Here is a 56,827-nt window from a genome sequence, read left to right on the forward strand (position 1 = left end):
CGCGGTCGTGCGACTCGGTGACCCCGCCGACCCGACCGTCGCCACCACCGAACTGGCCAACCAACCGCCGATGTGGACGCTGCAACCCGGCGCGGCCTAACCGCCGCTGGCGATGTCGCGGCGACGGAAGCCGGCCAGGCCGGCTCCGGTCAGCACCGCGGCCAGGGCGACGAGCCAGACCAGTGGGGTCGCGGTCACCTCGCCGCCGGGCAGCGCCGGGAGGTGGGTGAACGGCGAGAGGTCGAGCGCCCACTGGCTGAGCTGGAGGATCGCGCCGAGCTGGCCGAGCAGCAGGAAGAACGCGAGGACCGCCCAGCCGAGGCCGGTCAGCTGGGGCAGCAGGCCGAACAGCAGCACCACGATCGCCACGGTGAACCAGACCGCCGGGATCTGCCCGGCGCCGGCGCCGACCACCCGGCCGATCGCGCCGGCGCCCTCCCCCGATCCCGCGCCGTAGCCGATGCCCAGGAACAGGCCGGCCACGAGCAGGCCGAGCGCCGGCCCCCCGAACGCGAACAGCAGGTGACCGCCGGCCCAGCGGAGCCGGCCGACCGACGCCGCCAGCAGCGGTTCGACCCGCAGCGCGCTCTCTTCGCCGCGGGCCCGCAGCGCCGCCTGGATGCCCTGGCCGGCCGCGCCGATTCCGATGATCGCCATGCCGGCCGCGATGACCATGTCGCCGATCGAGGCGCCGCTGCCGATCCGCGCGATCGCGTCGGCGAGGTCGGGACTGTCCTTGACGGCGTCGACCGCCGCGTCGGTCGCCGAGCCGAGGAACAGGCCGAGGACGGCGTACCCGATGAGCCAGCCGAACAGCGTGGACCGCTGCAGCCGCCAGGCCAGACCGAGCGGGGAGAGCAGGCTGCGCGGCGCCCGGGCCGGTCCGGGCCGCGGCGCGATCAGCCCGGCGTCGAGGTCGCGCGCCGCGTTCAGCCGGTACGCGACCGCGGACAGCACGACCACGGCCAGCAGCACGACGGCCGCGACCCACCAGCGTTCGCCGGCGAACGGCCGCATCCGCTGTAGCAAACCGATCGGCGAGATCCAGGACAGCGGCGAGTTGAGGTCGCCGCCGGCGTCGCCGACCATCCGCAGCAGGAACGAGCCGATCAGCACGGCGCCGGCGATCCAGCGCGCGGTGCGGGCGCCCTGGGTGATCTGGGCGATGACCGCCGCGATCGCGCCGAAGAGCAGGCAGGCGAGGAAGTACTGCAGGCCCAGCGCGATGGAGCCGGTGCCCCCGGCGCCCGCGGCGGCGGTGCCCAGCGCGGTCAGCCCGCCGACCACGACCGAGGCCAGCAGCGCGACCAGCATGCCGGCGACCAGCCCGGCCTGGCGCCCGATGACGGTGGCGCCGAGCAGCTCACGGCGGCCCTGTTCCTCTTCGGCGCGGGTGTGCCGGATGACGATGAACGCGGTCGCCAGCGCCACGATCAGCAGCACGATGCTCGACCGCCACGCGGTCAGGCCGCCCAGGTTGGGTGCCCAGATCGGGCCGTAGACCGCCGTCAACGACGGGTTCGACATCGACGCGGCGAACTTCGCCAGCTCGGCCGGGTCGGGATAGAGGCTCGCGAAGCTGCTCGCGACCAGGCCGGGGAAGAGCCCGAGCAGGATCGTCCACAGCGGAAGGACGACCCGGTCACGGCGCAACGCCAACCGGAAGAGGTGCCAGGTGCCGGTCACCGTACGACCTCTTCTTCTTTCTGGTAATGCCGCAGGAACAGCTCCTCCAGCGTCGGTGGCTGGCTGGTCAGGCCGCGCACGCCGACCGTGGTCAGGGCGCGCAGCACGGTGTCCAGCTCGGCGTTGTCGACCTGGAAACGCACCCGCTCGCCCTCGACGACCAGGTCGTGCACGCCGGGCAGCGAACCGAGCCCGTTGGGGGAGGCGGCCAGCTCGGCGTGGATGGCGGTGCGGGTCAGGTGGCGCAGTTCGGTGAGCGTGCCGGTCTCGACCGTGCGGCCGGCCCGGATGATGCTCACCTGGTCGCAGAGCGCCTCGGCCTCGGCCAGGATGTGGCTCGACAGCAGCACCGTGCGGCCGGCGCCGCGCTCGTCGTTGACGCAGGCCTGGAACACCGACTCCATCAGCGGGTCGAGGCCCGAGGTGGGCTCGTCGAGCACCAGCAGTTCGGCGTCGGAGGCCAGGGCGGCCACCAGCGCGACCTTCTGCCGGTTCCCCTTCGAGTAGGTGCGGCCCTTCTTGCGCGGGTCGAGCTCGAAGCGCTCGATCAGCTCGTCGCGCCGCTTGGTGTCGAGGCCGCCACGGAGCCGGCCGAGCAGGTCGATGACCTCGCCGCCGGTGAGGTTGGGCCACAGCGTCACGTCGCCGGGCACATAGGCGAGGCGGCGGTGCAGCGACACCGCGTCGCGCCAGGGGTCTCCCCCGAAGAGGGTGGTGGTGCCGGCGTCGGCCCGCAGGAGGCCGAGCAGCACTCGGATGGCGGTCGACTTGCCCGCCCCGTTGGGGCCGAGGAAGCCGTGCACCTCTCCCCGGCGCACCTCGAGATCGAGTCCGTCGAGGGCGCGGGTCCGGCCGAAGCTCTTGACAAGCCCATTGACCGAAATGACGTTCTCCATGATTTGGAAGTTACACTTGCTTCACAAACTTGTGAAGTTTCATTCGCGTCAAGAGCGCGTCAAGATAGATCACGTCCGGCAGGATGGAGCGAGGGAGGTGCGCGACATGGCTGGCGACCGCGACGAGACCGCTCTGCGGCAATACGTGGAGGACATGGCACGGCTCTACGCCGACTGGGGGTTCCCCCGGATGGCGGCTCGCGTGCTGATGCAGCTGATGGCCTCCGACACCGGATACCTGACCGCCAAGGAGCTCAGCGACGGGCTGGAGATCAGCCCGGCCGCGGTCTCGCAGTCGGTGCGCTACCTGCAGCATCTCGGGCTGGTCGAGCGCTCGGCCGTGCCCGGCTCCCGGCGCGACCGCTACGGCCTGCCCGACGACGCCTGGTACATGGGCGCGATCATCAAGGGCACTCTGTTCACCCAGATCGCCAAGCTCGCCGAGGGCGGCGTCGCCGCGGCCGGCGGCCGGGAGACCCCGGCCGGAGAGCGGATCGCCGGCATGGGCGACTTCTACGAGTTCATCCAGGGCGAGCTCGGCTCCCTGCTGGAGCGCTACCTGAAGCATCGCGAGACGCTCAAGGAGTAGGCAGTCCGATGTAGGCGGCCTGGGCCCGCATCTGGTGGTCGAAGACCGGGCCTGGCACGTCGACGGCGTTGTTCAGTTGGCCGAAGAGCTCGAAGCTGACAAAGCCGAACAGCTGCACCCAGCTGCCCAGCGCCCGGCCCACCGCTCCGAGCGGCGCGTTCGGAGCGACGCCGGCACCGACCCGCGCGAGCTCCGCCGCCACGTCGGCCGGCAGGCGCTCGTCGTCGTGGAGCACGCCGACCCGCGCGGCGTCTTCGAGCACTGCGCCGAGCACGGTCACCGCCCGGGTAGCCGCGGGCACCGTGTCGCTGGGTGCGGCGTACCCCGGCACTGGGCTGCCGTAGATCAACGCGTACTCGTGCGGGTTGGCCAGGGCCCAGTCGCGCACCGCGTGGCAGATGGCGAGAAACCGCCCGGTCAGGTCGGCCCGGTCGACCGCGCCCTCGGCCGCCTCGACCGACCCACCCAGCGCGTTGTAAGCGTCCAGGATCAGCGCGGTGAGCAGGTCGTCGCGGCTCGGGAAATAGCGATAGATCGCCGACGACACCACGCCCAGGTCGCGCGCGACCGCGCGGAGCGACAGGTTGGCGCCGTCGGTCGCGAGGTGCCGCCGGGCGATCACCTTGATCTCGTCGGTCATCTCCGCCCGCAGCCGGGCCCGCATCGAGGTCGCCTTCATGAGAACAGTGTCGCATATCGAGAGCACTGCTCTTGACAGAGGGCACTGATCCGTGGACCATTGCTCTTAACAGAGAGCACTGCTCTCCGAATCGACTTCCTGGAGGCACGCCATGCACGTCATCGTCGGAGCCGGCGCGGTTGGCAGCAGCACCGCCACCCAACTGGCCGAGGCCGGTGAGCGGGTCCGCCTGATCACCCGCAGCGGCAGCGGCCCGGTCCACCCCGACATCGAGCGGGTCGCCGCCGACGCCAGCGACGGCGCGGCCCTGAGCCGGCTGAGCAAGGGTGCGGTCGCGATCTACAACTGCGCCAACCCGCCCTACCACACCTGGCCGGCCGACTGGCCGCCGATGCACGCGGCGATGCTGGCCGCCGCTTCGTCGAGCGGCGCGCCGTTGGTGATCACTGGCAATCTCTATGTCTACGGCCCGGTCGACCGGCCGATGACCGAAGACATGCCGCTCGCGGCGCCGACCGTCAAGGGCCGGGTGCGGGTGAAGATGTGGCAGGACGCGGTCGACGCCTACCGCTCCGGCCGGATCAGCGGGGTCACCGAGGTGCGCGGTTCCGACTATCTGAGCCCGCGCTACTCGGTCATCGAGATGGCCATGCCCGGCCTGCGCGCCAACAAGACGATCTGGCTGCCCGGCCCGCTCGACATCCCGCACACGTTCACCTACACGGGCGACATGGCCGCCGCGCTGATCGCCCTCGGTCGCGACCCGCGGGCCTGGGGCCGGGCCTGGCACGTGCCATCGCCGGCCCCGATGACCATGCGCCAGGCGGTCGAGCGACTCGCCGCGGTCGGCGGGTTCGCGCCGCCCCGGCTGCGCAGCTACCCGAAGGCGGCGGTCCGGGCCGCTGGGCTCTTCGACCGCCGCACCAGGGAGTTCGTCGAGATGAGCTACCAGTGGGAGCGGCCCTTCCTGCTCGACGCCACGCTGACCGCGGAGACCTTCGGGCTGGCCGCGACCGACGTCGACGAGGCGTTGCGGGCGTCGATCCCCGCCGCCGCCGAGCCCGTCGCGGCGTGAGCCGGGTCGGTGGCGGTCCGGCGCCGGTGATAGGCGTAGGCGGCGAGCAGCAGCGTCGCGCTCCACAGTGGCCAGAGCACCATCGGCGTCACCGCGACGTCGAAGTCGGCGATCATCCGCAGCACTTTCGCGTCGGAGAAAAAGCTCACGCTGGCCGCGCCCACCGCGACCGCGACCGCCGCGGCCGGCACCGTGGCCAGCCACACCGGCACCCGGCGGCCGGCCAGCCCGACCATCCAGCGCGGGAAGCGCTCGCCCCACGGCCGCAGCAGGCCGATGGTCAGCCAGGTGCCGACCAGCGCGAAAGTGCCGAGACCGGTGGCCGCCAACGCCATATCGGGATCGTCGATGGCCCCGGCTTCCGTGCCGAGCGGGATTCCGGCCGCCCAGGCCAGCCGGGTCGCGGCGTAGACGGCCGGGATCACCGCCGCGACGATGGTCACCCAGGTCCCCCAGCGCACCGGCCCGGTGGCCGGCTCGTTCCCGGCCGTACGCCGCTGCCAGTCGAGCAACGCCCGGGCCAGCAGCAGCCCGCCGGCGATCGACCACACCTGGTTGGCGGTCGTCCAGTTGAAGATCACGCCATAGTCGATCTCGCTGGGCCAGCCGAAGGGCGCACCGATCAGCAGCATCGGGGTGTAGCCCGCGATGGCCAGGATGTGCGCCCCGGGAATCAGGATGACCAGCGCGGCCGCGACCGCCCAGCCGAGACCGAGGAGGCCGGCGCGCACCGGGCGGGGCGGCCGGGCCGGTTGCCGGCCCGCGGTGGCCAGCGCCAGCACTCCGGCGCCGAGCAGCACGACCGCGAACACGGCGGCGCCGGTCTGCACCGGGACGGCGCGCAGCGGGTGCATCTGGTCCGGATTGTTGGCACCGAACGGGTAGCCGTCGCCGGTCAGGGCCCAGACCGTGGCGACGACGCCGTAGCTCAGCGCCCACGCGGCAGCGAGGTAACCGGCCCAGGATCGTGAGTTCGTCATGCCTCTCACGCTCGCCGGGCGGTCGCTGTCGAGCCTCCCCGTGCGGTGTGGACCGCCTCCCCCCGGCGGGGGAGCTCACCCGGTGGGCGTCACGAATCCCGACTCGTACGCGGTGATCACCGCCTGCACGCGGTCGCGGGCGCCGAGCTTGGCGAGCACGTTGCCCACGTGGGTCTTGACCGTCTCGCCGCCGACCACGAGCCGCTCGGCGATCTCCGCATTGGACAGCCCGGCCGCCATCAGCCGGAGCACCTCGGCCTCCCGCCCGGTGAGCCGGGCCATGGCCGGGTTCGTGCCGCCACCACGGCCCGCGACCAGGCGTCGGATGGCCGCCGGAAACAGCAGCGAGTCGCCGCGCGCGACCACCCGGATCGCGTCCACCACCTCGGCCGGCCGGGCCCGCTTGAGCAGGAATCCGCTCGCACCGGCGCGCAGCGCGTCGTAGACGTAGTCGTCGTTCTCGAAGGTGGTCACCACGATCACCCGGGGTGGCGTGGCCGCGGTGGTCAGCAGGTGCCGGGTCGCCTGGATGCCGTCGACGTCGGGCATCCGCACGTCCATCAGCACCACGTCGGGCCGGTGCCGGGCAACCAGCGGCGGGACCTCGGCGCCGTCGCCGGCCTCGGCCACCACCTCGAGATCGGGCTCGGCGTCGACGATCGTGCGCAGGCCGACGCGGACCAGCGCGTCGTCGTCGACGATCAGCACCCGTGTCGTCATGACCCTCCCGTCGGCAGCCGCACCGCGACCGTGAACAGCCCGTCAGCCGGCCCGGCGGTCATCCGCCCGCCCAGCACGTCGACCCGTTCGCGCATGCCGGCGAGGCCGCGCCCGGTCGGGTCATGGCCTTCCCGGGTCACCGGGTTGCTGACGTCGATCCGCAACGACCGCTCGACCACCGCGATGTGCACGGTAACCGGCACCGGCCCGGCATGCCGGACCGCGTTGGTCAGCGCCTCCTGCACGATCCGGTAGCCCTCCCGGGAAACGGCCGCCGGCACGGTCGCGATCGGCCCGTCGCGAGTGACGGTGACCGTCAAACCGGCGCCGGCGACATCGGCGACGACCCGGTCGACGTCGGCCAGGGTCCGCTGCGGCGCCGGCCGGTCGGCACGCTCGGCCGCGCGCAGCAGCCCGAGCACGTGGTCGAGGTCTTCCATCGCCGCCCGGCCGGTCTCCTCGATCGCGACCAGCGCCCGCTTGACGAACTCGGGGTCGTCCGACGCCCGCTGTGCGGCGGCGGCCTGCAGCGTGGTGACGGTCAGCGCGTGCCCGACCGAGTCGTGCAGTTCGCGGGCCAGCCGGTTGCGCTCGACGAGTTGACCGGCCCGCGCTTCGAGCGCCGCGATCCGCTGGGCCTGCGAGGGCCCGAGCAGCGTCGGCGCGAGTTGGGCGGCGAGCGCGCCGAGCCCGGCGACCGCGTAGCCGAGCAGCACCAGCAGGACGAGGCCGGCCGCGGTGAGCGCGGCCGGGTTCCACCGGTCGAGCGGGAGACCGCCGCGCGGGAGGCTGTCGACGGACCACTGGAGCGCGAAGACCAGGGCCATCGGCAGTGCGGTGACGAGTGCGAGGCCGACCAGCCCGCCGAACGCCAGGTGCAGCCCGAACCAGAGCGCTCCGCGCAGGGTGGTCTCCCGGTCGGCCCGGCCGGCGGGATCGGGCAGGTCGACACCGAGCAGGCCGCGGGCGGCGACGATTTCGACGGCCCGGGTGCCGCCGAGGAACGCCGGTGTCACAGCGATCACCGCGCTGATCAGGATCAGTGCCCAGGTCGCCGGCGGCGGCACGTCGTCGCCGGTGAGCATGCTGACGAAGACGACGGTGAGCAGCGCGTAGGGCAGCACGATCACACCGCCGAGCAGCAGGTGCACGCCCCGCCGGTAGGTGGATCCCCGAACCAGCGGTGCCAGGACGCGGTTCACCGGCCGATTGTGACCGCCGGCGGCGCAAACGCGCTACGCGCTTCCTACAGGGGTGCAGAGCAAACGCTCTTGCTCTGCACCCCTGTGGGAAGCGGCCTGGTGGCGGGGTGCTTCCCACAGGGGTGCAGAGCAAGGAGATCAGCTCAGGATGGACCGGGCGGTGTCGATCGGGATCGCGAAGCCGATGCCGATCGAACCGCCGCCCTGGCCGGTCGAGGCGTTGGCGACGTTGATGGCGATGACCTGGCCGGCCGCGTCGACCAGTGGGCCGCCCGAGTTGCCGGAGTTGATCGGGGCGTCGGTCTGGATCAGGTGGGACAGGTTGAGGTCCTGGGCGTCGCGGTCGAGGGCCGAGACGATGCCGGAGGTGACCGTGCCGCTCAGGCCGAGCGGGCTGCCGAACGCCAGCACCGTGTCGCCGACCTGGACGCTGTTGCTGTCGCCGAGCGTCGCCGGGGTCAGGCCGGACGCGTTGACCTGGAGCAGCGCGAGGTCGTGGCTCGGGTCGGTACGCAGGATCTGGGCTGGCACGGACCGGCCGTCGGACAGTTGCACGGTCGCGCCGCCGGTGGCCTCGTCGACCACGTGGTTGTTGGTGAGGATGCGGCCCGAACCGTCGACGATCACACCGCTGCCCTCGGCGGTGCCGCCGGCGATCGGGACCAGGATGGTTACGACGCTCGGTGAGGTCTTGGCGGCCACCGAGGCGAGGGTCGCCGACTGGTTCGAGACGCTGGTGGCGGCGGTCGAGGCCGCGGCGGTCGAGGCGGCCGTGGGCTGGTTGGTCTGCGCGCCGATCACGCCGCCGGCGACGCCGCCGCCGAGGACCAGCACGAGGGCGCCGGCCGCGATGGCGACGCGGCGGCCGCGCCGCGGGCCGTTGGGTGCGCCGCCGGAGTGACTGCCGGGGCCCCAGGGCGGGGTGGGCCCGCCGGGACCGGTCGGACCGGCCGCGGTCGGCTGGTGCGGCCAGGTGGACGCGTACGGATCGGAGCGGCTCAGCAAATCGGTCATGTCTCTACCGTGACGCGGATATCTTCCCCGAACCTGGGGCTGGCCTGGGACTTACCTGAACGCGGCCGACCGGACGTCGCGTCCCGCCGCGCTGAGCGGACCCGAATGGTGCACCCGCGCTGGAGATCCCCGACAATGTCCTGATGGCTGGGGCGTCCTCGACATGGCGGCGTAATCTCGCCGGCTGCCTCGCGGTCGTGGCGGGAGTCCTCGCCCTGTCGTTCGGCGTGCCGGCGATCGACGACGCGCTGCCCGACAACACCGTGTCAAGCACCACCCCGCTCGAGTTCGCCGTCAACGCCAGCGTGGTGCCGCCGCCCGACGCCTCGGTCGTCGCCGGGCAGACCTCGCCCGAGCAGGGCGTGGTCACGCTGGACGTCGACGGCGTGCGCTACCGGCTGACCGCCGAGAGCTTCCCGGGCACCCTCCAGCAACTCGCCGACCGGATCCGCGCCGAGGTGCAGAACATCTCCGGTGTGCAGGCCATCTCCGACGACCAGCAGGTCACCTCCAACAGCGGCATACCCGGCCTGCAGGCCACCTTCGTGGCCGAGAACCGCACCGGCTGGTACACCGTCTACCTGTTCGGCGGCACCGGCGTGACCTCGGTCGTCGACGGCAACGACGCGGGCGTCACCGCGCACCGCGACGCCCTGGAGACCAGCGTCAGGACCGTCACGATCGAGCAGGTCGCATGAGCGTCGACCAGGCCGCCCCGACGCCGCCACCGGCACCGGGCACCCGGCGGGTGTTCGCGTCCTGGGGCGCCGCGGCGCGCTGGCCGGCCGTCTGGGTGTTCGTCGCGCTGGCCATCGCCGGCGTCGTCATCCTCGGCCTGTCGTTCGGCCCGGCCATCGCCGACGCTCCGGCCGCCTTCGTGCTCGCTGTGATCCTCTTCGGCATACACGGCGCCGTGTTCGTCACGATCATCCGCGCGGTCGACTGGCTGGAGCCGGAGCCGCGCTGGCTGTTCGCCGCCGCGCTGGTCTGGGGCGGCTTCGTGGCCAGCGCCAACGCGCTGCGGGCCAACACCGCGCTCGAGTCGATCCTGGTCAAGATGACCTCGCTCGGCTTCGTGCGCGACTGGGCGGCCGCGATCGAGGGGCCGACCGACGAGGAGATCCTCAAGACGCTCGGCATCGTGATGATCGTGCTGCTGGCCCGCCGGCAGATCAACAGCGTTCTCGACGGCGTGGTGTACGGAGCATTCGTCGGTCTCGGGTTCCAGGAGATCGAGAACATCACCTACAGCCTCAACGCGGTGGCGGCCGCGGGCACCGACAGTCTTGGCCCGGTGCTGCAGACGTTCGTGGTCCGCGGGCTGCTCGCCGGGCTGTGGAGCCACACCGTCTACAGCGCGATCGCCGGCGCCGGCGTGGCGTACGCCGTGCTGCACAAGGAACGTTCGTGGTTCAACCGGATCGGTGTCGCGCTCGGCGCCCTCGCCCTGGCGTGGCTGATGCACTTCCTGTGGAACTCACCGGCGGCGGCGTCGTTGACTGACCACGCCGGCGTCTACGGCACCCTGCTGGTCCTGCTGATCAAGGGACTGCTGATCCTCGGCACGTTCCTGATCCTGTTGCACTTCTTCCGCAAGGACGAGTACGAAGGCCTGGCCGGTCCGCTGGAAAGCCTGCGCAACCCGTGGATCGCGACGCACAACGAGATCCTCGCGTTGCGTGGCTGGCGCAGCCGCGGCCGGGCGCGCTGGAACGCCTACGTCTACGCGGGCGCCCGCGGCTATCGCCGGGTCCGCCAACTCCAGCGCGCGCAGGCCGATCTCGCGGTCGACATGCGCGACAACGGCGAGGCCGGCTATGCCGCCCGGCTGCCCGAGTTGCAGCGCGCCCGCTACGGTGTCTACAACCTCGGCATCTCCGACGCCGACGCGGTGCACCCGACCACCACCGCCGGCTGGATCTCGTTCGTCCTGGCGTTCGCGGTGCTGATCAACCCGATCTTCCTGGTGCTGCCGCTCGGCTTCCTGCTCTTCGGGGTGGCCCGGGCCCGCTCCCGCCGGCAACGGGCCGACCCGCGGTTGCGTACGGCCGCCATCCTGGCCCTGGTCTTCGCGCTGGCCTACATCGTCAGCCTCATCGCCCGCTCGGCGACGCTGTATTGACCGCGCCGCCCGAGACAGGCCCTAACGGTGGGTGGCGCGCAGCAGCAGGGCCCAGGCGGCGAGCGGGTGGCCGGCCATCAGCTGGTGCTCGGCATCGGCGATCAGGCTCGGCCAGCTGGTCGGTGCCCGGCCGCCGACCACCGCTTCCTGCGCGGCGTCGCGGGCGACCGCGACCAGGTCCTCGACGCCGGACCGGGCGACCCGCAACCGCCGCTCGGTCGCGGCGAGGTCGTGCCGCGGTTGCCCGGTGCGCAACCCCCAGCCGTAGGGGTAGAGCGGCCGGTAGTCGCGGTCGCCGACGTTGACCGGCACCTGGTCGGCCCGGGCCGGCCAGCTCACCGGCAACCGCCCGGTGAACGGGCGGCGCCCGAACAGCACGTCGGCCACGCCGCCGCCCTCGCTGCCCGGCAGCCACGACGCCACCAGCGCGTCGATCCGGTGCCGCGGGTCGCTGATGACCTGCGGACGGCCGGAGACGACCAGGACGACGCAGGTGGCGATCGCCGCACAGACCTTGTCGACCACGGCCTGGTCGGCCGGCTGCAGCGTGAGGGACTTCTCCTCCTGCAGGGCCGGCGCGCAGAAGCCGCATTCGGGGCCGCCGACGTCGCCGTAGCCCTCCGCGTAGGGCGTCTCGCCGACCACCACGATGCCCACGTCGGCACCGGCCGTCGGCGCGGACGCGTCGGCGCTGTAGGTCACCGTCGCCCCCGGTGCGACCTCCTGGATCCCCTCCAGGATGGTGGTGCCCGGGATCGTGTCGCCGCTGTCGCCCTGCCACTGGATCGTCCAGCCACCGGCCTGGTTGCCGATGTTGTCGGCGTTGCGGCCCGCGACGTAGACGTTGCCGGCCGGCCGCAACGGCAGCGTCCGGCCGCTGTTCGCCAGCAGCACCTGCGATTCCGCGGCGGCGCGGCGGGCGACGGCCCGGTGCTCGGCGCCGCCGATCTCACCGGGCGCGGTCGCCACGTAGGGATGCTCGAAGAGCCCCAGCTCGAACTTGCGGCGCAGGATCCGGCTGACCGCGTCGTCGATCCGCGACCGCGCGACCCGGCCGGCCGCGACCTCGGCCAACAGCAGATCTTCGAACTGCGAAGCCGTGTTGGGCTCCATGAACATGTCGATGCCGGCGTTGACACCGGCCCGCACCTTGCCCGCGGTCAGGCCCGTGTTGCCCGGCTCGGCCGGGTCGGGAAGCTGATGGATGCCCTCCCAGTCGGAGACCACGAAGCCGTCGAAGCCCAGCCGGCCCTTGAGCTCTCGGGTCACCAACTCGCGGTTGGCGTGCATCTTCACCGGGTTGCCGACGCCGTCGTCGGTGAAGTCCACGCTGGAGAAGGAGGGCATCACCACGGCCGCGTCGTGATGGCGCAGCGCGTTGTCATAGGGCGCCAGATCGATCCGGGCGAAGTCGCGGCGGCTGGTGACCGTCACGCCCTGGTCGATCGGATACTTCTGGTCATACCAGGGCTTGCCCTCGTTCGCGTCGGCGACGGCCTGGTCGTAGCGCGTGTCACCGTCGCCGGCATAGTGCTTCACGGTGGCGAGCACGCCGTTGTCCTGCAGCCCGTCGATGACGGTCGACATGCGCTCGACCAGCGCCGGGTCTTCGCCGAAACTCTCGTAGGAGCGGCCCCACCGCTCGTCGCGGGAGACGCACACGCAGGGCGCGAAATCCCACGGGATGCCGGTGGCCCGCATCTCCTCCGCGGTCACCCGGCCGGCCTCCGCGGCCAGGGCCGGGTCACGGGTCGCGCCGAGACCGACGTTGTGCGGGAAGATCGTCGCGCCGTCGACGTTGCCGTGGCCGTGCACGGCGTCGATGCCGTAGAGCATCGGGATCTTCAGGCGGGTCGACAGCGCCTGGGCCTGGAACGAGTTGACCATCTCGACCCAGGCGGCCGGCGTGTTGGGCGTCGGCACCGAGCCCCCGCCGGACAGCACCGAACCCAGCCGCCACCGCGCGACCAGTGTCGGGTCGGCCGCCACCGCCGCCCGCTCGGCCTGCGTCATCTGGCCGACCTTCTCCTCGATCGTCATCCGGCCGAGCAGGTCGGCCACCCGCTGCTCGACGGGTCGGCCCGGGTCGAGGTAGGGCAGGGCGGCCGCCGGGGCACCGTCGAGCGCCTCCGCCGGCGCGGCGGCCGCCGGCAGGAGCGAGGCCGTGAGAGCGCTCACCGAGACGAGCGCGATCGTGAAACTGCGGCGCATTGTCATGATCGTCCTCCGGATGCCTGTCCGGGCCGAGACAACGAACGACTGTTCCCATCGGCATCCTCCTCGCCGGTCTCGACCGATGTCAATGAACCGGGCGACGTAGGCTCTTGGCGTGGAAGGCCTGCTCAGGGAGCTCGCACCGGAGGTACTCGGGGCGCTGGTGCGCCGCTACGGCCACTTCGACGCGGCGGAGGACGCCGTGCAGGAGGCGCTGCTCGCGGCGGCGACCCAATGGCCGGCCGACGGGCAGCCGGACGACCCGAAGGCCTGGCTGATCCGGGTCGCCTCGCGCCGCCTGATCGACCAGCTCCGCAGCGACGAGTCGCGGCGGCAGCGCGAGGAGAACGACTTCCAGCGCGACCCCGCCGCCACGCGAACAGCGCCGCCGGCCGACGCCGACCGCCGGGACGGCGATGACTCGTTGGTGTTGCTGTTCCTCTGCTGCCACCCCGCCATCGCGGTTCCCGCGCAGGTGGCGCTGACTCTGCGGGCCGTCGGCGGCCTGACCACGGCCGAGATCGCGAGCGCGTTCCTGGTGCCCGAGCCGACCATGGGACAGCGGATCAGCCGGGCCAAGCAGAAGATCAAGTCTTCTGGGCTCGGGTTCGAGATGCCGCCGCCGGAGTCGCGGGTGGCCCGGCTGGACGCCGTACTCCAGGTGCTCTATCTGATCTTCAACGAGGGCTACACGAGCAGTTCCGGGCCGCACCTGGCCCGGGTCGAGCTGTCGGCGGAGGCGATCCGGCTGGCCCGGATGCTGCACCGGCTGCTGCCCGACGACGGCGAGGCGGCCGGCCTGCTCGCGCTGATGCTGCTGACCGACGCCCGGCGGCCGGCCCGCACCGGCCCGGGCGGCGAACTGGTCCCGCTCGACGAGCAGGACCGGTCGCGCTGGGACCGGGCGGCGATCGCCGAGGGTGTCGCGCTGGTCTCCACCGCGCTGGCCCGCACCCGGCCCGGCGCCTACCAGTTGCAGGCGGCGATCGCGGCGGTGCACGACGAGGCGCCCAGCGCCGCGGACACCGACTGGCCGCAGGTGCTCGCGCTCTACGAACTGCTGGAAAAGGTCACCGACAGCCCGATGGTGCGGCTCAACAAGGCCGTCGCGGTCGCGATGGTGGCCGGACCGCGGGCCGGGCTCGATCTGCTGTCCACGCTCGACGGCGACGAGCGGATGACCCGACACCACCGGCTCGCCGCCGTACGCGCACACCTGCTCGAACTGGCCGGCGACAGCGCCGGAGCCGCGGCGGCCTACGCGGCGGCCGCCGACCGCACGCTCAGCGAGCCGGAGCAGCGCTACCTGCGCGATCGGGCCCGGCGGCTGGTGGCCACGACGCCATGACCTGGCTGCTGCACGTCGACATGGACCAGTTCGTGGCCGCGGTGGAGATCCTGCGCCATCCGGAACTGCGCGGCCGTCCGGTCGTGGTCGGCGGCGCGGGCGACCCGACGGCCCGGCGTCAGGTGGTCTCCACCGCCTCCTACGAGGCCCGGGCGCACGGTGTCCACTCCGGAATGCCGTTGCGGCGGGCCGCCCAGCTCTGCCCGGAGGCGGTGTTCCTGGCGACCGATCCGGCCGCCTACAGCGCCGCTTCCGAGCGGGTGATGGCGGTGCTGCGCCGGTTCCCGGTCGACGTCGAGGTGTGGGGCTGGGACGAGGCGTTCATCGGCGGCGACATCGCCGACCCGGTCACGCTGGCCGAGGAGCTGAAGGCGGCGGTGTTCGCCGAGACGGGGCTGACCTGCGCGATCGGCATCGGCGAGAACAAGCTGCAGGCCAAGACCGCGGCCCGGTTCGGCAAGCCCGGCGGCGTCCACACGCTTACCTCCGCGGTCTGGCTCGACGTGATGGGGCCGCGCCCGGCGGCGGAGCTCTGGGGAGTCGGCCCGAAGACCACCCGCAAGCTCGACGAGCTCGGGCTGCACACGGTCGCCGAGCTCGCCGCGACGCCGCCCGACGCGCTGGTCGAGCGCTTCGGGCCGCGGATGGCGGCCTGGCTGCCGGTCGCGGCGGCCGGCGGCGGTGACACCCACATCAGCACCGAGCCGTGGGTGGCCCGCTCGAAGAGCCGGGAGAACACCTACGCCGAAGACCTCTCCGACCCGGCGGACATCGCCCGCGAGGTGGCCGCGATGGCCCGCGCGCTGACCGCCGACGTGGTCGCCGACGGGCGCGAGATCACCCACGTGGCGGTCAAGGTGCGCTACGTCAGCTTCTTCACGCCGACCCGGGAGTCCAAACTGCGCGCGGGCCCGACCACCGACGCCGGCGTGGTCGAGCAGGCGGCCGTCGCGTTGCTGGCCAAGTTCGAATGGAAACGCCCGGTGCGACTGCTCGGCGTGCGGGTCAACCTGGCGATGCCGGACTGACCACGTCGGCCAGTCGGTCGATCTGGTCGAGCGACGGCACCGTCGGATCGAAGTAGAGCTCGGTCACCCCGGCCGCTTCGAACGCCTGGGCCGCCGCCCGGATCGTTTCGGGGGTACGCAGCGCGTTGGTCGCGATCCCGTCGGCGTACTCGCCGAGGAACGCGTAGTAGTGCCGGAGATAGGCCAGCGACCGCTCCTCGGCGTCGTCGCCGAGCGAGTAGTAGGCGAGGACGGTGATCCGCGGCTCGCCCTCGCGGCCGGCTTCCTGCCAGGCGGTGCGCACCCGGGCGGCGTACTCCCCGGCCTGCTCCGGCCGGCCGCCGCCCATCGCGCCACCGGCGCCCCAGGACACCAGCCGGCGGAACGCCGCGTCGCTGGTGCCGCCGATGATCACGGGTATGGCGTGCCCGTTGACCGGCGCCGGCGAATGCTCGGGGTCGCCCGACCAGATCCGGTGGATCCGGTCCAGCGTGCGGTCGAACTCGCGGCCCCGGCGGCTGAAGTCGCGGCCCATCACCTCGAAGTCGTCCTGCCGGCCGCCCGGGGCCAGGCCGAGAGTCAACCGGCCGCCGGAGATCTGGTCGACCGTGGCGGCCGACTTGGCCAGCAGGGCGGCGGGATAGACCGGGCCCAGCAGGATGTTGGTGTAGAGCCCGATCCGGCTGGTCACCGCCGCCGCGGCGGCGAGGGCGGTCAGCGAGTCGTGGTTGGGGTAGGCGATCCGGTCGATCGTCGCCAGCCCGGCGAAGCCGTGCTCCTCGGATCGCCGGGCCCACTCGACCAGGGTGGTGCCGGGGACGCCCGGCACGCTGTTGGGAAGTCCGATGCCGATCTTCACCCGGCCCACCCTAGCGGGATTGCTGCTATTTCACCTGATACGTCGGCCGGATGACCGCCCGCGCGAGGTCGTGGAACGTCAGGTTGAAGCTGACCACGGCCGGCGACACGTCGGGCGTCACGTCCAGTCGCTCGACGTCGACCGCGTGCACGGTGAACAGATAGCGGTGCGGGAAGTCGCCCTGCGGCGGCGCCGCACCGCCGTACTCCTTGGTGCCGTAGTCGTTGCGCACCGCGAACGCGCCGGCCGGCGGCTGGGCCCCCCGCTCCAGTGAGGTCACCGTGACCGGCACGTTGACCAGCACCCAGTGCCAGAAGCCGCTGTGTGTCGGCGCGTCCGGGTCGTAGCAGGTGATCACGAAGCTCTTGGTCGAATCCGGGAAGCCCGACCAGGACAGCTGCGGCGACTTCCCGCCGCCGCCGACGCTCGGGTCGGCGAACGTGTCGGCCATCTGCTCCCCGTCGCGCACGTCCTCGCTGGTCAGCGTGAACGAGGGAACGGACGGCAGCAGGTCGTAGGGATCCGGCGGAACAGGTCGTTCGAGACTCATGGTTTGATCCTTCCTCAGCGTTTCGGCCAGTGCCACGCGGGCTCGTCGAGCCTGCCCTGCCCAACGACATAGGTCTCGCCGTGCTCCTTGGCGAGCTCGACGAGTTGCAGGTCGGCCTCGTCGGCGTGCGCGTCGAGCGCCGACGCCAGCGGCCGCGAGTGGGTGACCACGACGATCTGCATGCGCGCGGACGCGCCGGCGACCAGCGCGGCGAGCGGGCGGATGAGGTCGGGGTGCAGGCTGTTCTCCGGTTCGTTGAGCACCAGCAGTTCCGGCGGCCGGGGCGTCAGCATTGCGGCCACCCAGCTCAGGTAACGCAGCGTCCCGTCGGAGAGTTCAGCCGCGCCGAGCGGGCGGAGCATCCCGGGCTGGGTCAGCGTCAGCTCGAACCGGCCGGCCGCCGCGGCGATGGCCAGCCGGCTGCCCGGGAAGCCGAGGTCGACCGCCGCGTCCAGGGCCGCCGCGTCGCCGACCTCGCGGATCGTCGCCAGCGCGGGCGCCAGGTCGGCACCGTCGTGGCCGAGCACCGGCGTGCGGGTGCCGATCTGCGCGGCCCGCATCGGCGCGTCGGCGTCGGTGCGGACCTGGTCGTAGAAGCGCCACGAGCGGATCCGTTCGCGCAGCAGCATCAGGTCGGGCGCCAGTTCCGGATCGACGAACTCGGCGAGCATGCTGTCGTACGGGCGCAGCGTGAGCTTCGTGGCCCGCCAGGCACCGTCGGGTCCGCGTACGCCGACCGCCGTGTTGGTCCGCTCGGTCAGCTTGGTCGCCGGCCGCAGCACCGGGCCCGACCAACTGCATTCGCTCTTGATCTCCGGGTCGAGCCCGAACAGCGTCGGCCCGACCGCCTGCGGCAACCCGAGGTCGATGGCGTAGCCGAACGAGTCGCCGGCGAAGCCCAGCCGCAGCGCCACCCGCTTGGTGCGCACCGTGCCCTGGAGCGGGTGGTCTCCACGCTGGACCGTCTCGGGGCCGGCCCACAGCGTCGACGGCAGCCCACCCTCGCGGGCCAGTGCGCCCACCACGCCACCCCGGGCCGATGCCGAGAGCAGCCGCAACGAACGGTAGAGGCTCGACTTCCCGGCACCGTTGGCCCCGGTCACCACGTTGAGCCGGCGCAGCGGCAGCACCAGCCGGCGCAGTGACCGGTAGTTCTCGACGGCGAGCGTGACCAGCACCCGACCCACGCTAGCCCAGCAGGCGGGCCACCGACCGCAGCGAGATGGGCAGCCAGCTCGGCCGGAACCGGGCCTCGTAGGCGGCCTCGTAGATGGCCTTGTCGAGCTCGAACGCGCCGAGCAGTTCGGGCCGCGACCGCGGGTCTTCGCCTGCCGCGCTGGCGTAGCCGTCACAGAACGCGCCCCGGTTGAGCTCGGCCCACTCGCGGGCCCGGTAGACGACCTGGGCGTCGTCGGGCTGGTCGACGATCAGGTGGTGCGGCGCGTACTCGAAGGAGCGCAGCATGCCGGCGACGTCGCGCAGGGGCGAGTCGGGGCGGCGGCGTTCCTCGACCGGCTGGCCGGGCTCGCCCTCGAAGTCGATCAGCAGCCAGGCCTTCGGCGTGCGCAGCACCTGGCCGAGGTGCAGATCGCCGTGCACCCGGTGGACGAGCATCTCGGTGCCGCCGACCGCCCGGAACCGCTCAGCCGCGGCGTCGACGTGCGGTGCCAGCGCGGGCACGAACGCCGCGGCCCGCTCGAGACGGGCCAGCATCCGGTCGACCGGGAACTCGACGATCTCGCTGCCCAGTTCCTGTGCCAGCATCCGGTGCACGACGGCGACCGCCTCGCCGAGCCGGTAGGACTCGCCGGAGAAGTCGCCGCCCACCTCGTCGGCGGCCAGGTCGGCCTCGCCGAACAGGTCGCGCACGCTGGTGGTGGCCATCGCCCAGCCCTCGGCGGAGTTTTCCGCGTAGGCGGTCAGCATGGCCAGCGAGACCGGCTCGCCGCGCTCGTCGGAGCTCTCCACCGCGCCCAGCAACTGGGCCACGTGTGCGCAGCCGGCCCGGGCCAACACCCGGTTGAGCTCGACGTCGGGGTTGATGCCGGCGACCACCCGGCGGAACACCTTCAGGATCGCCGCGCGGTCGTAGACCACGCTGGTGTTGCTCTGTTCGGCCTCGGCCACCCGGGCCGGCGCCTCGAGCGGCAGCTTGGCCTCCGGCTCGCGGCGGAACAGCAGCCGGCCGACGACCGCGTCCTGGTCGATCAGTTCGAGCAGCGCGCGGGCGGCCGGCTCGTCGTAGAGCGCGTCGTAGCCGGCCCGGTCGCCCTCGATGCCGATGGTCGCGGTGCCGGCGAACTCCGGGCGCGGCTCGCCGTCCCAGGCCACGTAGAGCTGATAGCGCTCGGTGCCGCCGTCGTCGTATTCGACGTCGAGCAGCACGTGGTCGAGGGACTCGCGCAGGGTGGTGACCGCGACAGGCGTGACACTGTGGAGGGTGCGGCCGCGTCCGGCGTACCACCGCTGATGCGGTAGCCAGTCGGCATACGGCAAAGTCATGACTCCTCCATGTGCTGTTCGGCAGCGCGGGCCGGATCATCCTCTTCGGACGGTGGGGTGAGCTGGAACCAGTAGAAACCGTATCCGGGCAGGGTCAGCAGGTAGGGTAGCTGGCCGATCCGTGGAAACAGGACTCGTCCGGTCAGCTCGATCGGCGAGTAGCCCGACCAGGCCTGCAGATTGAGCTCGATGGGCTGCGGGAAACGGGACAGATTGTTGACGCAGAGCACGACGTCGTCTTCGTGGTGGCGCAGGAACGCGAGCACCGCCGGGTTGGAGCCGCCGAGCTCCTGGAACGTGCCGACGGCGAACGAGTCGTGCCGGCGGCGCACCGAGAGCATCAGCCGCGTCCAGTTGAGCAGCGACGTGGAGCTGTCGCGTTGTGCCTCCACATTCACAGATTGGAAACCGTAGATCGGATCCTGGTTGACCGGCAAGTAGATGCGGCCCGGCGTCGAGGTGGAGAAGCCGGCGTTGCGGTCGGGCGTCCACTGCATCGGCGTGCGTACGCCATCGCGGTCACCCAGCCAGATGTTGTCGCCCATGCCGATCTCGTCGCCGTAGTAGAGCACCGGCGAGCCGGGCAACGACAGCAGGAGCGCGGTGAACAGCTCCTGCTGGTTGCGGTCGTTGTCGAGCAACGGCGCCAGCCGCCGGCGGATCCCGATGTTGGCCTTCATCCGCGGGTCTTTGGCGTACTCCGTGTACATGTAGTCGCGCTCTTCGTCGGTGACCATCTCGAGCGTGAGCTCGTCGTGGTTACGCAGGAAGATGCCCCACTGGCAGTTGGCCGGGATGGCCGGCGTGTTGGCCAGGATCTCGGAGATCGGGAAGCGGGACTCGCGCCGGACAGCCATGAAGATGCGCGGCATCAGCGGGAAGTGGAACGCCATGTGGCACTCGTCGCCGTCGGACTCCGGGTCGCCGAAGTAGGCGACCACGTCGGCCGGCCACTGGTTGGCCTCGGCCAGCAGCACCCGGCCCGGGAACTCGTCGTCGATCACCTTGCGGCAGTGCCGCAGGAAGGCGTGTGTCTCCGGCAGGTTTTCGCAGTTGGTGCCGTCGGCCTCGAAGAGGTAGGGCACCGCGTCCAGGCGGAAGCCGTCGATGCCCAGGTCGAGCCAGAACCGCAGGACGTCGAGCATGGCGTTCTGGACGGCCGGGTTGGCGTAGTTGAGGTCGGGCTGGTGTGAGAAGAACCGGTGCCAGTAGAACTGCCGGCGGACCGGGTCGAAGGTCCAGTTGGACTCTTCGGTGTCGACGAAGATGATCCGGGCGTCCTGGTATCTGCTGTCGGTGTCGCTCCACACGTAGAAGTCGCCGTATGGGCCGTCGGGGTCACGGCGCGACTCCTGGAACCAGGGGTGCTGGTCGGAGGTGTGGTTCATGACCAGGTCGGTGATCACCCGGATGCCCCGCTTGTGCGCGGCGTCGAGCAGGGCCACGAAGTCGTCGACAGTGCCGAACTCGGGCAGCACCTTGTAGAAGTCGCGGATGTCGTAGCCGCCGTCGCGCAGCGGCGAGTCGTAGAACGGCGGCAGCCACAGGCAGTCGACGCCCAGCCAGGCCAGATAGTCGAGGCGGTCGATCAGGCCGCGCAGGTCGCCGGAGCCGTCACCGTCGGAGTCGGCGAACGCCCGCACCAGCACTTCGTAGAAGACCGCCCGCTGGAACCACGTCGCGTCGACCGGGACGTTTCGTGCGTGGAGGAAGTCGTCCGAGGTGGGGTGCTCGACGATGCCGCGCTCGACGTGACTGCCCTCGGCCGGATCCGGTGGCTGCACCGAGACAGTTCCAGCCGTCACGTCACTCATGCTTCCACGCTAATGCCGAATCGGCTCCGCCACAGGGTGACGGCTGGGGTCGGTCGGTCAGCGGAGTTGTTCTGGGACGATCGCGGGCTGGCCCCGGGTCAATCCCTTGCGCTCCCGCAACAGCTTGCGGGTGGCGTAACGGTGGTTGACGTTACCGGGCGAACGCATCGCCTCGCCGAGGGTGATCGCCGCCCAGAACGCGGTGGCGGCGCCGCGGCCGTGCCGCATGGCGTGCAGCCGGACCCGGTTGGCGACCATGATGCCCCAGAGGGCGGGGACGTTGCGGGCGTCGCCGCCGTTGTGCACGGCCTCGGCGGTGGGCACGAAGGCCACCCGGAAGCCCTGGTCGGCCGCGCGCAGCGCGTATTCGGTCTCCTCGCTGTAGAGGAAGAAGCTCTCGTCCCACGGCCCGGTCGCGGTCAGGCAGGCTCGGCTGAACATGGTCACCGCGCCGGTCGCCCAGTCGGCCGGGGTCCGCCCGTCGTAGCCGGCCGGGTCGGCGATCACCTCGCCGCGGCCGAGCCGGCTGGCCCGATTGCCGCCCAGGACCGCCTCGGCCACCGCCCGGCCCAGCGTCGGACGGCGGCGCAGCGAGGTCTTGTAGGCACCGTCGCGGCCGATCAGCCGGGGCACCGCGATGCCGACGCCGGGCTGGGCCAGCGCGGCCAGCAACTCGGCGGCGCAGCCCGGCCGCAGCCGGGTGGTCGGGCTGAGCAGCAGCACGGCGTCGGCGTCGGGGTCGACGGCGGCGACCGCGTTGGCGGCGGCCGCGAAGCCGCGGTTGCTGTCGAGTTGCACCAGCGTCGCGTCGGGCGCCAGATCCTTGGCGACGGTCAGGGTGTCGTCGAAGGACCCGCTGTCGACCACGACCAGCCGCCAGTCGTCGACGCCGGCCAGGCCCGCGGGCAGCGCGGCCAGCAACGGCGGCAGGTTGGCCGCGCTGCGATAGGTGAGCACTCCCACCGTCAGTCGCATCGCCGGCCCCCTGCCCTGAAATAACACGCCTGGCTGAGGCTAGCGGAGCCGCGCCAGATTGCGTATCCACGGTCCGCACACCGGCCGGCTACCCCCGGTCGACCGAAAACCAATCACGGTCAATGCAGGTAGTCGGATTGTCACGCATTGAACATGGCACGTTTACCCGATGGGATTGTCGAGTAACTCTCGTCACAGTCATGACCGGAAGAAGTGATGCCGCGGCGGCGGCATGCCTTCTGAGGACCTCCGGCCGGCACAGCTCGGGGAACTGACTCTGGGGAGGAGACGGTGACAACCGTCGCGCTCAAAGATGTCACCAAGATCTTTCCAGACGGAACGGTCGCGGTCGACAACGTCAGCATCGACGTCAATGACGGCGAGTTCATGGTGCTGCTCGGTCCGTCCGGGTGCGGCAAGTCCACCGTGCTACGGATGGTCGCCGGCCTGGAAGATCCGACCACCGGCGCCATCCTGCTCGACGGCGACCTGGCCAACGACCTTCCGCCGCGCGAGCGCCGGATCGCGATGGTGTTCCAGGACTTCGCGCTCTACCCACACATGTCGGTCGGCGACAACATCGGTTTCCCGCTGCGCCTGTCCCGGGTCGAGCCGATGGCGCGCGGCGAGCGGGTGGCCGACGTGGCGAGCGCGCTGGGCATCGGCGACGTGCTCGCCCGCAAGCCCAACCAACTCTCCGGCGGCCAGCGGCAGCGGGTGGCGATGGGCCGGGCGATCGTCCGCCGGCCCGGCCTGTTCCTGATGGACGAGCCGCTGTCCAATCTCGACAGCGGGCTGCGCGCCGAGCTGCGGGCGGAGATCTCCGGGCTGGTCCGCGAGCTCGGCGTCAGCACCATCTACGTGACACACGACCAGGCCGAGGCGCTGACCATGGCCGACCGGGTCGCGATCATGCGGCGCGGCGTCCTGCAGGACGTGGGCACGCCGACCCAGGTCTACGGCCGCCCGGCCACGCTCTACGTCGCCGCGTTCCTGGGCAGCCCGCGGATGAACCTGCTGGAGGCGTCGGTCTACGTCCACCTCGACCGCTACGTCACGCTCAACCTCGGCGACCAGGCGCTCTACCTGCCGTGGGAAGACATCCGGGCGCGGGCGGTCGCGCACTACCACGGTGAGCGGATCGTGGTCGGGCTGCGCGCCGAGGCGCTCACACCGGTAGCGCCCAACAGTCCGGGCGACGTGCTCCAGGGCCGGATCCGCTATCTCGAGCACCACGGTCACGAGTCGCTGGCGTTCCTCGACATCGGCGCGACCGCCGTGGTGGTCGACGAGATGGGCCAGGCACCGACCGAGCAGGCCAGCGAGGGCGGCCCCCTGCGCCGGATCGGGCACGCGGTGCAACGGCTCACCAGCCGGGCCGCCAGCGCGACCGCGGTGCAGGAACTCGGCCCCGCGCGCAACCGCACCAGCGTGCTCAGCGACCCGGGCCGCCACCACCGCCGACCGGCCGAACTGGCGGTGCGGCTGGCGCCCTATCCCAACGTGCAGCCGGGCACCTCGCTGTCGGTCTCCGTACGCATGGACGCCCTGCACTTTTTCGACGATCGCGGCGACCGAATCGATGTGGGGTGGCGCTGACCGGGGCCGTGCCCTAGCGTCTGTCGGCACCTGAGTCCAGAGAGGATGGCACCGTGTCGGCAAACGGCCCCGGCCTGCTGATCATTGAACGGATCCTGCGCGACCGAGGCAGCATCTGGCAGCAGATCGTCGAGGAGCGCGATCTCAACCGACTGACCGGGCAGATGCTCGCCAGTTCGGCCGTCGCGCTGGCGCTCTACGGCGCGGTGCTCGGCTTCTTCAACAGCGGCCTGATGGCGCTCACCTCGGCGATCAAGCTGCCGCTGCTGTTCCTGGTCACCTTGGCCATCTGCCTGCCCACGCTCTACCTGTTCAACCTGGTCTTCGGCGCCCGGCTCTCGATGAAGCAGTCGGTCTCGCTGGTGATGGTCGCCATCACGGTGACCGCGATGCTCGCGGTGGCGTTCGCGCCGATCAGCCTGTTCTTCCTGATCACCGCGCCCGACTACGGCTTCTTCAAGCTGCTCAACGTCTCCATCCTGGCGCTGTCGGCGCTGGTCGGGCTGCGCTTCCTGACCGGCGGCATGCGGGTGCTGCACGAGCGCGGCCTGCTGAGCCCGGCGCGCACCGAGCCGGCGCTCGTGGCCGAAGCCGCCCCGATCTCGCCGGCCCCCGTCAACGAGGAGGAGAAGGTGCCGGCCGCGGTCGGCGCACCGACCGCCAACGGCGACGGTGCCGCGGTGCCGGCGGCGGCCCCGGCTCACCCGGTTCTGGTGGCGGGCGCACGACCCGGCGAGCGGGTCTGGGACCCGATCGCGGGTCGCTACGCGAAAATGCCCGCCGGTGTGGCCACCGAACGGCCGGCGAGCATGACGCTGCTCTACGTCTGGATCCTGCTGTTCGGCTTCGTCGGCACCCAACTGGCGTGGACCCTGCGGCCCTTCTTCGGCAACCCCGACTCCTCGTTCGCGCTGTTCCGCGAGATCGAGGGCAACTTCTACGCGGAGATCTTCCGCACCATCGCGGGTCTCTAGCGACGGGCCACGGCGGCGGCGCCATACTTCGCCGCCGCCGCATTGGCCGTCGGGCAATGGCCCTCGTCGCGGCCGCAGGCGGCCAGGTCGCAGAGCCGGCACAGCCAGGCGCCGCCGTCTTTCTCGGCGACGATGCCGGCCATCACCTTGCCGACCAGTCCGTCCAGTGTGGATCGCTCGGCCGGCGAGAGGCCGGCCAGCGCAGACCGCAGCGTCGCCGCCCGGGCCGCCGACAGGCGTTCGGCGGCGGCCCGGCCGGCCGGGGTGAGCGCCACCGAGCGCGACCGCCCGTCGCCGCCCGGGCCCCGGGTGACCAGGCCCGCCTCGGCCAGCCGGTCGACCAGCCGGACCGTGCCGGACGGGGTCAGGCCGAGCACCCGGCGGAGTTGGTCGATCGACGGCCGGTGCAGGAAGTGCAGCAGCGCCGACAGCGCCGCGGCCGCGGTCGGGTTGCCGGCCACCGCCGCGGTGCCGTCGCTCGCGGCCGCGACCGCGCCGGCGGCCGCGTCGGTCAGCGCGAGGGAGACCGCGCCGAGCAGGTTGGCCTGGTGGTCGAGGGCGTCGTCGCTCACGCCAACTCGTAGCGCAGGGTCAGCGGCATGTGCGGGTAATCGGCGTGGGTCGAGACGCTCTCCGCCGAGCCCGTGATGCCGGCGAGTTCGCCGGTGCCGGAGCCCGGCACGACCGTGGTGGTGATCCGCGCGGTCGTGCCGTCATAACTGCCCGCGCCTTGGAGCACGAAGCTGCCGGACCGACCGCCGAGCGTCCCGGTGATCTCCATGTTGGACACGTAGTCGCTGGTGCCGTCGGCCCGGTAGTAGAGCAACGACTCGAACGCGCCGCTGGTCAGGCCGTCGCCGGTGCCGGCGAGCGTGACCTCGGCCCTGGAGAACTTGCGGCCGTCGTCGAACTCGCGGTAGGGCTTCTCGTCCCACGAGGTGATCTCGAGCTTGGTTTCCATGATCTCGGTCATAGCCCCAACGTATGTGTGACTCAATCACATGTCAACCGGAACGACTCCTTAGGGGTCGCCCGGAACCGCCCCCCAAACCGGGCCGCGAGCGTGGACCGTCGCGTCGATAGGAAGGCACGCTACATGTAGACGACGTCACTATGGAGGTGCGGATCTCATGCGGCGCAGAAGCCTGCTCACCGGCGTACTCGGCGGAACGTTCCTACTCGCGGCCGGCTGCGCAAGCCCGGTCGACACCGTCGGTCAGGTCGACTTCGCCCGGCCGCTGCTGATCCCGCCGCTGGCACCGGCCACCGTCGACGGCACCGGGCAGCGGGTCTTCACACTGCACGCCCAGCCTGGCCGGCGCGACTTCGGCATCGGCGGCACCACGCACACCTGGGGCTTCAACGGCGACTATCTCGGGCCGACCCTGCGTGCCCGGCGCGGCGAGCGGGTGCGGGTCGACGTCGTCAACAACCTCGACGAGGAAACCAGCGTGCACTGGCACGGTATGCACCTGCCGGCCCGGATGGACGGCGGCCCGCACCAGCCGGTGCGCCCCGGCGCCACCTGGTCGCCGAGTTGGACCATCGACCAGCCGGCGGCCACGCTCTGGTACCACCCACACCCGCACGGCCGGACCCGCGAGCACGTCAACCAGGGTTTGGCCGGCATGTTCATCCTCGACGACGACGGCCCGGCGCAGCGCGCCCTGCCGCACGACTACGGTGTCGACGACATCCCGGTCATCGTGCAGGACAAAGACCTCCACGATGGACAGATCAAGAACAAGAACACCGGGGACCTGCTGCTGGTCAACGGCACCTACGCGCCCTACCTGAAGGTGGTGACCGAGCGGGTCCGGCTGCGCCTGCTCAACGCCTCGGTCTCCCGGGTGTACGCGTTCGGCCTCGCCGACGAGCGGCCCGTCAACCTGGTCGCCACCGACGGCGGCCTTCTCGCGGCGCCGGTCACGCTGAGCCGGATCCGGCTCTCCCCCGGCGAGCGCGCCGAGATCGTCGTGCCGGTACGCGCCGGCGAGCGGGTGGTGTTGCGCAGCTTCCCGCCGGAGATCGGCGCCGCGAGGTCGTTCGACACCGGCCGCGACCAGTTCGACGTGCTCGAACTGCGGGCGGCGGCGACCCTGCGCCCGAGCGCGAAGCTGCCGGCGGAGTTCGGCGGGCTGCCCCGGCTCGATCCCGCCACCGCGGTGACCACCCGCGACTTCCGCCTCAACGGCACCGATATCAACGGCGACGGGATGGACATGGACCGGATCGACACGGTCGTCACGCTGGGCAGCACCGAGATCTGGACGGTCCGCAACACCGACGGGCAGCGGCACAACTTCCACGTACACGATGTGCGGTTTCAGGTGTTGTCGCTCGGCGGCGCCGCGCCGCCGGCGGAGCTTTCCGGCTGGAAGGACACGGTGTTCCTGCCGCCGAAGACCGAGGCGCGATTGATCATGAAGTTCGCCGACTACGCCGACCCGGATATGCCCTACATGTATCACTGTCACCTTCTGATGCACGAGGACGACGGGATGATGGGGCAGTTCGTCGTGGTCGAGCCGGGGCAGTCGGCGGGCCGCATTTCCGGGGTGGGCGCACACGAGCACCACTAGGTAGGTTCGACTAGATTTGACCCGTGCTGGGGCTACCCGATCATGTGACCGCCTGCCTGTTCGATATGGACGGCGTGCTCACCCAGACCGCGACCGTTCACAACGCGGCATGGACCGAGACTTTCGACGAATTCCTCCGCCGGCGCAGTGCTCTTACCGGCGAGCCGTTCACGGCTTTCGACCCGCATTCCGACTATCCCAAATATGTCGACGGCCGGACCCGGGCCGACGGAGTGCGCACCTTTCTCGGGTCGCGCGGCATCACGCTTCCCGAAGGGCAGCCCGATGATCCGCCCGACGCCGACACCATCAACGGTGTCGGCAACCGCAAGAACGTCATCCTGCTCCGCCGCATCCGCGAAGACGGCGTCCAGGTCTACGACGGCTCGGTCGCCTACCTGCGCGCGGCGCGGGCCGCCGGCCTCAAGACCGCGGTGGTCTCGGCCAGCGCCAACACCCCCGACATCCTGAAGATCACGGGGCTCGGCGAGTGGCTCGACGCCCGGGTCGACGGCAACGTCGCGCGGGCCGAGAAGCTGCCGGGCAAGCCCGCGCCGGACACCTTCCTGCGCGGCGCCGAGATGCTCGGCGTCGCACCCGCCGACGCGGCCGTCTTCGAAGACGCACTCGCCGGAGTGGCGGCCGGCCGAGCCGGCAACTTCGGCATCACGATCGGCGTTGACCGGGTGGGTGGCAGCCATGGCGCCGACCTGAAGACACACGGCGCCGACATCGTCGTGCGCGACCTGTCCGAGCTGCTGGAGGGCAAGGCATGATCCGCGAACGGGCCTATCCCGTCGAGGCCTGGCACGTGCGGGAGACCCGCCTCGACGTCGACGTGCTGGCGCAGGCCGAGTCGGTGTTCGCGCTCGGCAACGGACACATCGGCATGCGCGGCAACCTCGACGAGGGCGAGCCGCACGGGCTGCCGGGCACCTACCTGAACTCGTTCTACGAGCTGCGCCCGCTGCCTTACGCCGAGGCCGGTTACGGCTTCCCCGAGTCGGGGCAGACGGTCGTCAACGTGACCAACGGCAAGCCGATCCGGCTGCTGGTCGACGACGAGCCCTTCGACGTGCGGTACGGCGCACTCGAGGCACACACCCGGGTGCTCGACCTGCGCGCCGGCACGCTCGACCGCTCGGTGCACTGGCGCTCGCCCGCCGGCCGCGCGGTCAAGGTGCGCAGCACCCGGCTGGTCTCGTTCACCCAGCGCTCGATCGCCGCTATCCGCTACGAGGTCGAGGCGGTCGACGAGCCGCTGCGGCTGATCGTGCAGTCGGAGCTGGTCGCCAACGAGGAGCTGCCCGGGCAGAGCCGCGACCCCCGGGTCGCCGCCGTGCTGGAGAAGCCGCTGCAGATCGAGGAGCGGATCACCGACAAGACCCGCGGCCTGCTGATCCACAAGACCAAGCGCAGCGGGCTGCGGGTCGGCGCGGCGATGCAGCACGAGATCGACGGGCCGGCCAAGACCAACATCAGCACCGAGGCGCACGACGACTGGGCCCGCACCACGATCGCCTGCGTACTCAAGCCAGGCGAGAAGCTGGTCGTGGTCAAGCTGCTGGCCTACGGCTGGTCCAGCCGGCGGTCGCTACCCGCGATCCGCGACCAGGTCAGCGCCGCGCTGGCCGCCGCCGAGTTCTCCGGCTGGGACGGTCTGGTCCAGGAGCAGAAGGAATACCTCGACACTTTCTGGGACGCCGCCGACGTGCAGGTCGAGGGCGACCAGGAGGTGCAGCAGGCGGTCCGGTTCGGGCTGTTCCACGTACTACAGGCCGGCGCCCGGGCCGAGCTGCGGCCGATCGCGGCCAAGGGCCTGACCGGTCCCGGCTACGACGGCCACGTCTTCTGGGACACCGAGATGTTCGCGCTGCCGGTGCTCACCTACACCCAGCCGGTGGCGGTGGCGCACGCGCTTCGCTGGCGGCACGCCACCCTGGAGATGGCCCGCGACCGGGCCAAACAGCTCGGGCTGCGGGGCGCCGCCTTCCCCTGGCGCACCATCCGCGGCCAGGAGTGCTCCGGCTACTGGCCGGCCGGCACCGCGGGCTTCCACGTCAACGCCGGCATCGCCGACGCCGTCCGGCGCTACGTGCAGGCCACCGGCGACGTCGACTTCGAGCGGGAGATAGGGCTGGAGCTCCTGGTCGAGACGGCCCGGCTCTGGCACTCGCTCGGCCACCACGACCGGCACGGCAAGTTCCACATCGACGGGGTTACCGGCCCCGACGAATACACCGCGGTCAAGAACGACAACATCTACACCAACCTGATGGCCAAGCGGAACATGGTTACCGCGGCCGACTGCGTCAGCCGGCACAGCGAGCGGGCCTGGCGGCTCGGTGTCGACGACGAGGAGACCGCCGCCTGGCGCGAGGCTGCCGTCAACATGCACATCCCGTACGACGACGAGTTGGGTGTGCATCCACAGGTCGAGGGCTTCACCCGCTACCAGGAGTGGGACTTCGACAACACGCCGCCGGAAAACTATCCGCTGCTGCTGAACTTCCCGTACTTCGACCTCTACCGCCGTCAGGTGGTCAAGCAGGCCGACCTGGTGCTGGCCATGCACTGGTGCGGCGACGCGTTCACGCCCGAGCAGAAGCTGCGCAACTTCGACTACTACGAGCGGCGCACCGTACGCGACTCGTCGTTGTCGGCGTGCACCCAGTCGGTCGTCGCGGCCGAGGTCGGCTACCTCGAGTTGGCACACGACTATCTCGGCGAAGCCGCGCTGATGGACCTGCACGACATCCACAACAACACCCGGGAAGGGCTGCACATCGCGGCCCTGGCCGGCGCGTGGCTCGGTCTGGTGGCCGGTTTCGGCGGCATGCGCGACCACGAGGAGCAGCTCACGTTCCTGCCGCGGCTGCCGGCCCGGATCAGCCGGCTGGAGTTCTCGCTGATGTGGCGGGGCATGCGGCTGCGGGTCGACGTGCGCCAGCACGAGGCGATCTACTCGCTGCGCAACGGCGCGGCCGACGCGAGCCTCGACTTCAGCCACCACGGTGAGGCGGTCACGGTGACGACCGAGAAAGAGGTGCGGATGCCGATCCCGCCGCTCGAGCCGCACCGGCGGCAGCCCCGCCAGCCCGCGGGTCGGGCGCCGGCCCGCCGGCCGGCACCCGACACCCGGCGGCGCTAGCTAGAGGACCGAGAGGTGGACGTGGTTGGTGTGGTCACTCGACGGGTCGCCGTGTTGGCCGCTGTATGACTTCCACGTCCCCGTCGACGGTAGCCAGACCTGTCGATACCAGATCACATAGAGAATGCCGAGCTTGTCGGCGTTCTTGACCAGGAACGACGCCAGGTTGTTGCCGTAGAACCTGGCGTCGCCCTGTGCGTCACCGCTGCCGAAGTCGTTGGTCTTGAAGACCGAGAAATCGCAGGCGCGCCCCTTCGGATGCTCGAAGGGGCCGCCGTCGCGGTGACACGAGACGAACCGCTTGTAGCCCACCCGCTGGGTCTCCTTGAGGGCGAAGAGCATCCGCGGCGTGATGCACCCGTTGGTCGTCGGGTCGTCGACGCTGCACGACTGCGCCGGGAAGGAACCGTCGGCCGCCCGCGGCGATTGCCGGGCCACCGGCTGGTTGACGTAGACGTTGCCGTTGACGGTCTTGCCGCCGGCCAACGTGAACGCCTTCTCCACTTCCGACTTCTGCTTCGCCATCACCGCTTCCTGTGCGGCCTCGCGCTTGACCTCCAGGTCGAGTTGGCTCTTGGCCGCCTGGGCCTGCTGTGTCGCTTCGGCCAGGTCGGCGAGCCGCCCGTTGTCGTAGGCCGACAGCATGTCGAGCGTCTCGGCCCGGGCCAGGAAGGCGTTGGGGCTGCGGCTGTTGAGCAGCATCAGCGCCGGCCCGATCCGGCCGTTGATGTAGCTGTGCCGGGCGATCTCGGTGGCCTGCGGCGTCAGCGCCGCGGTGCGGACCTGCAGCCGGGCGAGTTCCTTGCTCAGCGCGTCCTGCTTCTTGCGCGAGTCGGCCACCGCGTTCTTGGCGTCGACGAAGGCCCGGCTGGTGCGCTCGATCACGTCGTCGAGCAGTTCGTTCTTTCCGCCCTCGACCGGCGGTGCGGGGGTTGGGTTGGGTGCGGCGACCGCCGCCGGGGTGAGGGCAAGGCCCACCAACAGCGTGACGATCCCGACCAGGCCGGCGCGCCGGGCAAGAGCGCGCGGACGTCCTTTGCGCGTCATTCACGTTCCTTCGGTAGGGCCGCCTACCGGGTTAGCTGTCGGGTTCGGGGCGGAACAACCCCTACCGCATTCGCGGACTCACCCCAGGAACTCGGGTCCCCGGCTCGTCTCTCGACGATTAGGCAGCAGCGGCGCCGGTGTCACCGGGGGGATGATCCGGCGGAAGCCGGAGCCAGCTTAACCGATCCGGACCTATTCTTCGCAAGGATCGGATGGGCCTTCCTCAGACCCGGAATGCGTTACGCAGCAACGACTTTCGGTGACGTAAGGAGCGCTTAAGAAAGCGTACGGGAAAACGTGAAAGTAGTGCCGGCAACCGCGGCCGTCAGCCGAACGTGTGGTCAATCGAAGGTTCATTTCGAGTTGGCCGGTTCCGCTGGACAAGGAGGCTCGCGGGACCGCTAATGGAGTCACTCCGACCGGGCTTTACGCCGGACGGCACACACCCCACCCCATCGGCGCCGCCGGCACTCCCGCCGACGGCGGCAGACAACCGCACTCATCGGAGGCGCCGTGGACGAGATCGCCGTCCTCACGGAGCGCGCGGCGGAGACCTACGTCGCAGCCGCGGGATTCCGGGTCGGCCCGGTTGGCCGGGTCGGTGTCGAGCTCGAATACCCCGTGCGCGATCCGCGCGCGCCGCTGGCGCGCCCGTCGATCGCCCGGCTGGTCGAGGCGACCAGCGGCCTGTCCGATCCGCTGCCCGGGGGCGGCCGGATCACCGTCGAGCCCGGCGGGCAACTGGAGATCTCCTCCGCGGTCGGTGCGTCCCTGTCGGACTGTGTCGAGGCGACCCGGGCCGACCTGGCCCTGACCCGGGCGGCCCTGGCCGCCGACGGGCTGCTGCTCGACGGCACCGGCTTCGACGCGCACCGCCGGCCCGAGCTGATCACCACTCACCCGCGCTACCTGGCGCTGGCCGACTTCCACGCGCGAGCGGGCGGCAAGGGCCTGGCCGTGATGTGCAACTCGGCCTCCGTCCAGGTCTGCCTGGACTCCGGCGACGAGTCCGACGGCTGGAGCGGCTACCGGATGCGCTGGTGGCTGGCCGACGCGATCGGCCCGGTGCTGCTGGCCGCGTTCGCCAACTCGCCGCGGCGGATCCGCGGCACCCGGTGGGTCTCCTACCGCCAGGCGCTGCGGTTCGGCACCGACGCGACACGCACCCGCGCGCCCCGGCGCACCGGCGAGCCGCGCGCCGACTGGGCCCGCTACGCGCTGCGCGCCAACGTCACGATGATCGCCGAGCCCGAGCCGGCGCCCTGGCAGGTGCCCACCGGGCTGACGATGCGCTCCTGGCTGCGCGGCCACGGCCCGCGCCCGGCCACCCTCGAGGACCTGGAACGCCACCTGGGCACCCTGGTCCCGCCGGTACGCCCGCGCGGCTACCTGGAGTTCCGGATGATCGACCAGCAGCCCGGCGACGGCTGGGTGGTGCCGCTGGCCGTGGTGACCGCGCTGCTCGACGACCCGATCGCGGCCGACGCCGCCGCGGCGGCGACCGAGCACCTGCGCTCGCCGTTGCGCCGGCACCGCGACTGGCTCGCCGCGGCCCGCGACGGGCTGGCCGACCCGCAACTCGGCGCGGCCGCGCTGACCTGCTTCGCGGCGGCCGCCTCGGCGCTCGACCGGCGCGGCGCCGGCCGGCGGGTGCGGCGGGCGGTCGACGTGTTCATCGAGCGCTACGTCTCGCGTGGTGCCTGCCCGGCCGACGACCCGGTGCCACCGGCGACGTTCACCGAGCCGGCCCTGGGTTAGGAGTTCGGCAGGCAGACGGTCACGGCACCCGGCACGGCGCGGGCCTTGAGCTTCGTCGCGGCGCTCCGGGCGCCGCCGTCGATCTCGTAGGTCAGCGGTTCGGCCAGCTTGACCTTCACGGCCCGGCCCGCGGTCATCTTGATGAACGGTGAGCCCTCGGAGCGGCCGGTGGCCATCCGGCCGAGGGTGCGCGCCCATTCCAGCGCGCCCTCGGCGGTGGCCACGCCGACCTCGATGCGGCCGTCGTGCGGGTCGGCGTCGTCGAACGCCCGGATGCCGCCGGTGATGGTGCCGACGTTGCCGAACAGCACGCAACTGGCCGCTCCGGCGTACCACTGCTCCCCGTCGACCTCGACCCTCATCGGCACGGCACCGTCGCGGACGTGGCGGGCGCCGGTCCAGGCGTACGCCAGCCGGCCCAGCCGGTCCTTCATCCCGCCGTCGGCTTCGCGGATCAGTTCGCCGTCGAAGCCGGCGCCGGCCATCACCGCGAAGTGCTCGCCGTTGATCCGCCCGAGGTCGAGCGCCCGGCGCCGGCCGTGCAGCGCGATCTCGACGGCCTCGCCCAGGTCTTCGGGGATGCCCAGGTTGGTGGCCAGCAGGTTGGCCGTGCCGGCCGGGAGGATGGCCAGCGCGACGCCGTCGGCCTCGGCCCGGGCCACCGCGTCGACAGTCCGCTGCACCATCCCGTCGCCGCCCCAGACCAGGATCAGCTCGGCGCCGGCCTTGAGCGCCTTGCGCACCTTCTTGGGCGCCTTGCGGCTCTTGGGCACCTCGTACCACAGTGGATCGATCACGCCGGCGTCGGCGAGCCGGCGCCGCAGCTCCCGTAAGCCGCCACCCAGGCTCTTGCGTTGATGCGCGACGACCGCGACCTTGGTTGCCATGCGGGGGTTCTTACCCCGCGGAGCGACCCACCAAGCGGGCGTCGGGCACCGGACCGGCGGGCGCCGGGTCGGCCGGGAGCGGGTGGGCGGTCGCCGGCAGCGTGCCGAACTCGCTGTGCCGCGGCACGCCCGGCCACTGTGCGCCGCTCTCGCGCAGGAAGTATTCGAGGCCCGGGTCCCAGGTGTGCCCGCCAGCCCGGCGGTGGTAGACGTAGCCCAGCGGGTGGGTCCGGTAGATCAGGCCGCCACCCCGGGCCACCCGCTCGATCAGGCCCCGGTCGATCGACCGCGGCACCGGTCGCCAGCCGCCGATCTCCTCCAGGTCGCCCCGGCTGATCAGCATCGTGCCGCCGGCCACCACCCGGGCGTAGACCTCGCTGCGCCCGGCGTCGCGCCGCACGGTGGTGTCGAGGGCGTGCAGGTGCACGAACTCGGCCGACTTGCCGACCAGCGTCGCGCCGGAGACCAGCCGGGCCAGCACCAGGTCCCAGACGTGTTCGGGGCCGTAGGTGTCGTCGTCGTCGAACTTGGTGATCAGGCTGCCACGCGCCCGGGCGGTGGCCCGGCCGATCGCCTCGCCGAAACCGAACCGCTCCTCGGGCGCGATCGTGACCAACTCGACCGGCCGGCTGGAGCGGGCGACCCGGTCGAGCACCTCGGCCGACGGCAGCACGCCGTGCAGGCAGAGCACGATCTCCAGGTCGGGGTAGGTCTGCCGCTCGATCGCTTCCATCGCATCGGCGACGTGCTCCAAGCGACGGGTGACCAGCAGCACGCTGACCGGCGGCGGTGCGACCAGCGCCGGGAAGGTCTTGCCGGCCAGCCGGGGCAGCGCGAACGCGGTGGCGTGCTGGCGCAGCGCCGCTCGGCGCTGGCGGACGGCACGCACCTCCCACTCGAAGTCTCCGTCGGCCAGGTGCGGCAGGTCGTCGACGACCAGCGGGCGCAACTCGTCGGCCAGGTGGGCGGCGACCGGCGGCATCAGGTCGGGCGCGTGCAGCAGCACGCCGGCCGCGGCCAGCCGCACCAGCACCGCCGCCTCCTGGGTCGGGTGCACGCAGGGCGCCTTGGCGCAGTGCACCAGGCCGATCCCGGCCAGCGCGTCGACCGCTTCCTCGGGCAACCGGTTGGCGTCGAGCCGGCCGGTGACCAGGTTGCCGTCGGCACCGTTGATCCGCCAGGTGTCTTCGTCGAAGACGAGTTCGGCGCGGGCGGCGCCAGGGCCGAACGGGCCGTAGCGGCGGATGCAGGCCGAGTCTTCGACGTCGACCATGACACTCCCGGCCGCACCGGCCGCGCCCGCCTGGATCACCGTGCCGTAGACCTGGGCCGCCGCCGGCGGCTCCTCGCCGTCGTCGACGACCGCCGGCAGCGGCTCGCCGTCGGCGCTGAGCACCAGGTCGTGCGGGCGGATGTCGGCGTTGGTGGGCAGGCCGCCGGCGACCACGGCCACGTTGACGGCCGAGCCCACCCATGGCGGTGCCACGTCTTGCACGGTGATGTCGGCACTGGCCGGGCGGGGCAGCGGGCGGACCGACGTGAAGATCGGCAGCACCGCCATGATCAGCTTGCGCAGCGGGACCGACCAGCGCACCTCCAGCGAGACGGCGGCCCGGCCGTGGTTGCTCGACGGCATCTCGGTGCGGTGCCGCAGCAGGTGCGGGATCGGGCCCAGCCGGCCGGACCAGCTGCTCTGCGGGATGTGCCAGTTCTCGACGTACACGGTGAGTTTGCGGACCATGGTGATCGCGGCCGGGTGGTCGAGCAGCGCGCGCAGGTCGGCCAGCGAAGCGACGCTGACGCACATCGAGGTGACCCAGGTGTTGGCGCCGAGCGGCCCCGCGGGGCTCTGCGGCGACTCGATCACGCTCAGTGGCGCCCGGAACATGTGGGCGGGCCAGATCCGGCGGCGCTCGGCCCGTGGACCCGAATAGATCCGCCAGCGGTGGATGCGTATGGGATCCTGCTCCACCGACACGCCAAAGCTCCCGTCTCCCCCGGACCGGCGCCCGCCGGCCGGCGCTATAAACGTAGCGCCCGCGCGAGTCGGAATTTCGCTGGATACACTCTCGACCGTGCCGATCCCGAACGACGCAGCCGAGCCGGTGCGGATCTTCCGCAACGACTGGAGCGTCCTGCAGCCGCCAGAGATCGGCCGCTGGACGCCGACCCGCACCGTGTCCGTCGTGATCCCGGCATACAACTGCCAGGAGTCACTCAACCTGACACTGGCCTCGCTGGCGCACCAGACCTACCCGGCCGAGCTCCTCGAGGTCGTCATCGCCGACGACACCAGCGACCCGCCGATCGAGCTGCCGAAGATCCGCCCCGGCAATTGCCGGATCGTCCGGGTCGCCGACCACTCCTCGGGCTGGGGCCGCTCCAACGCCCTGCACGTCGGCGCCACCAACAGCACCGGTGAGATCATCCACTGGCTCGACGCCGACATGGTCGTCTACCCCGAGCACGTCGAGGCCCAGGCGCGCTGGCACCACGTCACCGACGAGGTGGTCACGCTCGGCCACAAGCGCTTCGTCGGCACCGGCTGGTCGACCCCGGAAGAGGTCTCCGAGCGGTGCGCCGCGGGCACGATCAACACCCTCTTCGAGTGGGACGAGACCGACCCGCACGACTACGTCGAGAAGATCATCGACGACACCGACCAGCTCCGCGCCGGCGACCACCTCAACTTCCGCGCCCACGTCGGCGCGACCGCGGCCCTGACCCGCCGCCTCTACGAGGAGACCGGCGGCCTCGACACCAGCCTGCGGCTGGGCGAAGACACGGAGTTCGGCTTCCGCCTGACCCAGGCCGGCGCGGCTTTCGTGCCCGAGCCGAAGGCCGGCAGCTGGCACATGGGCCCCACCAACATGATGCAGCGCGGCGAGCAGCTACGCCGCTACAACCACCCGTTCCTGGCCGACCTGATGCCCCACCCGCGCTGGCTCCGCCCGGCCGGCAACCGCACCTGGAAGGTTCCCCTGGTCACCGCGGTCGTCCCGGCCGACGGCAGCTTCGAGCTGGTCCGCACCTGCGTCGACCGCCTGCTGGCCAGCGACCAGACCGACCTGCGGGTGCTGCTCGTCGCCGACTGGTCGGCGATCACCCAGCAGCGCATGTCGGTCCTCAACGACCCGCTGCTCGACCGCCGCCTGATCGAGGCGACCTACCGCTCGGACCCGCGGGTGGCCCTGGTCAACGCGGTGCCGGAGTCGGTCTACCCGTCGCCCTACCTGCTGCGCGTCCCGGTCACCTGCGGCGTGGACGCCAACACGGTCCGCCGCCTGGTCGGCGTGGCCGACGAGTGGCAGGTCGGCCTGGTCCGCGTGCTCCCGCCGGGCGTCAGCTCCCCGGACGCGGCCGTCGAGCTCTGGCGCACGTCGGCGCTGAGCCGGGCCGCCCGGGTCCGCCGCGCGGACGAGACCTGGGAGAAGGCGGTCCTGGCCGTAGCCGGCGAACGCTGGGTCAGCGGCACCGACTTCGCGATCACCGACCTTGGCGAACTGCCGGAGAGCGACCTGGTCTCGCCGCGCCCACGCCTGGTGTCCAAGCCGGCGAAGAGCAAGAAGGCCAGCTACTCCGGCGTCGAGACGATCCCGGTCGGCGGCGCGCGGTCCCTGGCGGTCGCGACGAAGTTCGTCGCCCGCCGCTACGCCGACGCCGCCAGCCGCAAGCTCCGCGCCCGCAAGGGCAAGAGCACAAGCTGATCCGCGGCCGGATCACTCCCGCCGAAAAGCGGGTAGCCGGTCCCCCTATGCCATTTTTCCCCGCAGGCTGGGTCCGGGTTCTACCCGCTTTGCTCTGCACCCCTGTAGGAAGCGCCTCCGGCGCGGCGGCGCTTCCTACAGGGGTGCAGAGCAAGGGATCGGGGTAGGCCGTCGGGACGCACATGTTTTGGCATGTGGCTACATGCCAAAACATGTATGCCGGAACGAGCGGTCCCCGTCCGGCCGCGACACGCCCGGCGCCGGCGGCGCGCCGTGAGCAGGACCCGGTGGGCACGCCGACCGGCCCAGCGGTCCGGGAGGGCTGCACACGCGCAGGGATCAGGTGATGGTCAGGACGCCGCGTGCGTCGGCGGCGACCACCACGGCGCCGATCACGGCTCCGGTGAAGTCGGGGCCGCCGAGGAGCGGGTCGGACGACGCGCCGAGGGCCGCCCGCCAGACCGCCGGCGGCTCGGCCGGGAGCGCGAGAGGTGGAGCGGCCAGGTCGGCGAGCGGGAGCCGCACCGACCACCGGTCGCCCGCGGGCACCACCGGGTAGGAGCGGGACGGGATGCCCGGTGCGAGTTCCAGGTGTAGGAGCACGTCCGGCTCCAGGCGACCGACGCCCTCGACGCACAGGTCCGTGCCGTCCTGCCGGGCCACGGTGGCGTAAACGGTCGGACGGTCCACCAGCAGGCGCAGCACGCCGCCGCGGGCCAGCGGTGTCACCCGGGTCGCCGGGTCGATCCAGCGGGACGGCAACGGCGGGGGCGGGTCGGTGACGCGAACCAACATGCGGGGCGGGGCGATGTTGACCGTCCACTCCCCCGGGGCCAGGCGTGACGCGTGCAGCGAGGCAGTGCCGGACACCGCGGTCGCGACCACCCGGTGCGGCGCGCCGCCCTGGTGTAGCCACAGCATGGAGAGCGGGCTCCGGGCGCCGGCGACTCGCAGCCGCAGCCGGTCGTCGCCGGACCAGCGCACCTCGGTCACCGAGACCGGGTGCGCCGGGTCGCGCCAGGCGGCCATCCCGGCCAGGCCGCTCGCGTGGACGTCGCGGACCAGGGCGACCAGCCGGTCGAGGTCGTCGCCCAGCGCCAGGCGCCAGGCGGTCGCCAACCGGCCCGGCAGGCGGTCAAGGACCCCGGGGTCGATGTCGGCCACGAAGGCCGACGCCAGCTTGCGGAAGCGGGCCCGGTAGGCCTCGTCGACGTCGGGCAGCACCTCCAGCACCAAGCGCAGGTCGCTCTGCAGGGCGGTCTCCGCGTACCAGGTCGCCAGGTCGGGCGGCAGTTCGCGGCGGGCCGTGCTCACCGCCGCGAAGCGGTCTTCCAGGTTGCGTTGCTCGGCCAGGCGCTGGCTGATCGACGGGTCGCCGGGCGGGCGTTGCCGCCAGTAGTAGACCGGCAGACCGACCACGTCGACCGCCCGTGCCCGACCGTAGAGCGGCACGGTCACCGGGATGTCCTCGTAGTGCACGCCCTCAGGAAAACGGGTCTCGCCCCAGAACGACCGCCGCCAGACCTTGTTGCAGGCCAGGCGGTCGTAGACCAGGTAGCGAGCGGTGCGCGGGTCGACGGCGAGCCGGGTCTCCCGGTGCGTGCCCCGGTGCAGCGGCGACGGGGTCAGCACACCGTCGGTCAGCAGCCGCACGTCACCGGTCGCGAAGTCCGACCCGGTCTTCTCCAGAGCGCCGACCAACACCTCGAAGGCGTACGACGGCAGCACGTCATCGGCGTCGACGAAGGCGAGATACTCACCGCGCGCCACGGCAGCGCCGGCATTGCGGGCCGCGCCCAGGCCGGCGTTGGCCTGGCTGACCAACCGGAACCGCGGATCCCGGGCCACCCACGCCGCCGCTACCGCACCGCTGCCGTCCGTCGAGCCGTCGTCGACCAGCACCACGTCGAGATCGCGGTAGGTCTGCCCAGCCAGTGATTCGAGGCAAATGTCCAAATAGCGGAGGACGTTGTGCACCGGAACCACGACCGACAGCACGGCGTCAGCCCGGAAAGATCGTCTTGACCACGCGCTCGGCGGCGTGGCCGTCTTCGAGGCTGGTGAACCGCTGCCGGAACTCGGCGCGGGCCTTGGTCGCCGCGTCGTTGTCGACCGCGCCCGTGCGGAAGGCGTCGAGCAGGTCGTCGAAGGTCAGCGCGACCGCACCCGGCGGTTCCGCCACGATGTCGAAGTAGACGCCCCGGACCATCCGGTAGGCGTCCCAGTCGGGCGCGTAGATCACGATCGGCCGGTCGAGCACCGCGTAGTCGAACATCACCGACGAGTAGTCGGTGACCAGCACGTCGGCGGCCAGGTAGAGGTCTTCGACCGACGGGTAGGCCGACACGTCGCGCACCGAGGGCAGGTCCACCGGATCCGGCCCCGCGCCGGCGCGGTCGAGAAAGTAGTGGCTGCGCATCAGCAGCACCGAGTCGGGGCCGGCGGCCTCCAGCAACCGGGCCGGGTCGAACGGCGGGTGATAGCCGGGCAGGTGCTCGCGGTGGGTCGAGGCGTAGAGCACCACCCGCTGGCCCGGTTCGATCCCCAGCCTGGCCCGCACCTCGGCCACGTCGTCGGGGGTGGCCAGCGCCAGCCGGTCGTTGCGGGGATAGCCGGTCTCCAGCGTCCGGTAGCGGCACGGGTAGGCCCGCTCCCACATCTGTGTGGTGAACGCGTTGGCCGTGATGCTCCAGTCCCACCGGTCGGCCCGGCGCATCTGGCCGACGAAGTCCGGGTCCTGCACCCCGCCCGGGAAGTCGCGCTGGTCGAGGCCCATCACCTTGAGCGGCGTGCCGTGGTGGGTCATCACGTGCGTGCTGCCGGGACGCTTGACCACGTAGTTGGGCCAGTTGACGTTGTTGACCAGGTAGGTCGCGCGGGCCAGAGCCTGGAAGTAGGGCCGGGTGCCGGCCACCACGTAGGGCACACCCTCCGGCATCGAGCCGGCCTTGTCGCGACGGACGACCCAGACTCCGCGTACGCCCGGGGCCAGCTCTTTGGCCTTCTCGTAGATCGCCGCCGGGTTGCAGGCGTAGCCGCGGTACCAGTAGGCGGCGAACAGGGCGAGGTGCGGATCCCGGGGCCGGCGCAGTTCGGAGCGGTAGTAGGCGCGCAGCGCGGCGGAGCGGCCGAGCCGGGCGGCCCGCTTGCCCTGCCGGGCGGTGCGCAACGCGACGCGGCCGGTCGCCTTGGCGTCCTGCGCACCCTTGAAGCCCGCGCGAAGCAGTTGGAACGTGCGCTGCCGGCCGCCCGCCACCAGCCGGTGCTTGATTCCGGCCAGGCCGCCGGGCACCGGATAGCCGTTGGGCGGCAGGTAGCGGTGGTACTGGGCGGTCATCTCGGTGAAGAACCGGGCCCGCAGCTCATCGGGCAGCCGGTCTTCGTTGCCGCGGACGATCAGCAGGTGCCACACCATCCGGCGGAACAGCAGCCCACGCAGTAGCTCGGCGCCCGGCCGGGTGTCGTCGAAGGTGTCGAAGACCTCGGCCCAGTTCGCGAAGATCGCGAAATGCCCGTCGCCGACGGTGCGGGTGGCCGCGCCGACCCGCCGCTGCCGGTAGTGCACGCCGATCCGGTCGAGGATCGTGATCCGCTGGGCGGCCAGCAGCACCCGGTAGGTGAACGGGACGTCCTCGTACCAGCCGGTGCGGAACTGAAAGCCGGTGGCCAGCAGCAGCGAACGCCGGACGATCTTGTTCCACGGTGTGTGCAGGATGTCGATCGCGGCCGGCCACTCGTGCAGCGCGAAGACCTGGGGCGCACCGGTGAACACGTTCTCGGGGCGCTCGCTCCTGCCGTCCCAGTGCTCCCGGACGTGGTCGACGATGACGACGTCGGGGTCGAGGTGCGCGATCCGGGCGGCGACCGCCGGCACGATGCCCTCGGCCAGCCAGTCGTCGCTGTCGACGAACCAGACGTAGTCGCCGGTGGCGATCTCCAGGCCGCGGTTGCGGGCCGGGCCCTGGCCGCCGTTGCGCTCGACCGTGAGCACCGTCACGCGGGGGTCGCGCGCCGCGTACTCGGCCAGGATCTCGGCGCTGCCGTCGGTGGACCGGTCGTCGACCGCGATCAGCTCGATCGGCACCGACCTGTCGGCCAGCACCGAGTCGAGGCACTGCCGCAGGTAGGCCCGCACGTTGTAGACCGGCACGATGAAGCTGATCAGCGGGCTACCGCCAACGCCCGATTCCGCCACCAAATCACACTACCCAGATGAACATCCAACGAAGACAAGGAGAAGCGATAGTAACCGCTACGTCGGCACGACCGCGTTGTAGGCATCGAGCGCCTCGCGGACCGTGCCGTCGGTGATCAGCTTGCCCTCGTCGAAGTAGAGCCCGCGGTTGCAGAACCGCGTGAGGTCGGTCTCGTTGTGTGAGACCAGCACCAGCGTGCGCCCCTCGGCCAGGAGCTTCTCGATGGTGGCGTAGCACTTCTTGCGGAACTCCGCGTCGCCGACCGCCATCACCTCGTCGACCAGCAGGATCGGGTGGGAGAGGCGGGCGATCACGGAGAAGCCGAGGCGCACCTTCATGCCCGACGAGTAGTGCCGGACCGGGGTGTCGATCGCCTTGCTCACCTGCTCGCCGGCGAAGTCGACGATCTCGTCGAAGTGCTGCCGCAGGAAGCTGTTGGACAGCCCGTGCAGCGAGCCGACCAGGTGCACGTTTTCCCGGCCGGTGAGGTCGTTGGAGAAGCCGGCGGAGAGCTCCAGCAGCGGCGCCACCCGGCCGTTGACGGTGATCTTGCCCTCGTCGGGGATCAGCACGCCGGCGATCAGGCGCAGCAGGGTGCTCTTGCCCGTACCGTTCTTGCCGATCACGCCGACCGCGTCGCCGGGGTTGATGGCGAAGTTGACGTCGCGCAAAGGCCAGAACTCACCGGGGTTGGGCTGCCGCCCGCCGCGGTGGATGAACATCTCGCGGATCCGCAGCTGCCGGCGGCGGTTGCGGACGAACTTCACGCCGAGCCCGTCGGCCGTGATGAGAGGGGAGGCCACTACAGCTCCTTGAGGACGGCCGGTTCGAGCCGGCGGAACACCCACCAGCCGCCGATCAGCAGGACGACGCTGGCACCGGCGGTGACCCCGAGCAGCTGGGCGTTCGGGAACATGTCCGGGTACCAGACCGCGTGGTAGAGCTCCATGATGCCGACCAGCGGGTTGAGCTCGTATGCCGTCTTGACCCAGCCCGGCATTCCCGACGAGCGCACCAGCGTGAGCGGGTAGATGATCGGCGTCGCGTAGAACAGCAGGCGCAGGCCGAGCCGCATCAGCTTCTCGACGTCGCGCAGCAGCACGTTGAGCGAGGAGAGCAGCAGCGCGAGCCCGGTCAGGAAGACGGTCTGCAGCAGCACCGCGAGCGGCAGCGCGAGCAGTTGCCAGTCGAAGTGCAGCTCACCGAAGAAGAGCGCCAGGATGATCAGGATCGGCACGCCGGCCAGGAACTCGGCGAACCGGCCGACCACCCGGCCGATCGGGAAGACCTCGCGCGCCACCTTCATCGTGGTGATGAGCCGGGCCTGGCCGGTGAGCGCGCTGGTCGCCTCGCCCATCGCCGCGTTGGCCCAGGACCAGGCGAAAATCCCGGTGATCAGATAAAGCGGGTACGAGTTGTCGGCGGAACCCAGATGCCGGTTGCTCTGCGTGCCGTAGAGAACACCGAAAACGAACCAGTAAATGCCGGCGACGCCGAGCGGCTCGATCAGTGACCAAAGGTAACCAAGAAAAGACTGCTGGTATTTCACTGCGAGGTCGCGACGGACCAGCAGCCGCAGGGCGTTGCGGTTGTCCCACAACGTCATCACGCTCGATGTCACAGCCGCCTCCACCTGCATATCTCGCTCATATTCAGCGGCCTGCCCCGATCACACCCGCCGGTCACCGACGCTGCCCTGGCGGCGCGCGCGTCGCGGCGGCTGAGAGCGCCGACACGGGCCGCTGACGCGCCATACGTTAGCAGGGGGTAAACGGGGCCGATAAGCGCAGCGGCCCCATCCGGCCGCATGATCAACATTCGATGACATTGACCGCGAGACCGCCCCGCGCGGTCTCCTTGTATTTGACCTTCATGTCGGCGCCGGTCTCCCGCATGGTCTTGATGACCTTGTCGAGGGACACGTGGTGCACCCCGTCGCCGCGCATCGCCAGCCGGGCCGCCGTGATGGCCTTGATGCTGGCCACGGCGTTGCGCTCGATGCACGGGATCTGCACCAGGCCGCCGACCGGGTCGCAGGTCAGGCCCAGGTTGTGCTCCATGCCGATCTCGGCGGCGTTCTCCACCTGCTCCGGGGTGCCGCCCAGCGCCTCGGCCAGGCCGGCGGCCGCCATCGAGCAGGCCGAGCCGACCTCGCCCTGGCAGCCGACCTCGGCGCCGGAGATCGAAGCGTTCTCCTTGAAGAGGACGCCGATCGCCGCGGCGGCGAGCAGGAAGCGGACCACCCCGTCGGGCGACGCCTCCGGGACGAACCGGGTGTAGTAGTGCAGCACGGCCGGGATGATGCCGGCGGCACCGTTGGTCGGCGCGGTCACCACCCGGCCGCCGGCCGCGTTCTCCTCGTTGACGGCCAGCGCGAACAGGGTCACCCAGTCCATCACCCGCAGCGGGTCGCCGGCCAGCTCCGAGCGCAGCTTGCGGTGCAGTTCGGCGGCCCGCCGGCGGACCTTGAGCCCGCCGGGCAGCGTGCCGTCGCGCTCGCAGCCGCGCTCGACGCACTCGCGCATGACCCGCCAGATGTCGAGCAGGCCGGCCCGGACCTCGTCCTCCGAGCGCCAGGACAGCTCGTTGGCCAGCATCACGCCGGAGATCGAACCGCCGGCCTCGGCGGCACGGGCGAGCAACTCGGCGCCGGTGCTGAACGGGTAGCGGACCGGCGTGCTGTCCGGCTTGATCCGGTCGGCGCCGGCCGCCTCCTCGTCGACAACGAACCCGCCGCCGACCGAGTAGTAGGTGCGCTCGCGCAGCGTCCCGCCGGCATCGTCGTACGCCGCGAAGGTCATGCCGTTGGGGTGGTAGGGCAGCGACCGCCGGCGGTGCAGCACCACGTCTTCGGCCGGGTCGAAGTCGATCTCGTGCCGGCCGAGCAGGGCCAGCCGGCGGGTTTCGGCGGTGAGCGTGACCAGCTTGGGGACGGCGTCGGTGTCGACCTCTTCGGGCGTCTCGCCGGACAGGCCGAGCACGACGGCGCGGTCGCTGCCGTGGCCGTGGCCGGTGGCGCCGAGCGAGCCGAACAGCTCGGCCCGCACCCTGGCCGTCCGTGCCAGCAGCCCGTCGTCGGCCAGGCCGGCGACGAACGTGCGGGCCGCCCGCATGGGCCCGACCGTGTGCGAACTCGACGGTCCGATACCGACCGTGAAGAGGTCGAATGCGCTGATCATCGGCGTTCTCCCTGCTTCCGGCCGCCGGGCGCGAGCATACGCGCGCAATCGGGGTAGTCCCTACGGGAATCGGGTACCCCGAATCCATCCCGGGACCGAGGGCGAACCGGGTGTCCGTTTCTACCGTTGATGGCAGACCACAGGCCCAACCGAAGGGAAATTCCAGATGAGCGCCAGACTGAGCCGCCCCCGCGACGACCGGTGGATCGCCGGGGTGTGCAGCGGGCTCGGCCGCCGATTCGGCCTGTCCAGCAACACGGTGCGCCTGATCTTCGTGCTGTCCTGCCTGCTGCCCGGGCCGCAGGTGTTGCTCTACGTGATCCTCTGGGTGCTGATCCCCAACGAGGGCCGCTACCCCGCCCACGCCTGACCGCCGCCGACGGGCCCCGCAGCGCTGCGGGGCCCCATGAGATCGGCGTCAGGGTGTCGTGTAGGTGATGGTGACCGTCTCGTATCCCAGCGACTTGAGCATGCCCTCGAGCATGGTCTTGGTGTTGGTGCGGGCCCGCTCCTGCAGCCCGCTGTCGACCGCCGCCGCCTTGATCTTGTCTTCGGCGAGCTGGTAGATCTCCTGCTGCTGGTTGGGGTCCCGCTTGATCAGGTCGCCCAGCCGGTTGGCCAGCCCGCGCTCCTCGGCGAAGACGTAGCTGTCTTCGGTGCTGAGGTTGACCTCGCCGAGCTGCGGCGCCGGCAACTTGACCTCCACCGACTTGCCGTCGGCGGACTCGACGATGGCACCCTCGCTGAGCTGGCCGAACTCGACGTAGGCCTCGACGCTGCCGACGCCGACGAACAGGGTGCGCTCGTTGAGCAGGAAATCGGGGATGTGGTCGCGACTGGTCTGCTTGTCGACGATGACCTGGAAGTTGCCCTCGGCGGCGACGTAGCGGCTGAGGTCCTGGATCGACTTGAGCAGCGGCGGCTGGCTCCGGTCGGTGGTCTCCTGGGCGAACGGGTTGCGCCAGTGCGGCAACAGGTCGGCCGCCTTGAGCGCGAACCCGCCGGCGACCAGCACCGCGACAATGGCGGCCAGCCAGATCAGGCCGCGCCATCGTGGCGGGCGGCTCTCCGGCTCGCTCCAGCCCGGCTCGTCGGCCGGCCGGCTGTCGGTCCTGGTGTTGGCCCCGTCGACCGGGGGGTATTCGCGGGTGGGCTCGATCTCCGTCATGTGTCCACCTCACTGTCCTTTAGGAACAGTTTCCCCGATGGACGCCACCCTCAAACGAAGGCCGACAGCCCCGTCAGCTTCTGCCCCACGACCAGCTGATGGACCTCGCTCGTGCCCTCGTAGGTCAGCACGCTCTCCAGGTTGTTGGCGTGCCGCATGACCGGGTATTCGGCGCTGATGCCGTTGGCACCGAGGATCGTGCGGCACTGCCGGGCGATCGCGATCGCTTCGCGTACGTTGTTGAGCTTGCCGACGCTGACCTGCTCGGGACGCAGCCGGCCGGCGTCGGCCAGGCCGCCCAGGTGCAGCGCCAGCAGATAGCCCTTCTGCAGTTCGAGGGCCATGTCGGCGAGCTTGGCCTGGGTGAGCTGGAAGCCGGCGATCGGGCGGCCGAACTGCTCGCGGCCGCACGCGTAGTCGATCGCGGTCTCCAGGCACTCGCGGGCCGCGCCCAGCGCGCCCCAGACGATGCCGAACCGCGCCTCGGTCAGGCACGACAGCGGTGCCTTGAGCCCCTCGGCGCCGGGCAGCCGGGCCGCCTCGGGCAGCCGCACGTCGTCGAGCACGATCTCGCCGGTCGACGACGCCCGCAGCGACATCTTGTGCTTGATCTCGTGGGCGGTCACGCCCGGCGTGTCCATCGGCACGGCGAAGCCGCGGACGCCCTCGTCGGTGCGGGCCCAGACGACCGCGACGTCGGCGACCGGCGCGTTGGTGATCCACATTTTGCCGCCGGTGAGCACCCAGTCGCCGCCGTCGCGGCGGGCCCGGGTGGCCATCCCGGCCGGGTCGGAGCCGTGGTCGGGCTCGGTCAGGCCGAAGCAGCCGATCGCCTCCCCGGCCGCCATCGGCGGGAGCCAGCGCTGCTTCTGCTCCTCGGAGCCGTAGCGGTGGATCGCGAACATCGCCAGCGAGCCCTGCACCGACACCAGCGAGCGGACGCCCGAGTCGCCGGCCTCCAGCTCGAGGCAGGCCAGGCCGTAGGCGGTCGCGGTGGCGCCCGCGCAGCCGTAGCCCGAAAGGTGCATGCCGAGCAGCCCGAGCTTGCCGAACTCGGCCGCCAGCTCGCGGACGGGCGCCCGGCCCTGCTCGTACCAGCCGGCGACGTGCGGGCGCACCAGGTCGTCGACCAGCTTGCGCACCACGGCGCGCATGTCGCGGTCTTCCGCGGAGAGGGTTCCGTCGAGATCGAGCAGTTCCAGCGGGGCGACGCGGTCCATGCCGCTCACTTTATTCGGTGGGCAGCACGAGCACCCGGGCGTGGATCTGGTTGCGCTGTTGCAGCGCGGCCCGCAGCGCCCGGTGCAGCCCGTCTTCCAGGTAGAGCCCGCCGTGCCACTGCACCACGTGTGGGAACAGGTCACCGTAGAACGTCGAGTCTTCGGCCAGCAGCTTGTCGAGGGCCAGCTCGCGCTTGGTGGTGATGAGCTGGTCGAGGCGCAGGGGCCGGGGCGGAATCTCGGACCACTGCTTGAGCGTGAAGCCATGCTCCGGGTAGGGGCGGCCATCACGCACCGACTTGAAGATCACGACGCCGCTCCTCCTCTCTCGGCTAGGTGGCGCTGTGCCAGCTGGCTCAGCCTAGCGAGCCCGGCAACGATAAGGTTTGTGACCTGATGTCAGTTTCGGGACCAGCGGCCCCGGTGCACCACCTGATCGACCGGGCGCCGGCCTCTTTTCAGTGACGGCGACCTCCGATCGGGTGCCCGGTAGCCCACGGTCAGCGCCCCGATCGGGGTGAACTCCGGCGGCACGCCGAACGCCTCCCGGAACCCGTCGAGGCACTCCGGCGGTATGCCGAAGAAGCAGGCGCCGAGCCCCTCGTCGACGGCCGTGAGCAGCATCAACAGCGACGCCATGCCGGTGTCGATGTCCCAGTAGGGCACCGGCCAGCGGGCCGGGTCGCGATCGGTCCAGCCCTTGTCGGGCTCGGCGTAGCGGTCGAGGTAGGCCGACCGGTTGGAGTGTGGCACCACGATCATCGGCGCCCGCCGCATGCCGTCGAGCCAGCCGCTGGGCGCCCAGCCCGGCGGCGTGGTCGAGGCCCAGAACGCGTCGCGGTCGGCCGGCTCGTCGAGGACCAGGAAGCCCCAACCCTGCGAGAAGCCCGCCGACGGCGCCCGGGTCGCGTGGCCGAGCAACCGGTCGACCACCTCCGCCGGCACCGGGCGGTCAGGGTCGTAGTTGCGGACCATCCGCCGTTTGCGGACGACCTCGCCGAACTCCATCCGTAGCCTCCCCGCTGGCTGGTCCGAGCGACGGTATAGGCCGGGTGAGCTATCCGTCCAGCGAGACGTCGACACCCCAGGACGCCGACCAGGTGTCGCCCGGCTCGATCACGATCACGTCGTGGCCGGAGCGGAACGCGTCGGGCGGGCAGGTCTGCGGCTCGATCGCCACGGCCCGGCGCTGCCGGTCGCCGTGCAGCGTGTCGGAGGTGAAGACGACCCACCACTTGAACTGCTCGCCGGCCCAGACCCGCAACGTCCGGCCGCCGCCGGCGATCCGCACCGACGAGGTGCCGTCGGGGTCACGGTCGAGGTCGCCGAACGCGTTGTCGAGCACCTGCCCCCCGATCCGCCGGGGCGCGGTGAAGTCGTGGTCGCCGCCGGTCACCTTGGCCGCGCCGATCGGCAGCAGGCGGGCGTCGAAGAGCACCCGGCTGCGCGCCGGCACGGTCAGCGCCAGGTCGTCGACGGTGGTGCCGGGCAGCCGGAAGTAGGGGTGGGCGGCCAGGCCGAACGGGGCCGCGGCGGCGCCGATGTTGGTCGCCTCGTGGTCGACCCGCAGCCCGTCGGGGCCCAGCGTGTAGCGGGTGCGCAGGCGCAGCTGCCACGGGTAGCCGACCTGGGCCGGCAGCTCCAACTCGATCAGCACCGAGTTGCCGGTTTGCTCGACCAGGCGCCAGCGCTGCCAGGCGACCAGGCCGTGGATCGCGTTGTGCTTGGCCGGCTCGGTCAGCGGGAGCTGGTAGGTCTCGCCGCCGAACGCGTAGCGGCCGTCGCGGATCCGGCTCGGCCACGGCGCCAGCACCTGACCCGAACTGCCCGGCGGCAACTCGTCCTCGGCGTAGCCGTCGAGGTAGTCGACCCCGCCGGCGCGGTAGGCCCGCAGCCCGCCGCCGACCTCCACCACGACGGCCTCCTGGCCGTCGGAGGCGATCGTCCACTGTGTTCCGGAAAGAGGCGGGGCGGTGCGGTTGGTCATGAGGCGGACGATATCGGTTCCGGCGCCTCGGCGGGCCGCGGGTCCGGCGCGGCGTCGGGGCTGCGATAGCGGGTCAGCGCCGGGAAGACCAGCGCCAGGCCGACCGCGAGGCCGGCCGCGACGAACCCGCCGCCGCTGAAGGCCAGGCCAGCGCCCCAGAGCGCGGCGGTCGCGCCGGCCCGCAGGTCACCCAGGCGGGGCCCGCCGGCGACCACGACGGTCATCGCGCCCTGCAGCCGGCCGCGCATCTGGTCGGGCGCGTAGACCAGCAGGATCGAGTGCCGGAAGACGGCGCTGACCAGGTCGGCGGCGCCGGCGAGAGCGAGCACCACGACCATCAGCCACAGCGAGTGCGCGAAACCGGCCAGGCCGACCAGGATGCCCCAGGCGACCACGGCACCGACCAGCGCGAGGCCCTGGCGGCGGATCCGGCCGATCCAGCCGGACGTGAGCCCGCCCAGCACCGAGCCGATCGCGATCGCGCTGAACAGCCAGCCGACCGCGGCGCCGCCGCCGAACCGCTCGTCGGAGATCTCCGGGAACAGCGCGCGGGGCATCGCGATGGTCATGGCGATGATGTCGATCGCGAACGAGAGCAGCAGCACCGGCGCGCCGGCCAGGTAGCGGAACCCCTCGACGACGCTGCGCAGGCCGGCCTTGGCGGCCTTCTCGGCCGGCGGGATCGGTGGCAGCCGCAGGGTCGACCACATGCCGACGGTGAAGAGCAGCGCGTCACACGCGTACGCGATGGGCAGTGCGGTGTGCAGGTCGAACGTCGCGAAGATCACACCCGCGGTGAGCGGGCCGAGCACCACGCCGGCCTCGCCGGTCGTGAACGACAGCGTGTTGGCCGCCGGCACCAGGTGCGGTGGCACCAGCCGCGGGATGATCGCGCTGCGGGTGGGGTTGGTCAGCGCGAACGCCGTCGACTGCACGGCGGTGAACACCAGCAGCAGCCACGGCTGGTCCCACTGGGCCAGCGACTGCACGAGGAAGCCGAGGGTGCCCAGCCAGAGCACCCAGGATCCGACGATCAGCAGCTTGCGCCGGTCGAGCGCGTCGGCCAGGGCGCCACCCCAGAGACCGAAGACCAGCAGGGGTACGAGTGCCGCCACGCCCAGCAGGCCGACCCAGAACGAGTCGCGGGTGAGGGAGAACATCTCGACCGGCACGGCCACGGCGGTGAACTGGTAGCCGTAGTTCTGGAAGGCGCTGCCGATCCACATCCGGCGGTAGCTGGCGATCGAAAGGGGTCGAAGGTCGATCGCCCAGCGGCTGCGGGTCTTGCTCACGGTGCGAGGCGTTCGATGATCCACTCTCCTTGTTCGCCCCGACGGTAACGCAGGCGGTCGTGCAACCGCCCGGTGCGCCCCTGCCAGAACTCGACCGTCTCGGGCACCACGCGCAGGCCGCCCCAGTGCGGCGGGGCCGGCACCGGCGACTCGGCCGGGAACCGGCGCTCGGTGGCGGCGTAGCGCTCGTCGAGCGCGGCCCGGTCGGGCAGCACCCGGGACTGCGGGCTGGCCCAGGCGGCGATCTGCGAGGCGCGCGGCCGGCCGGCGAAGTAGGTCTCCGTCTCGACCCGGTCCACCTCCTCGACCGTGCCGCGCACGCCGACCTGCCGCATCATCGCGAACCACGGGAACAGCAGCGCGGCGTGCGGGTTGGCCCGCAGTTCGGCGCCCTTGCGCGACTCGTAGTTGGTGTAGAAGACGAAGCCGCGCTCGTCGATCCCCTTGAGTAGCACGGTCCGTGAACTGGGCCAGCCGGCCGTATCGGCGGTGGACAGCACCATCGCGTTGGGCTCGGCGAGCCCGGCGTCGGTGGCCTCCGCGAACCAGCGGCCGAACTGCTCGGGCCAGGCGGGAGCCAGGTCGGCGACATCGAGCCCACGTTCGGACGCGTAGTCCCGGCGCATGGCGGCCAGGTCGGGTGTGTCTCCGGTCACGTCCTCATCCTCGTGCACGCGTTAACGGGTGGTATGCCTTGTTTGCCGGCACTTCGAGTTCCGCGCTGTGCTCGCGCAGCCGGAACCCCAGCAGGCAAGATGACACGAACACGAAACCTGAGCGGTAGCTAAGGCGTCGAAATGTTGCGGGACCCATAGGCGGGAGGGCGAAATGTCCGACTTCAAGCCGGGTTTGGAGGGCGTGGTCGCCTTCGAGACCACGATCGCCGAGCCCGACAAAGAGGGTGGCGCGCTGCGCTACCGCGGGGTCGACATCGAAGATCTCATCGGCCAGGTGAGTTTCGGCAACGTCTGGGCGCTGCTGGTCGACGGGCGTTTCGGGCCCGGGCTGCCGCCGGCCGAGCCGTTCCCGGTGCCGGTGCACTCCGGCGATATCCGGGTCGACGTGCAGTCGGCGGTCGCCATGCTGGCGCCCTACTGGGGCCTGTCCCAGTTGCTCGACATCACCGACCCGCAGGCCCGCGAAGACCTCGCCCGGGTCTCGGTGACCGCGCTCTCGTTCGTCGCCCAGTCGGCCCGCGGCCTCGGCCTGCCCGCCGTGCCGCAGAAAGAGATCGACAAGGCCGCCACGATCGTCGAGCGGTTCATGAAGCGCTGGCGGGGCGACCCCGACCCCCGCCACGTCAAGGCCGTCGACGCCTACTTCATCTCGGCCGCCGAGCACGGCATGAACGCTTCCACGTTCACCTGCCGGGTGGTCGCCTCCACCGGCGCCGACGCCGCGGCCTGCATCTCGTCGGGCATCGGCGCGCTCTCCGGCCCGCTGCACGGCGGCGCGCCGTCCCGGGTGCTCGGCATGATCGAGGCCGTCGAGCGCAGCGGCGACGCCGAGGGCTACGTCAAGGGCGTGCTCGACCGCGGCGAGCGGCTGATGGGCTTCGGCCACCGGGTCTACCGGGCCGAAGATCCGCGCGCCCGGGTGCTCCGGCGCACCGCCAAGGAACTCGGGGCGCCGCGCTTCGAGGTCGCCGAGGCGCTCGAGAAGGCCGCCCTCGAAGAGTTGCAGGCCCGCCGCCCCGACCGGGTGCTGGCCACCAACGTCGAATTCTGGTCGGCCGTGGTGCTCGACTTCGCCGAGGTGCCACCACACATGTTCACGTCGATGTTCAGCTGTGCCCGCACCGCCGGCTGGAGCGCGCACATCATGGAGCAGAAGGCGCTCCAGCGGCTGGTCCGCCCGTCGGCCGACTACGTCGGTCCGGCGCCGCGCAAGCCGGCCCAGGTCGAGGGCTGGGACCAGATCCCGCACGCCGAATAGGTGTGGGTGGGCTCACGCTCTTTGCGGTGAGACCGTCGGCCCGGGCCGTCGTTGGGGTGGAAGTATGAAAGTTCGGCAGCGCCGCCGGCTTTCCATCCCGTGCGCGACCTAAGGATCAATTCGTGGCAGACGTGACCGGCATCCGGATTCCCGACGAGATCAAGCCCGCTGACGGACGATTCGGCTGCGGGCCGTCCAAGGTCCGCCCGGAGGCGGTTTCCGCACTACAGCAGGTCGCGACCAGCTACCTGGGCACGTCACACCGGCAGAAGACCGTCCGCGACCAGGTCAAGCGGCTCCGCGAGGGGATCGCCCAGTTCTTCGCGCTGCCCGAGGGCTACGAGGTGATCCTCTCCAACGGTGGCACCACGGCCTTCTGGGAGGTCGCCACCTTCGGCCTGATCCAGGACAAGGCCCAGTTCGCCAGCTTCGGCGAGTTCGGCGCCAAGTTCGCCGCCTCGGCCAAGGCCGCCCCGTTCCTGTCCGACCCGACCGTGCGCAAGGCCGAGCCGGGCAGCGCGCCGGGCCTGGTCGCCGAGGCCGGCGTCGACGTCTACGGCACGCCGCACAACGAGACCTCGACCGGCGTCGCCGTGCCGATCCGCCGGGTTGCCGGCGCCGACCCGGGCGCGCTGCTGCTGGTCGATGCGACCTCCGGTGCCGGTGGGCTCGAGGTCGACCCGCGCGAGACCGACGTCTACTACTTCGCGCCGCAGAAGGCGTTCGGCTCCGACGGCGGCCTGTGGATCGCGCTCATGTCGCCGGCCGCGCTGGCCCGGGCCGCCGAGGTCAAGGCATCCGGCCGCTACATCCCGGCGTTCCTCGACCTGATGACCGCGGTGGAGAACTCGCGGCTCGAGCAGACCTACAACACGCCGGCGCTCGCGACCATCTTCCTGGCCGCCGAGCAGACCGACTGGATGAACGCGCAGGGCGGCCTGTCCTGGGCGGCCAAGCGCACCGAGGAGAGCGCCGGAGTGATCTACGGCTGGGCCGAGCGGTCCAGCGTGGCCACCCCGTTCGTGTCAGACCCGGGCCTGCGCTCCAACGTGGTCGCCACCATCGACTTCGTCGACGAGGTCGACGCGTCGGCGGTCGCCAAGGCGTTGCGCGCCAACGGCATCGTCGACACCGAGCCCTACCGCAAGCTGGGCCGCAACCAGCTGCGGGTGGCGCTGTTCCCGGCCATCGAGCCGTCCGACGTCGAGGCGCTGACCGCCTCTATCGACTACGTTCTCGAGCGCCTCTAACGTTTTGCCGCCCGACACCCCGGCGTGCCAACAGGTGCGCCGGGGTGCTAATGGGCTACCGTGTGGGTCCCGACTCTGGTCGGGATCGTTGGCCAGCTCTGCGGGACGGAGGCAACGCGATGCGGCCAGTACGCTTCGTCGCCCTCTCCGAGGACGGCCAGGCCATGGTGCTCGCCGACGAGGTGGGCCGGCTCCTGGCGCTGCCTCTCGACGACCGGCTCAACGGCGTCCTCCACGGTGACGCGGCCGCGGGTGCGGTCAGCGGCGCCGGCCATTTCGGTGACCAGCCCCCGTCGCTGTCACCGCGCGACATCCAGTCCCGCATCCGCAGCGGCGAGTCGGCCGACGACGTCGCCCGCATCGCCGGCGTTCCGGTCGACCGGGTGCTCCGCTACGCCGGCCCGGTGCTCCAGGAGCGCGCCATGCTGGCGCAGCACGCCCGCCGCACGCGGTTGAAGACCTCCGAGAAGGGCGCCCCGCTCGCCGAGGTGGTCGACGCCCGGCTGGCCCAGCACGGCATCGACGCCGAGAAGATCTCCTGGGACGCATACCGGCGCGACGACGGCACCTGGCGGATCGTCGCCACCTGGCCGTCGGGCAAGGCCACCGCGCAGGCGATGTGGGATCTCGACCGGGCCCGCCAGGTCGTCTCCCCACACGACGACATGGCCCAATACCTGTGCACCGAGCGCCCGCAGCCGCTGCTCGGCCAAGAGCCGGTGACACCCGAACGGGGCTTGTCCCGGTCCGAGCCCAGCCGCGGCGGCCACGGCCTGCCGTCGGCGCCGGCCGAGTCGCGCGCACCGCGCGACGCGATCCGCGCCGGCCGCGACGCGCTGCTGGCGTCGCTCGACCGCCCGCTCACGCCACCCGGCCGCGGCCTCGACAGCGGCGCGTCCGAGCCCCGGCGCGGCGGTGCCGCGGCGCTGCTCGGCTCCAGCGGTTCGGCCTTCGACGACGACGCCGACCTCCCCAAGGAGGTGCCGGCCGTGCCGTCGCTCGCCGTCCTGCGCCCGCGCCGCAACACCGGCAACGGCGGCGGCTCCGAGCAGAACGACCCGAGCGGCAAGCCGCGCAAGCGCCTGCCCAGTTGGGACGACGTGCTGTTCGGCAGCGCGCCGCAGCGGGAAAGCTCCTGACTTTCGGCTCACCCTGACCGGTGGCAGGGTGAGGGTCATGGAATACACGAACCTGGGCCGCACCGGCCTGTCGGTGAGCCGGCTCTGCCTCGGCACCATGAACTTCGGTCCGGAGACCAGCGAGGCCGACAGCTTCGCGATCATGGACCGCGCGCTCGAGCACGGCATCAACTTCTTCGACACCGCCAACGTCTACGGCTGGAAGCTTGGCGAAGGCGTCACCGAGCAGATCGTCGGCCGCTGGCTGGCCCAGGGCGGCGGCCGCCGCGAGAAGGTCGTGCTGGCCACCAAGGTGTTCGGCCGGATGGGCGACTGGCCCAACGAGCGCGGCCTGTCGGCCCGGCACATCATCCGGGCCTGCGAAGACTCGCTGCGCCGGCTGCAGACCGAGACGATCGACCTCTACCAGATGCACCACGTCTCCCGGGAAACGCCGTGGGAGGAGATCTGGCAGGCGATGGAGACGCTGGTCGCGCAGGGCAAGGTGGTCTACGTCGGATCGTCGAACTTCGCCGGTTGGCACCTGGCCCGGGCCCAGGAGTCGGCGGCCCGCCGGCACTTCCTCGGCCTGGTGTCGGAGCAGTCGATCTACAACCTGCTGACCCGCCACATCGAGTTGGAGGTCGTACCGGCCGCCCTCGAATACGGGATCGGCATCATCCCCTGGTCGCCACTGCACGGCGGGCTGCTCAGCGGCGTCCTGCGCAAGATGGCCTCGGGCCAGGGGTCCCGCGGCACCAAGGGCCGCTCGGCCGACGGCCTGGCGGCTCACCGCGAGACCATCGAGGCCTACGAGAAGCTCAGCGCCGACCTGGGCCACGAGCCGACCAACGTGGCGCTGGCCTGGCTGCTCTCCCGCCCGGGCGTGACCGCCCCGATCATCGGCCCACGCACGATGGACCAACTCGACTCGGCCCTCGGCGCGCTGGAGGTCGAGTTCGACAAGGCCACCCTCGGCCGCCTCGACGAACTCTTCCCACCGGTCGGCCAGGGCGGGCCGGGCCCGGAGGCCTGGGCCTGGTAAGGCGGCGTTGGCGGAAAGGCCGCGGTCCGGTGCATTCCAGACCGCGGCCACGCCGCAAGCGCAGGCGGTCCACACGGGCCGCCCACGATGGTGCGCGGCCACGCCTGACCAGTCAACCAACACGACCCGGACCCACGACGGACCGCCGCAGGTGGCCGGCCGACACCACGGCCCGGTCCTACGACGGACCGCCGCCAGGCCAGGCGGCCAGCCGACCAACACGACCCGGACCCACGACGGATCGCGGCCATGCCGCGAGCGAGCGGGGCTAGCGGACCGTCGCGACGTGGCAGGTGCCGGATTCGGTGGGCACGTCGAGCAGGGTGCTCTCCTCGAGAGTGACCGTGTCGCCGGGTGCGACCTCGCGGGCCGTTGCCGACGCCGTGTCGATTCGGGTCCCGGCCGCGTCGCGGAACTCGATCGCTACCTGAGCCGATCGCGCGGTGGTGCCGCTGTTGTGCACGGTCAGGCCGACCTTGGCGGTCCTGCCGGCGAAGTCGCATGAGGTCACCTCGACGAGCATCTTCGCCGTGCGGGCG

Annotated in this window: 49 protein-coding genes and 1 riboswitch (1 of these 50 cut by a window edge); of the genes, 18 read left to right on the forward strand and 31 right to left on the reverse strand. The window is 71.6% G+C overall.

The genetic code is table 11. The features are described from left to right. Positions 1-96 precede the first annotated feature (96 nt). Both AB0J74_RS19300 and AB0J74_RS19305 read right to left on the reverse strand, forming a co-directional pair. Positions 97-1,686 (reverse strand): ABC transporter permease, encoded by a 1,590-nt coding sequence (locus tag AB0J74_RS19300; protein ID WP_363449651.1) that lies wholly within the window; start codon positions 1,684-1,686, stop codon positions 97-99. Then, entirely contained in the window at positions 1,683-2,582 is a 900-nt protein-coding gene (locus tag AB0J74_RS19305) for an ABC transporter ATP-binding protein (RefSeq protein ID WP_363449653.1), read from the reverse strand. Before AB0J74_RS19305 ends, AB0J74_RS19300 begins: the two co-directional genes overlap by 4 nt. A 106-nt stretch (positions 2,583-2,688) precedes the next feature. Between AB0J74_RS19305 and AB0J74_RS19310 the strand changes: the two genes are divergently transcribed. Continuing rightward, positions 2,689-3,171 (forward strand): MarR family transcriptional regulator, encoded by a 483-nt coding sequence (locus tag AB0J74_RS19310; RefSeq protein WP_363449655.1) that lies wholly within the window; start codon positions 2,689-2,691, stop codon positions 3,169-3,171. Here AB0J74_RS19310 and AB0J74_RS19315 read toward each other — a convergent pair. Beyond that, on the reverse strand, positions 3,161-3,850 hold the full coding sequence (locus AB0J74_RS19315; protein WP_363449657.1) for a TetR/AcrR family transcriptional regulator: 690 nt from the start codon (positions 3,848-3,850) through the stop codon (positions 3,161-3,163). The genes AB0J74_RS19310 and AB0J74_RS19315 overlap by 11 nt on opposite strands. A gap of 112 nt (positions 3,851-3,962) precedes the next feature. Here AB0J74_RS19315 and AB0J74_RS19320 point away from each other — a divergent pair, with 112 nt between their 5' ends. Then, complete coding sequence (locus AB0J74_RS19320) at positions 3,963-4,886, forward strand: NAD-dependent epimerase/dehydratase family protein (RefSeq protein ID WP_363449659.1); 924 nt, start codon at positions 3,963-3,965, stop codon at positions 4,884-4,886. Positions 4,887-5,941: 1,055 nt separating this feature from the next. Here the strand turns inward: AB0J74_RS19320 and AB0J74_RS19325 are convergent. The 3 genes from AB0J74_RS19325 to AB0J74_RS19335 form a co-directional block, all read right to left on the reverse strand. Further along, a complete protein-coding gene (locus AB0J74_RS19325; protein WP_363449661.1) occupies positions 5,942-6,586 on the reverse strand; it encodes a response regulator transcription factor in 645 nt (214 codons plus the stop codon). Then, a complete protein-coding gene (locus AB0J74_RS19330; protein ID WP_363449663.1) occupies positions 6,583-7,788 on the reverse strand; it encodes a histidine kinase in 1,206 nt (401 codons plus the stop codon). The genes AB0J74_RS19325 and AB0J74_RS19330 overlap by 4 nt, the downstream gene beginning before the upstream one ends. Positions 7,789-7,926: 138 nt before the next feature. Then, positions 7,927-8,802 (reverse strand): trypsin-like peptidase domain-containing protein, encoded by an 876-nt coding sequence (locus AB0J74_RS19335; protein WP_363449665.1) that lies wholly within the window; start codon positions 8,800-8,802, stop codon positions 7,927-7,929. A gap of 143 nt (positions 8,803-8,945) precedes the next feature. On the opposite strand from AB0J74_RS19335, the gene AB0J74_RS19340 reads away from it, so the two are divergent. Together AB0J74_RS19340 and AB0J74_RS19345 are read left to right on the forward strand one after the other, a co-directional pair. Then, complete coding sequence (locus AB0J74_RS19340; RefSeq protein ID WP_363449667.1) at positions 8,946-9,500, forward strand: hypothetical protein; 555 nt, start codon at positions 8,946-8,948, stop codon at positions 9,498-9,500. Beyond that, the gene (locus tag AB0J74_RS19345; protein WP_363449669.1) at positions 9,497-10,924 is read left to right on the forward strand and encodes a PrsW family intramembrane metalloprotease; all 1,428 of its coding nucleotides are present in this window, start codon (positions 9,497-9,499) and stop codon (positions 10,922-10,924) included. The genes AB0J74_RS19340 and AB0J74_RS19345 overlap by 4 nt, the downstream gene beginning before the upstream one ends. A 21-nt stretch (positions 10,925-10,945) precedes the next feature. Here AB0J74_RS19345 and AB0J74_RS19350 read toward each other — a convergent pair whose 3' ends face one another. Further along, the gene (locus AB0J74_RS19350; RefSeq protein ID WP_363449671.1) at positions 10,946-13,135 is read right to left on the reverse strand and encodes a glycoside hydrolase family 3 protein; all 2,190 of its coding nucleotides are present in this window, start codon (positions 13,133-13,135) and stop codon (positions 10,946-10,948) included. Between the two features lie 118 nt (positions 13,136-13,253). Between AB0J74_RS19350 and AB0J74_RS19355 the strand changes: the two genes are divergently transcribed. Then, the gene (locus AB0J74_RS19355; protein ID WP_363449673.1) at positions 13,254-14,486 is read left to right on the forward strand and encodes a sigma-70 family RNA polymerase sigma factor; all 1,233 of its coding nucleotides are present in this window, start codon (positions 13,254-13,256) and stop codon (positions 14,484-14,486) included. Then, positions 14,483-15,514, forward strand: a complete 1,032-nt coding sequence (locus AB0J74_RS19360; protein WP_363449675.1) for a DNA polymerase IV — start codon at positions 14,483-14,485, stop codon at positions 15,512-15,514. The genes AB0J74_RS19355 and AB0J74_RS19360 overlap by 4 nt, the downstream gene beginning before the upstream one ends. Here AB0J74_RS19360 and AB0J74_RS19365 read toward each other — a convergent pair. The 6 genes from AB0J74_RS19365 to AB0J74_RS19390 are packed head-to-tail and all read right to left on the reverse strand — an operon-like array spanning position 15,492 to position 22,193. Next, positions 15,492-16,352 carry an LLM class flavin-dependent oxidoreductase gene (locus AB0J74_RS19365; RefSeq protein ID WP_363449677.1) on the reverse strand — a complete coding sequence of 287 codons (861 nt, stop codon included), beginning with the start codon at positions 16,350-16,352 and terminating at the stop codon, positions 15,492-15,494. The genes AB0J74_RS19360 and AB0J74_RS19365 overlap by 23 nt on opposite strands. A gap of 25 nt (positions 16,353-16,377) precedes the next feature. Continuing rightward, entirely contained in the window at positions 16,378-16,902 is a 525-nt protein-coding gene (locus AB0J74_RS19370; RefSeq protein ID WP_363449679.1) for a YbhB/YbcL family Raf kinase inhibitor-like protein, read from the reverse strand. Between the two features lie 14 nt (positions 16,903-16,916). Further along, positions 16,917-18,080, reverse strand: a complete 1,164-nt coding sequence (locus AB0J74_RS19375; protein ID WP_363449681.1) for an AAA family ATPase — start codon at positions 18,078-18,080, stop codon at positions 16,917-16,919. A 10-nt stretch (positions 18,081-18,090) separates the two neighbouring features. Beyond that, positions 18,091-19,404, reverse strand: coding sequence for a maltokinase (locus tag AB0J74_RS19380; protein WP_363449683.1), 1,314 nt, complete (start codon positions 19,402-19,404; stop codon positions 18,091-18,093). Further along, positions 19,401-21,218: a maltose alpha-D-glucosyltransferase gene (gene treS, locus AB0J74_RS19385; RefSeq protein WP_363449685.1), complete on the reverse strand. Its 1,818-nt coding sequence runs from the start codon at positions 21,216-21,218 to the stop codon at positions 19,401-19,403. The genes AB0J74_RS19380 and treS overlap by 4 nt, the downstream gene beginning before the upstream one ends. A gap of 57 nt (positions 21,219-21,275) precedes the next feature. After that, complete coding sequence (locus tag AB0J74_RS19390) at positions 21,276-22,193, reverse strand: glycosyltransferase (RefSeq protein ID WP_363449687.1); 918 nt, start codon at positions 22,191-22,193, stop codon at positions 21,276-21,278. A 291-nt stretch (positions 22,194-22,484) separates the two neighbouring features. Here AB0J74_RS19390 and AB0J74_RS19395 point away from each other — a divergent pair, with 291 nt between their 5' ends. Further along, complete coding sequence (locus tag AB0J74_RS19395) at positions 22,485-23,792, forward strand: ABC transporter ATP-binding protein (protein ID WP_363449689.1); 1,308 nt, start codon at positions 22,485-22,487, stop codon at positions 23,790-23,792. A gap of 53 nt (positions 23,793-23,845) precedes the next feature. After that, on the forward strand, positions 23,846-24,766 hold the full coding sequence (locus AB0J74_RS19400) for a hypothetical protein (protein ID WP_363449691.1): 921 nt from the start codon (positions 23,846-23,848) through the stop codon (positions 24,764-24,766). Here AB0J74_RS19400 and AB0J74_RS19405 read toward each other — a convergent pair. Both AB0J74_RS19405 and AB0J74_RS19410 read right to left on the reverse strand, forming a co-directional pair. After that, complete coding sequence (locus AB0J74_RS19405) at positions 24,763-25,338, reverse strand: MarR family transcriptional regulator (protein ID WP_363449693.1); 576 nt, start codon at positions 25,336-25,338, stop codon at positions 24,763-24,765. The genes AB0J74_RS19400 and AB0J74_RS19405 overlap by 4 nt on opposite strands. Further along, positions 25,335-25,739: a DUF3224 domain-containing protein gene (locus AB0J74_RS19410; RefSeq protein WP_363449695.1), complete on the reverse strand. Its 405-nt coding sequence runs from the start codon at positions 25,737-25,739 to the stop codon at positions 25,335-25,337. The genes AB0J74_RS19405 and AB0J74_RS19410 overlap by 4 nt, the downstream gene beginning before the upstream one ends. Before the next feature lie 157 nt (positions 25,740-25,896). On the opposite strand from AB0J74_RS19410, the gene AB0J74_RS19415 reads away from it, so the two are divergent. Genes AB0J74_RS19415 through AB0J74_RS19425 form a run of 3 tightly spaced genes read left to right on the forward strand, consistent with a single transcriptional unit; the run spans position 25,897 to position 30,499 of the window. Continuing rightward, positions 25,897-27,348 carry a multicopper oxidase domain-containing protein gene (locus AB0J74_RS19415; RefSeq protein ID WP_363449697.1) on the forward strand — a complete coding sequence of 484 codons (1,452 nt, stop codon included), beginning with the start codon at positions 25,897-25,899 and terminating at the stop codon, positions 27,346-27,348. Positions 27,349-27,371: 23 nt separating this feature from the next. Then, complete coding sequence (locus tag AB0J74_RS19420) at positions 27,372-28,124, forward strand: beta-phosphoglucomutase family hydrolase (RefSeq protein ID WP_363449699.1); 753 nt, start codon at positions 27,372-27,374, stop codon at positions 28,122-28,124. Continuing rightward, positions 28,121-30,499 carry a glycoside hydrolase family 65 protein gene (locus AB0J74_RS19425; protein WP_363449701.1) on the forward strand — a complete coding sequence of 793 codons (2,379 nt, stop codon included), beginning with the start codon at positions 28,121-28,123 and terminating at the stop codon, positions 30,497-30,499. The genes AB0J74_RS19420 and AB0J74_RS19425 overlap by 4 nt, the downstream gene beginning before the upstream one ends. Here AB0J74_RS19425 and AB0J74_RS19430 read toward each other — a convergent pair whose 3' ends face one another. After that, positions 30,500-31,546 carry a hypothetical protein gene (locus AB0J74_RS19430; protein ID WP_363449703.1) on the reverse strand — a complete coding sequence of 349 codons (1,047 nt, stop codon included), beginning with the start codon at positions 31,544-31,546 and terminating at the stop codon, positions 30,500-30,502. A gap of 2 nt (positions 31,547-31,548) precedes the next feature. Continuing rightward, positions 31,549-31,681, reverse strand: a riboswitch (cyclic di-AMP (ydaO/yuaA leader). A gap of 378 nt (positions 31,682-32,059) precedes the next feature. Here AB0J74_RS19430 and AB0J74_RS19435 point away from each other — a divergent pair. Beyond that, a complete protein-coding gene (locus tag AB0J74_RS19435) occupies positions 32,060-33,304 on the forward strand; it encodes a glutamate-cysteine ligase family protein (RefSeq protein ID WP_363449705.1) in 1,245 nt (414 codons plus the stop codon). On the opposite strand, the gene AB0J74_RS19440 is transcribed toward AB0J74_RS19435, so the two are convergent. Next, on the reverse strand, positions 33,301-34,191 hold the full coding sequence (locus tag AB0J74_RS19440) for a diacylglycerol kinase family protein (RefSeq protein ID WP_363449707.1): 891 nt from the start codon (positions 34,189-34,191) through the stop codon (positions 33,301-33,303). The two genes, AB0J74_RS19435 and AB0J74_RS19440, sit on opposite strands and share 4 nt — an antisense overlap. A gap of 10 nt (positions 34,192-34,201) precedes the next feature. Then, positions 34,202-36,169, reverse strand: coding sequence for a glycosyltransferase (locus AB0J74_RS19445; RefSeq protein WP_363449709.1), 1,968 nt, complete (start codon positions 36,167-36,169; stop codon positions 34,202-34,204). A gap of 97 nt (positions 36,170-36,266) precedes the next feature. Here AB0J74_RS19445 and AB0J74_RS19450 point away from each other — a divergent pair, with 97 nt between their 5' ends. Next, entirely contained in the window at positions 36,267-37,898 is a 1,632-nt protein-coding gene (locus AB0J74_RS19450) for a glycosyltransferase (RefSeq protein WP_363449711.1), read from the forward strand. Between the two features lie 339 nt (positions 37,899-38,237). On the opposite strand, the gene AB0J74_RS19455 is transcribed toward AB0J74_RS19450, so the two are convergent. From AB0J74_RS19455 to AB0J74_RS19475, 5 genes are all read right to left on the reverse strand, one after another. Continuing rightward, positions 38,238-39,896, reverse strand: coding sequence for a glycosyltransferase (locus AB0J74_RS19455; RefSeq protein WP_363449713.1), 1,659 nt, complete (start codon positions 39,894-39,896; stop codon positions 38,238-38,240). 4 nt (positions 39,897-39,900) lie between these two features. Continuing rightward, positions 39,901-42,093: a CDP-glycerol glycerophosphotransferase family protein gene (locus tag AB0J74_RS19460; RefSeq protein ID WP_363449715.1), complete on the reverse strand. Its 2,193-nt coding sequence runs from the start codon at positions 42,091-42,093 to the stop codon at positions 39,901-39,903. 57 nt (positions 42,094-42,150) lie between these two features. Further along, complete coding sequence (locus AB0J74_RS19465; RefSeq protein WP_363449717.1) at positions 42,151-42,897, reverse strand: ABC transporter ATP-binding protein; 747 nt, start codon at positions 42,895-42,897, stop codon at positions 42,151-42,153. Continuing rightward, positions 42,897-43,715: an ABC transporter permease gene (locus AB0J74_RS19470; protein WP_363449720.1), complete on the reverse strand. Its 819-nt coding sequence runs from the start codon at positions 43,713-43,715 to the stop codon at positions 42,897-42,899. The genes AB0J74_RS19465 and AB0J74_RS19470 overlap by 1 nt, the downstream gene beginning before the upstream one ends. A 190-nt stretch (positions 43,716-43,905) precedes the next feature. Next, the gene (locus AB0J74_RS19475; protein WP_363449722.1) at positions 43,906-45,273 is read right to left on the reverse strand and encodes an L-serine ammonia-lyase; all 1,368 of its coding nucleotides are present in this window, start codon (positions 45,271-45,273) and stop codon (positions 43,906-43,908) included. Between the two features lie 166 nt (positions 45,274-45,439). On the opposite strand from AB0J74_RS19475, the gene AB0J74_RS19480 reads away from it, so the two are divergent. Then, complete coding sequence (locus tag AB0J74_RS19480) at positions 45,440-45,643, forward strand: PspC domain-containing protein (protein ID WP_363449724.1); 204 nt, start codon at positions 45,440-45,442, stop codon at positions 45,641-45,643. 48 nt (positions 45,644-45,691) lie between these two features. Here AB0J74_RS19480 and AB0J74_RS19485 read toward each other — a convergent pair whose 3' ends face one another. The 7 genes from AB0J74_RS19485 to pdxH form a co-directional block, all read right to left on the reverse strand. Beyond that, entirely contained in the window at positions 45,692-46,441 is a 750-nt protein-coding gene (locus tag AB0J74_RS19485) for a DUF4230 domain-containing protein (RefSeq protein ID WP_363449726.1), read from the reverse strand. Positions 46,442-46,491: 50 nt separating this feature from the next. Then, entirely contained in the window at positions 46,492-47,661 is a 1,170-nt protein-coding gene (locus AB0J74_RS19490; protein ID WP_363449728.1) for an acyl-CoA dehydrogenase family protein, read from the reverse strand. 10 nt (positions 47,662-47,671) lie between these two features. Further along, positions 47,672-47,971 carry a type II toxin-antitoxin system VapB family antitoxin gene (locus tag AB0J74_RS19495; protein ID WP_116067302.1) on the reverse strand — a complete coding sequence of 100 codons (300 nt, stop codon included), beginning with the start codon at positions 47,969-47,971 and terminating at the stop codon, positions 47,672-47,674. An 89-nt stretch (positions 47,972-48,060) separates the two neighbouring features. After that, entirely contained in the window at positions 48,061-48,669 is a 609-nt protein-coding gene (locus tag AB0J74_RS19500; RefSeq protein ID WP_363449732.1) for a nitroreductase family protein, read from the reverse strand. Between the two features lie 49 nt (positions 48,670-48,718). Then, the gene (locus AB0J74_RS19505) at positions 48,719-49,648 is read right to left on the reverse strand and encodes an aldose 1-epimerase family protein (RefSeq protein WP_363449734.1); all 930 of its coding nucleotides are present in this window, start codon (positions 49,646-49,648) and stop codon (positions 48,719-48,721) included. Beyond that, complete coding sequence (locus AB0J74_RS19510; protein ID WP_363449736.1) at positions 49,645-50,940, reverse strand: MFS transporter; 1,296 nt, start codon at positions 50,938-50,940, stop codon at positions 49,645-49,647. The genes AB0J74_RS19505 and AB0J74_RS19510 overlap by 4 nt, the downstream gene beginning before the upstream one ends. Then, positions 50,937-51,566, reverse strand: coding sequence for a pyridoxamine 5'-phosphate oxidase (gene pdxH, locus AB0J74_RS19515; RefSeq protein WP_363450212.1), 630 nt, complete (start codon positions 51,564-51,566; stop codon positions 50,937-50,939). The genes AB0J74_RS19510 and pdxH overlap by 4 nt, the downstream gene beginning before the upstream one ends. A gap of 202 nt (positions 51,567-51,768) precedes the next feature. Here pdxH and AB0J74_RS19520 point away from each other — a divergent pair, with 202 nt between their 5' ends. The 4 genes from AB0J74_RS19520 to AB0J74_RS19535 all read left to right on the forward strand — a co-directional run bounded on the left by AB0J74_RS19520 (position 51,769) and on the right by AB0J74_RS19535 (position 56,288). Beyond that, on the forward strand, positions 51,769-52,875 hold the full coding sequence (locus tag AB0J74_RS19520) for a citrate synthase 2 (protein WP_363449739.1): 1,107 nt from the start codon (positions 51,769-51,771) through the stop codon (positions 52,873-52,875). Positions 52,876-52,997: 122 nt separating this feature from the next. After that, positions 52,998-54,125 carry a phosphoserine transaminase gene (serC, locus tag AB0J74_RS19525; protein ID WP_363449741.1) on the forward strand — a complete coding sequence of 376 codons (1,128 nt, stop codon included), beginning with the start codon at positions 52,998-53,000 and terminating at the stop codon, positions 54,123-54,125. 119 nt (positions 54,126-54,244) lie between these two features. Further along, on the forward strand, positions 54,245-55,264 hold the full coding sequence (gene sepH / locus AB0J74_RS19530) for a septation protein SepH (protein WP_363449743.1): 1,020 nt from the start codon (positions 54,245-54,247) through the stop codon (positions 55,262-55,264). A gap of 37 nt (positions 55,265-55,301) precedes the next feature. Beyond that, on the forward strand, positions 55,302-56,288 hold the full coding sequence (locus tag AB0J74_RS19535; protein ID WP_363449745.1) for an aldo/keto reductase: 987 nt from the start codon (positions 55,302-55,304) through the stop codon (positions 56,286-56,288). 268 nt (positions 56,289-56,556) lie between these two features. Here the strand turns inward: AB0J74_RS19535 and AB0J74_RS19540 are convergent, their stop codons facing one another. Further along, on the reverse strand, positions 56,557-56,827 hold the 3' portion of the coding sequence (locus tag AB0J74_RS19540; RefSeq protein WP_363449747.1) for an FxLYD domain-containing protein. Its footprint extends 122 nt past the window's final position; 271 of the gene's 393 nt are visible here — the last part of the coding sequence; the start codon falls outside the window, past its right edge; the stop codon is at positions 56,557-56,559.

Origin of the sequence: Asanoa sp. NPDC049573 (genome assembly GCF_040676615.1) — a bacterium.
GTDB lineage: Bacteria > Actinomycetota > Actinomycetes > Mycobacteriales > Micromonosporaceae > Asanoa.

What these genes read in the sequence shown, in the direction of transcription:
- AB0J74_RS19340 (WP_363449667.1), top strand. Translation starts at nt 8,946, where the DNA reads ATGGCTGGGGCGTCCTCGACATGGCGGCGTAATCTCGCCGGCTGCCTC.
- AB0J74_RS19440 (WP_363449707.1), bottom strand. Translation starts at nt 34,191, where the DNA reads ATGGCAACCAAGGTCGCGGTCGTCGCGCATCAACGCAAGAGCCTGGGT.
- AB0J74_RS19535 (WP_363449745.1), top strand. Translation starts at nt 55,302, where the DNA reads ATGGAATACACGAACCTGGGCCGCACCGGCCTGTCGGTGAGCCGGCTC.
- AB0J74_RS19350 (WP_363449671.1), bottom strand. Translation starts at nt 13,135, where the DNA reads ATGCGCCGCAGTTTCACGATCGCGCTCGTCTCGGTGAGCGCTCTCACG.
- AB0J74_RS19475 (WP_363449722.1), bottom strand. Translation starts at nt 45,273, where the DNA reads ATGATCAGCGCATTCGACCTCTTCACGGTCGGTATCGGACCGTCGAGT.
- AB0J74_RS19505 (WP_363449734.1), bottom strand. Translation starts at nt 49,648, where the DNA reads ATGACCAACCGCACCGCCCCGCCTCTTTCCGGAACACAGTGGACGATC.
- AB0J74_RS19310 (WP_363449655.1), top strand. Translation starts at nt 2,689, where the DNA reads ATGGCTGGCGACCGCGACGAGACCGCTCTGCGGCAATACGTGGAGGAC.
- treS (WP_363449685.1), bottom strand. Translation starts at nt 21,218, where the DNA reads ATGAGTGACGTGACGGCTGGAACTGTCTCGGTGCAGCCACCGGATCCG.
- AB0J74_RS19370 (WP_363449679.1), bottom strand. Translation starts at nt 16,902, where the DNA reads ATGAGTCTCGAACGACCTGTTCCGCCGGATCCCTACGACCTGCTGCCG.
- AB0J74_RS19390 (WP_363449687.1), bottom strand. Translation starts at nt 22,193, where the DNA reads ATGCGACTGACGGTGGGAGTGCTCACCTATCGCAGCGCGGCCAACCTG.
- AB0J74_RS19380 (WP_363449683.1), bottom strand. Translation starts at nt 19,404, where the DNA reads ATGACTTTGCCGTATGCCGACTGGCTACCGCATCAGCGGTGGTACGCC.
- sepH (WP_363449743.1), top strand. Translation starts at nt 54,245, where the DNA reads ATGCGGCCAGTACGCTTCGTCGCCCTCTCCGAGGACGGCCAGGCCATG.
- AB0J74_RS19410 (WP_363449695.1), bottom strand. Translation starts at nt 25,739, where the DNA reads ATGACCGAGATCATGGAAACCAAGCTCGAGATCACCTCGTGGGACGAG.
- AB0J74_RS19490 (WP_363449728.1), bottom strand. Translation starts at nt 47,661, where the DNA reads ATGGACCGCGTCGCCCCGCTGGAACTGCTCGATCTCGACGGAACCCTC.
- AB0J74_RS19315 (WP_363449657.1), bottom strand. Translation starts at nt 3,850, where the DNA reads ATGAAGGCGACCTCGATGCGGGCCCGGCTGCGGGCGGAGATGACCGAC.
- AB0J74_RS19480 (WP_363449724.1), top strand. Translation starts at nt 45,440, where the DNA reads ATGAGCGCCAGACTGAGCCGCCCCCGCGACGACCGGTGGATCGCCGGG.
- AB0J74_RS19305 (WP_363449653.1), bottom strand. Translation starts at nt 2,582, where the DNA reads ATGGAGAACGTCATTTCGGTCAATGGGCTTGTCAAGAGCTTCGGCCGG.
- AB0J74_RS19320 (WP_363449659.1), top strand. Translation starts at nt 3,963, where the DNA reads ATGCACGTCATCGTCGGAGCCGGCGCGGTTGGCAGCAGCACCGCCACC.
- AB0J74_RS19325 (WP_363449661.1), bottom strand. Translation starts at nt 6,586, where the DNA reads ATGACGACACGGGTGCTGATCGTCGACGACGACGCGCTGGTCCGCGTC.
- AB0J74_RS19335 (WP_363449665.1), bottom strand. Translation starts at nt 8,802, where the DNA reads ATGACCGATTTGCTGAGCCGCTCCGATCCGTACGCGTCCACCTGGCCG.
- pdxH (WP_363450212.1), bottom strand. Translation starts at nt 51,566, where the DNA reads ATGCGCCGGGACTACGCGTCCGAACGTGGGCTCGATGTCGCCGACCTG.
- AB0J74_RS19345 (WP_363449669.1), top strand. Translation starts at nt 9,497, where the DNA reads ATGAGCGTCGACCAGGCCGCCCCGACGCCGCCACCGGCACCGGGCACC.
- AB0J74_RS19520 (WP_363449739.1), top strand. Translation starts at nt 51,769, where the DNA reads ATGTCCGACTTCAAGCCGGGTTTGGAGGGCGTGGTCGCCTTCGAGACC.
- AB0J74_RS19415 (WP_363449697.1), top strand. Translation starts at nt 25,897, where the DNA reads ATGCGGCGCAGAAGCCTGCTCACCGGCGTACTCGGCGGAACGTTCCTA.
- AB0J74_RS19430 (WP_363449703.1), bottom strand. Translation starts at nt 31,546, where the DNA reads ATGACGCGCAAAGGACGTCCGCGCGCTCTTGCCCGGCGCGCCGGCCTG.
- AB0J74_RS19360 (WP_363449675.1), top strand. Translation starts at nt 14,483, where the DNA reads ATGACCTGGCTGCTGCACGTCGACATGGACCAGTTCGTGGCCGCGGTG.
- AB0J74_RS19485 (WP_363449726.1), bottom strand. Translation starts at nt 46,441, where the DNA reads ATGACGGAGATCGAGCCCACCCGCGAATACCCCCCGGTCGACGGGGCC.
- AB0J74_RS19500 (WP_363449732.1), bottom strand. Translation starts at nt 48,669, where the DNA reads ATGGAGTTCGGCGAGGTCGTCCGCAAACGGCGGATGGTCCGCAACTAC.
- AB0J74_RS19425 (WP_363449701.1), top strand. Translation starts at nt 28,121, where the DNA reads ATGATCCGCGAACGGGCCTATCCCGTCGAGGCCTGGCACGTGCGGGAG.